The following is a 56091-nucleotide window of genomic DNA, read 5'->3' as shown; positions in this document are numbered from 1 at the left end:
CAGCTCGGCGGTTCCGGCCGCGCCGAGCCGGCCGAGCGCGTACGCCGCGTTCAGGCCGACGTCCTCGGCCGCGTCGCCGACCCGCTCGCCGAGCTTCGCGGCGCTGCCCGCGGCGGCTTCGCCGAGCTGGCCGAGCCGGTCCGCCGCCCGGGCGCGAACGGCCGCGTCCTCGGCCGACAGCCGCGCGTCCAGCTCGGCCGGCGACGCCTCGCCGAGCGTTCCGGCGGCAAAAGCGGCCTCCGACGCCCGCCCCTCGCTTCCGAGCAGCCAGCGCCAGACATCCTGCCATAGGTTCAGATGGCCGTCCGGCAGATCGGCCGGGAACGCCGGCGCGAAGTTCGCGTCGTGGTTCCAGCTCGGCGCGGCCGGCTCCCGCAAGCGGACGAATTGGAATTTCAGCATGTAGCGGTCGAGCTGCGACGTGTTGAGCGATGCTTTATGCCACAGGTCGAAGTGGACGAGCGCGATCGTGCCCGCCTTGCCCGCCGGCAGCACCGTTTCCCGGCCCGGGAACTTCTCGCCGTACTGCGAGCGCGGCATGATGGCGGTCGGGCCCATGTCCTCGGTAATGTCCTGCGTGTAGTAGAACAGCATGACCCACCACGGACGATGGCTGCGCATCGACGACCAGTAGCCGTCCTTATGCCATTGGCCGCCGCCCGGCGCCTGGTTGCCCGGCTGGTTGTAATGCATATGCCGGTGCGGATGCATATAATAGTCAGGTCCGAGCAGGCTCGTCAGCGCGCCTCGCACGACCGGCGTCTCGAAGAACTTGCCGATATCCGGCACGCGCGGCAAAATATTGTTCCCCGGATTGCCTTCCTCCCCTAGTACGTAATCGATCTGCCGCATGACGCCGTCGTGCAGCGCCTTCGGCAATTCGTTGCGCAGCACCAAGTACCCGTTGACGATAAACTCGGCCACCTGCGCGTCGTTCAGCAATACCATATCGTTCTCCATGCTTGTCAGCCCCTTTGGATCGTAGTGAATGTGCTATAGTGATACTGTATACGAACGCGCTCCGGATGTATTTAGCGCACAGTCAGCTTGTTGCACGATCGTCAGGCCAAATGACCGATGCCGCCAAGGAGGTCCGCCCCGCCATGGATTTCGCCCGCTTCCATCCCTACGTCTATTACGCGACGCGGTACGCGTTCTACCCCGGACAAGCCAGCCTGAACCGGCACTGCTATTCGGCATCGATCTATTTCGTGACTGAAGGCCGCGGCATATTCCGGCTCGACGGCCGCGAGTACGAGGCGCTGCCCGGCATGCTGGTCTACGCTGAGGCCGGCCGCCGCCACGACTGGGCCTCGAGCCGCGAAGCGCCGATGACGCACGCCTGCTGCTATTTCGACTGGCGTTACGTCGACCGGACCGCGGCGTTCCCGGACGCGGCCGGCCCGATCGCGTACGAAGCATCGTCCTTGCGGCGCGAGCTGGTCGGCGAACCGTTCCCGCATCCCATGCCGAGCGTCATGCAGGTCGGCGCCTCGCTCCGCGGCTGGATCGAGCTGCTGCAGCCCAGCTACACGCCGAACGAGCATACGACGGAACGGACGTTCATCCGCAGCCTGTCCGCCCAAAGCCACTTCATGCGGTTCATCGACCAATTCCTCAACTACGCGCTGCATGAAAACGACATTCCCGACCCGCGCGTCACGAAGCTGCTCGCGCGGATCGAAGAGGATCTCCTGAGCGGCCTGCGCGTGCCTCCGGAGACATACGCCGAAGGGCTGGGCTTAAGCCGCGGCTACTTCTTCGAGCTGTTCAAGCGGACGACAGGCGCGTCGCCGATTCATTACATGAACCGGTTTCTGATCAACCGGGCGAAGGACGATCTCCGTTCCTCGAACCTGACCGTCGCGCAAATCGCCGAGAAGTACGGCTTCAGCTCCGTCCATTACTTCTCCCGGCTGTTCCGCCGGCATGCGGGCAAATCGCCGCAAGCGTTCCGGCAGGAACGCTGACCGGCGCTCGCCGCCCGTCCCGAGACGACAAAAGAGCGCCGGGGCCATGGCCCTGACGCTCTTCTTCCTATCCATATTCCTATCCTTCTTCCTCTCCGTCTTCCTCTCCTTATTCCTCTCCTTATTCTTCGCGCGGCACGGCGCAGGGGACCTGCTGTCCGCGACCTTCCGCCAACTTCCATCCGCCGGGCGCCTTATCCGCTGTGCACGTCCGCCTTGCGGAAGTACGCGGCGATGAACAGCAGCGGCACGACGAACGCGATCGCGATCGTCGTATATCCGACCGCGGCCGAATTCATGCTCGGCGACAGGTTCGTCGTCAGGTTCAGCGTCGCGCTCCACGGATAATACATGATGTACTTGGACTGCATGATGGTCAGCTCCGAGATGACGGCGAAGATGCCGAGCCCCATCGCCGGAATGTAGCTGCGCCAGAGCAGGGCGACCGCCGCCGAGATTGGCGCCAGCGCGTACTGCAGGAGCAGCAGCAGGCCGTACTTGCCCGCTTCGTCCGCGAGGAACTTCATCGTCAGCGACGAAGCCGCGCCGTGGAAGACGAGCCCGGAGCCGAGCACGAGCACGAACGTCAGCAGCATGACGGCGAGCAGCACCGGGAACGCGATGATGAATTTGGCCGTCAGCACGGCAAGCCGCGAATGCGGTCCCGTCAGCATGTTGTTGACCGTCCGCTCCTGGAACTCGCGGGCGAACAAGTAGCCGACGAGCAGCGAGAAGAGGGCCGGGCACATGAGCATCGCCATGATTTGCAGCGGCGTCTCGAAGTAGTCTTTCCATTGGAACGGCTGGCCTTGGCCCGCGGCGTTCAGCTGGACGAGGAACATGAGCAGCGCCGGCAGCAGCGCGCCCAGCAGCACGAGCCACAGCATGCGCGACCGTTTCCATTTCAGCCATTCGCAAGCGATCAAATCAAGCATGCGCGGCACCTCCTTCCACCAGGCGCACGAAGTAGTCTTCGAGCGAATCCTTCATCGCGACCAGGCTGCTGACCTCGATGCCTTCGCGGACGAGCAGCCGGTTCATCTCGGACGGCTGCTTCCCTTCGTCGTAGACGCGCAGCCATCCGTCGTCCTCCAGCCGGCAGTCCCGGACGCCGAGCTCGTCGCGCAGCAGATCCTGCGACTTCGCGAAATCGTCGACCTGCAGGCCGATATATTGGCGATTCTTGTGCTTCAGCTCCTGCATCGTCGCTTCCTCGAGCATGACGCCGCGGTGGATGATGCCCACCTTCGTCGCCAGCTGCTCGACCTCGCTCAGGATATGGCTGGACACGAGAATCGTAATGTTCCGCTTCTGGGCCAGCTCCTGGATGAGCTGCCGCATCTCCTTGATCCCCATCGGATCGAGGCCGTTCGTCGGCTCGTCGAGGATGAGCAGCTCCGGCCGGTGAAGAATCGCCCGCGCGATGCCGAGCCGCTGCTTCATGCCGAGCGAGAAATTCGACGCTTTGCGGTTGCGCGCGTCCCACAGCCCCGTCGTGCGCAGCGAATCCTCCAGCGCGCCCTTGTCCTTGACGCCCATCAAGCGGCGGTGAATCTCCAAATTCTCGATCGCCGTCAGGTTGGGGTAGAAGCCGGGATATTCGATCACGGAGCCGACCTTGCGCAGCACCGCGTCCCCGCCTTTGCCGACCTCCTCCCCGAACAGCTTGACGGAGCCCGAGGACGGCCGGATCAGCCCCATCATCATGCGGATCGTCGTCGTCTTCCCCGCGCCGTTTTGTCCCAGGAAGCCATAAATGTCGCCGGGGTTCAGCCGCATGTCGACGCCGTCGACCGCCTTGACCCCTTTATAATGCTTGCATAAGCCTTGCACGTGCAAGATCGGTTGTGCCATTGTCGTTCGAACGCTCCTTCTCCCATGTTGATGCGATTATGCGATGTCCTTCCGCCTGAAAGCCCGGCAGCCGAGCGCCAACAGCGCCGCCCAGTACACGGCCGAATACGCGACGAACGCCGGACTCGGCGCGTTGGACGGCGAGAACGGTCCGAGCATGTTCAGCATGTCCGGCAGCAGCGGCACGTCGAGCCCCCCGATGATCTCGTACGTCAGCCGGTAAAACAGCGCGTTCGCCGGCATGAACATCGAGACGATGAGCGAGATGCTGCTGAGCGTCTCGTTCCCGCCGTTCAGGTTGAAGACGGATTCCGCGAAGTTCATGAACAAGCTAAGTCCGTACAGGATGGCGCAGGCCACGCCGTTGCCGAGCATCGGCAGGTACGCGGAGCCGAGCAGCGACAGCGCGAGCAGCAGCTGCGGCCCCCAGCAGAAAAGCAGCCAGGAGCGGAACAGGCTGCCGGCCTGCATCGGCACGTCGGCCATGAAGTGAACGGGCAGCAGAATGGCCAAGAATAGCACGGTGCAGTAGATGAAAATCCAGAACCCCATGCCGAAATATTTGCCGAGGTAAACCTTCCAGCGCGGAATCGGCCGCGCCAACACCGCCAGCATGAGCCCGTTCTCGATCTCGCCCGAAATCGTGCCCATCGTGGCGAAGAAGACGAGAAAGGCGACGATCATGCCCGCGAACAGCAGGCCGACCGCGAGCAGCGCGACGCCGTCGATCAGACTGGCAAAGGGCGGCCGCAGCCCGCTCGGTTCCGCGTGCGTCATTTTGTAGAGACCGAAGTTGAACATGCCGATGAACAGCAGGGTCAATACGCCGGTGACGAGCACGATTTTTTTGCGGAACAGCTCTTTCCCCGCGAACGCGATCCACATCATCGTTCCGCGCCCCCCTTCCCGCCGGATGCGTCGCCGGACGCGGCGGAACCGGTCGCGCCCGTCATCGACAGGAACCATTCCTCCAGCTTCCCTTGGACCGGCTTCACTTCGTACAGCGTCACGCCTTCTTCGATCAGCAGCCGGTTCAGGTGCCCGATCTGCTCGCGGTTATGCGCCGTTACGCGCAGGACTGCGCTGCCGTCCGCCTCCTGGCGGACGGCCGAGAGCGACATGCCGGGCAGCAGCCCCCGTCCGACCGCCTCCGCCAGCTCCGGCTGCCAGCCGCCGACCGTCGTCTCCCAGCTCGTGCCGGCGTGCAGCAGCTCCCGCATGGTGCCGACCGCCCGCAGCCGCCCGAGATGCAGGAACGCCACCTCGTCGCATACGGCTTCCACGTCCTCGAGCAAGTGCGTGTTCAGAAACACCGTCTTGCCTTCGGCGCGAAGCCGCTCCAGCAGCTGCCGCACCTCGTAGCGCCCGATCGGATCGAGCGCGGAGGACGGCTCGTCGAGAATGACGAGCTCCGGGTTCATCAGCAGCGCGCAGGCGAGGCCGAGCCGCTGCTGCATCCCCTTCGAATATTGGCGCACGCGGTCCTGGCCGCGCTTGCCGAGACCGGTCATGGCCAGCACGTCGCGAATGCGCGACGCCATCGCCGGCGAGCGGGTCTCCCCCAGCGTCTTGCCGTACAGCCCGGCGTGATAGCGCAGCACTTCCTCGCCCGTCAGCCAATCCTGGAAGCGGAAAAGCTCGGGTAAATACCCAAGCCCCCGCCGCGATTCCGGATGGCCGATCGGCTTGCCGAGCAGCGTGCCGCTGCCGGCGTCCGGCCGAAGCAGGCCGATGGCCATTTTTACGAACGTGCTCTTGCCGGCTCCGTTCGGACCGAGCAGACCGAAGATCTGCCCGGGTTTTATTTCCAAGGAAATATCGAGGCACCCGGTTCCGGCTGCGTATGTCTTGGTGAGTCCCCGCGTGACCAGCATCGTCATTTCATCAATCCTTTGGCTTCCTTCGTAAGGGCGTCCTCGGTCGGATAAGCGTCGGTCGAGCCGCCGAGCACGTACATCCAGTCGTTTTCGAGCCAGATCAGCATCCGCTCGTGGCCGTTCGTCGAGACGATGGCGTCATGGCCGCCGATGGTCACGGTGTGCAGCTTATCGCCCTCGCCTTCGATCGTCGGCACCGGCAGCGTCGTCCGCCAGTCGCCGATCGCGGCCAGCTTGGTCCGCAGGTCATCCGGCAGCACCGGCAGATCGAGCACCGCTTGGCGGATCCGGTCGACGTCGACGCCGCTCGGCACGTCCAGCGACGGGGACGGCAGCTGCATCAGATGCTTGGACGTATCGCCGGTCTTCGGATCGCGGATATCCATCGAGAAGCTGCCCGGCACCGTCAGCTTGATCGCCTCGTCGTCGATCGCGGCCGGGAATTCCGTCTTGCCGCCGAGCATCGCGATCAGCTTGTTGATTTCCTTCGGATGCAGCTTGAACGTGAGCTGCTGCTGCGGCATGTACGCGATCGCCTTCAGATCGGCCCCGGGCAGCTGCTTCAGCGGGCGTCCGGCGAGCGTCTCCGCTTCCGCCGCCCCGACGGCGCGCTGCTTCCCGTCGCCGCTATGCTCGATCTCGCCGTACCGGCTCATATCGAGCTGCTGCTTGCCGATCGTCCCGTTCTCCAGCGCGTCGCGGAAGCCGTCCAGATCCGCCTGGCTGAACGACACGGTCTCGAAATGCTGCACCCGGAACGTGTTCAGCATGCCCGCCATGACGTCCTGACCCCAGGACGTGAACAGCATCGTGCCCGCCACGACGACGGCCGCCGCGGCCGACAGCCATCTGCGCTTGGCCTGGCGCCGCTTCCGCGCGGCCATCGGCGCGAACGCGGCCTGCGCCCGCTCTCCTTGCGCATCCTCCAAGCCGAACGGCTCCGCGATTTCCCCGTTTGCCGGCAGGCTTCCCGTCGCATGTCCCTCATTCATCTTCATGGCCGGCGTCATGGCCGGCGTCATTTCCGGTTTCGTTTCCATCTCCGATCTCTCCCTCCATGTATCTGGTACAGGCTCATTCTTCACGGCCTTGAACAATCGGTTCAGCGCGTCTTCGATCTGTTCGTCCGTCACGTCGAGCTCGGGACCGCGCTTGTCCGCTTGCTTCCGTTCGTTCATGACTCCATGGCCTCCTCCGTCAGCAAATTTTTCTTCAGCCGCTTGGTCGCGCGCATCAGCAGCGTCCCGACGATCTTGGGGTTCACCTGCAGCGCTTCGGCGATCTCGGCGTGGCTGTAGCCTTTTTCCTTCATTAATAAGGCGTTGCGGTCGCGCTCGGACAGCTTGTTCAGCACATTGCGCACGACTTCCCGCTCCCAATTCTGAATGACGGCCGTTTCGTTCGACGGCACCGACCGCTCTTCGGACATCGCCTGCAGCTTCTCCGTCAAATTCGCTTCCCGGCCCGACTTGCGGTAATGGTCGTACACGATGCGGGTCAGCACGCGATGCAGCCAAGCGCCGGCGCGATCCAGGTCTTCCGGCGGATTGCGGTAGAGCCGCAGGAACACGTCCTGCGTCAAATCCTCGGCCGCGGCGCGGTCCCCGACGAGCAGGGTGATTTTCCGCAGCACCGACGGATAATGTTCCCGGAACAACGCCTGGAACTTCGCCGGCCCTTCCTCTTGCGGCATACGCTTATCGCCTCCTTCACTCTATAAGACGACGGATACGGGTTATCTATAGCATACCTCAATCAAGAAATTTCTGGTGCGGGATCCGATCGGCCTCCGACCCTGTCATTTGTCCGCCGGAACGCAAAAAAAGCCCGGCAGGGATCATGTCCCTGCCGGACCTCGGCCGCTGCCCGCGGCCTGCCTTGGATTAGCCTTGCTCCGACGCCTTGAACGCGTCGAGCTGCTTCTGGATTTCGTCCTTCACCTTGTCGTAGCCCGCCGCCTTCAGCTTGTCGCGCAGCGCTTGGACCGCCTTCTCCGGATCGCCCGCCTTGCCGAACAGAATGGCCGGCATTTGCTCGCCGACGACTTGGGAGATGGCCGTCATTTCGGCGTCGACGTTCGTTTTGTCGAAGACGAACTTGCCGTACGGGAACGGCTTCTTGATGCCGTCGTACTTCTTGTAGATATCGCCGATGCCGCTCCAGTCGGTGTCCGACGGAATTTCGTTCTTGTCGATGCGGCCGCCCCAGAAGTCGGTGTAGAAGCCGTCCTTCGCGTCGTCGTAGCCCGCCGGGCGCGTGCGGATGCCGTCTTTGATTTCGTACTGCACGCCTTCGAGCCCGTAATTGATCAGTTTGTACAGCTCCGGATCCTGGCGGATCAGGTCGTAAACCGTGAGCGCCCGCTCCGGATGCTTGCTGTGCGCGCCGATGGACGTGCCGCCGTGCGTGATCGGCATGGAGATCAGGTTGCCGCGCGTGTCGGAGTAGGAGAACATTTGCAGCTCGGACCCCGGCTGCTGCTTATCCATCTCGACGCGGAGCCCTTTGAACGTCTGCGTATGGTGCGCGTCCGTGCCCGTTTGACCGGCCTTCAGCTCCGTGCGCGTGTCGCCCTTGTAGTTCAGCACGTCCTCGCGCCAGTAGCCGGCGTCGCCCCACTGCTTCATCAGCTTGGCGAAATCGATGAACTTGTCGTTGAAGATCGGGCTGTCGACGGTGTAGCGCTCGTCATAGGACTTGCCGTAGAACACGCCGGCGTAACCGGTCGAGATCGGCAGCTCGATATTGTCGGTATACGCCGTCGCGAAGCCGTTATACAGCGTGCCGTTCGTGCCGTTCGCGTCCCAAGGAATGACGTCCTTCATGTTGTCCTTGATGCCTTGGAAGTATTTTCCCAACGTCTCGAAATCGGTGATCGGCTGCGTGATGCCGAACTGCTTCGCCCAATCGCCGCGGTAATAGATGCCGTGGTTAACCCACTGCGTGTAGTGGTCTTCCGGAATGAGGACGATATCGTCCTTGAACTTGCTTTGATCCCAATCCTCCTGCGGAATTTCCGCGTACGTGAGCGGCGCGTACTTCTCGAGCAGGTCGTTCAGCGGCAGGAACGCGCCGCGCTGCGCGTTGCCCCACGTGTCGAGCCAGTCGGTGCCGATCGTAATCAGGTCGAGCGGCTCGCCGGACGCGAGCAGCAGGTTGTATTTCGTCTGCCAGTCGGCCCATTCCACCCACTTGAACTGCAGCTCGGCGTTGACCTTCTGCTTCAGAATGGCGTTGACCTTCTCCATGACCTTCTCCAGCTGGCCGTTCTTCGGCTTGTCGCCGAGCACGACGTACGTGATCGTTTCGAACTTGCTCGTGTCGATGCCGCCGGCGTCGCCGCCCGCATTGCCGCTGCCTGCATTGCCGCTGCCTGCATTGCCTCCGTCGCCGCCCGCGTTCCCGCCGCTGCCCGCGTCCGCCGAGTTTCCGGAGCCGCCGTTGTTGCCGTTGCCTCCGCAAGCCGCCAATCCGAGCACCAGGATGAGCGCCAATACGAGTCCTGCCCATTTCTTCGCGTGTCTCATTCTTTCTAGCCTCCCCATGGAATGGTATGACATGGATACTGCGCCGTTCGCGGACGAGGGCCGTTCGCGTGCCGGCTATGGAACAGGTCGGCGCGAAGCGCGCTTCCCTGCGGCCATTCTTTGCGCATGATCGCGGTCGGCTTACCCTTTCACGGCGCCGACGGTGATCCCTTGGATGAAGTACCGCTGCACGAACGGATAGAACAGGATGACCGGCCCGGTGGCGACGACGGCGGTGGCCATTTTCATCGATTCCAGCGGCATGTCGCGCAGGGGCACGTTGGACGCCGCGGAGGAGTTGCGGATGAAGTCCGCGCTCGTGATGACGTTGTACAGGAACAGCTGCAGCGGCCGGTACTTCATGTCCGGCGACAGGAACAGCATCGCGTTGTACCATTCGTTCCAATAACCGAGGGCGATGAAGAGGCCGATCGTGGCCAGCGCGGGCGTCGCCATCGGCAGGATGAGGCGCAGGAAGATCGTGAAGTCGCCGGCGCCGTCGATCTTGGCGGATTCCGTGATCGCATGCGGGATCGACTTCGTGAAGCTCTTCATCATGATGATGAGGAACGGGCTCATGAGCCCCGGCAGCAGCACCGCCAAGTAGTTGTCCCCGAGGCCGAGGTACTGCTTGACGAGCAGGTAGAACGGCACGATGCCGCCCGAGAACAGCGTCGTGAAGTAAATGAAAAACGAGATCGCGTTGCGCTGCTGGAAGTCCGGCCGCTGCAGGGCGTAGCCGGTCATCGCGACCAGGAACAGGCCGACCGCCGTGCCGACGATCGTGATGAAGATCGTGACGCCGTAGGCGCCGAGGATGAGATCGGGATTCTCGAAGACGATTTTGTACGCGAACGTCGAGAATTCCCGCGGCCAAATATTGAAGCCGTGCTTCGCGATCGTGCCTTCGTTCGTGAAGGAAGTGCCGAGCACGAGCAGAAACGGCAGCAGGCAGCATAGGGCGAACAGCCCGATGAAAGCGTAACCAAAACCTCTGACGAACAAGGACGTCGCATCGCTTCGGATGCGTCGGCGCGCTGCATCAGCTTGCATGATTCTCCCTCCTAGAACAGTGAATTATCCGGCGACGCCTTCTTCACCAGCCAGTTGGCCGTGATGACGACGATGAAGCCGAAGACGGACTGGTACAGACTGACCGCGCTGCCCATCGAGAAGTTGAAATTGTTCATGAGCGAGCGGAAGACGTACGTCTCGATAATATCCGTCGTCGAGTAAAGCGACGTGTTGTTCGCGCCGACCAAGTTGTAGAAGAGGCCGAAGTTGCCCCGGAGCACGCCGCCGAGCGAGAACAGCAGCAGGATGATGAAGGTCGGCTTCAGCCATGGCAGCACGATGTAGCGGATGCGCTGCAGCGCGTTGGCGCCGTCGATCTCGGCGGCTTCGACCACCTCGGAGTCGAGGCCCATGATCGCCGCGAAGTAGACGATGGAGCCGTATCCCGTGGACTGCCATAGAAACGTGACGATAATGATGACCGGCCAAATGTGCGGATTGGAGTACGTCTTCACCGGATCGGCGCCGAGCGACTTCAGGATGACGTTCAGCAGGCCGTAGTCGTAGCTCAAAATGTTGTACGCGATCAGGCCGACGATGACGAACGAAATGAAGAACGGCAGGAACATGATCGTCTGCGACACCTTCTTGAACCATTTCTTGCGCAGCTCATTGAGCAGGATCGCCACGAAGATCTGCAGGAAATTGCCGAGCACGATGAACGCCAGGTTGTAGGCGATCGTATTGAACGTCAGCCGCCACAGATCGCCCGTCATGACCAGAAACCGGAAGTTCTCGAAGGCCACGAACGGGCTCTTGAAGATCCCGTCCGTGTAGTTGTATTTAATGAAGGCCAAGTACAGGCCCGGCATCGGCAGGTACGCGAAAATCGCGAAGAACAGCACCGCCGGGGCGCACATCAGGAGCAGCGTCCGGTTGTTCCAAAACCGCTTCCACCCGGCTTTCGCCGTCCGCGGACGGACCGCCGCTTCGGCCGCCATTCTTGGCTGCGTGATCGTTTTCATCGCTTATCCCTCCTCGGTACGCTTCTTCGGCTCGCCGACCGGCACGAACGTCAGCCGCTCCAGCCTGCCCGGCTCTCCGGTCTCGACCGCTTCCAGCAGCAGCGTAAGGCGCGAGCCGTCTTCCCGCTCCCGAAGCCACGGTCCCGGCAAGTAGAACGACGCCTGGTCCCCGCCGCTGAATACCGGCCTCGACGACGACGCGCCCCCGGCCGTCCACAGCCGGCCGACGATCGTATCGCCGAGGAACGCCGTCAGCTTCAGTCCGCTGCCCTCGGCCCGCACCCGCCAGCCGCCCGGCACGCCGCCGGCTTCCTCCGGAAGCGTCCCGTACAGCCAGGCGACGCCGCCCGGCGCCAGCTCGACCGGCAGCTCCGCCGCCGCGGCGCCGGCCGCGAGCCGCTCCGCGTGCTCGAGCAGTCCCGCTTCCTCGCAGGCGGACAGCGTCCACTCCCGCGACGCGTTCCCTTCATATAAGAGCACGTCGCCGGCCGGCAGGCCCAGCACCCGCTCGAGGAAGACGGCGATCAGGTTGTCTTCGCCGGGCCGCACGAACGCGGAGATGTCGACGTACGGATCGAACGGATGCACCTGGCCGGCCGCCGCGCCGTTGACGAAGACCCGGGCGATCGCTTGGATGCCCTGGAAGCGCAGCGTGAAGGCATCCGCCGTCCCGTCCGCGACGAAGCGCCGGCGGTAATATTCGAAGGCGGGGTGGTCCGGCGACAGCCAGCCGCCGAAGGCGACGATCGGCCAAGCGGCATCGTCGCAATCCGGGCCGAGCAGCTCCGGCAGCAGCGCGCGGTCCCGCATCCTGCGGACGCGCCAGTTGGACGTCAGGCGCCACTTCGCGGTCACGGCGGTCAGGCCGGCCAGCCCTTTCAGGCTGTTCAGCCGCAGCCCGGGCAGCCGCGGATCGTCGAAATTGGCATGGCCCCAAATTTCGACCCGGGCCGTCAGGCTCTCGCCCGCGCCGATCGCGACGGCATCGCCAGCCGGGAGGTACCGGCTGCCGCCGCCCGGCGCGACCGTGCCGACATAGTCGGCTCCCGCGTAGAGCGAGACGACGTCGGCGCCGTGCCGCAGCAGCAAGCCCTCTGCGCGCTTGCCTTCGGGCAGGCCGCTCGCGGCGCGGTACCAGGCGAAGCCGCGGTACACGCCGTGCGCCTCGAGCGGCTCCGCCGCCGGCAGCGGCACCGCCGGCTCCGCGGCGAGCGGCCGCGCGGGCTCCGCGTCGCCGCGCGTCCAGCCGACGCGCAGCACGCGGGGCGCGTCGTCGTAGTCGGCCGGCGGCCGGAAGCTTAGGCTGCCGTCGTCGCCGATGCCGGCCAGCAGCAGCGCGTCCTCGCGCGCCAGGCCGATCAGCGTCAGCCGGCGGCCGCCGGCGAGCACGAGCGTCGCCGAGGCGATTTGGCCCGGCACCGCTTTATAATGGAAGACAAGCTCGCCGTCCAGCGCTTGCACCGTCATATGGGAGGCGGTTGCCGCGGCTTCGGCCGCGAGCGCGTCCGCCGGATTAGCCGCATTGGCCGCGGTGCCGTTCGCGTGGTCCATTGCGCTGGCCGTCGCACTGGCCGCATCGGCCGCTGCGCCGTTCGCGGCTTCAGCTGGCGCGGCTTCCCCGAGCGCCAGCGCGATCTCGCCCTCGTGCTCCGCGTGGAACACGAGCACGGTGCGGTCGGCGGCGAGGTGCGCGTCCGACAGCTCCGCCGTCGCGTAGCGGAGCGTGCCCGCCGGGACGCTCCAGCGCGCGAGCGGCACGCCGGCCGGCAGCATCGCGCAGCGCATCGGCACGCTCTGCAGCCGCGACGCCCGCGGGATGCTCCGCGCCCCGCCGGCCGCGTCCGCCAACCGGAGCGTGACGGCTTCCGCCTCGCCGCCGACGTTGGCGAGGAACAGCAGCTCCCCGCCGCCGGCCAAGCGCAGCGTCCGCTCGAGCAGCGCGCCGCCCGCGGGTTCGCCGGCGTTCCGCTCCAGGCCGGCGATCTCCGCCGCCGGAGCCGAGACGGCTTCCGCGATCGCGTCGCCGTACGTCCGGATTACCCGGCGCAGCAGCCGGCCTTCCAGCGCTTCCGGCCGCAGATGGCCCTCCGGCGAGATCATGCCGCGAAAATCGTAATCGGACGTCATGAACGCCAGCGGGTCGCCCCAATTGTTCGTGCCGTTCGTGAAGCCGAAGTTCGTGCCGGATGCCTGCAGGTACGGCCCGAGCAGCTTCGCGCCGCAGGAGAGCAGCCGCCGGAGTAGGAAATGCGAACGGTTCGTCTCCGTCACGAGCAGCGGCAGGTTCAGCTCGGCGAGCCGCCGTTCGTAGGACGCGGCCTTGTCTTCGAAGGCCGGATCGCGGTCGTTCGGGTAGAAGTTGCAGGTCGGCACGACGCCGTCGACCAGCCCCGACGCTTCGCGCAGCCCGCCCTGTCCGGCGCAAGCGATGAGCGGCACCGTGATGCCGCCGCCGAGAGCCAGGTCGCGGAGCGCCGCGATGTAGGCCGCCGGATCCGGGCAATCGTAGAAGTCGAGCTCGTTCTCGAGCTGCACGCAGAGGACGGTGCCGCCGCGGTTCGCCTCGTACTTGGCGAGCAGCGGGAGAATGCGGTCGTACCAGCGTTTAACGGCCTCCATGTACGCCGGCTCGGCGCTGCGGATGAACATGCCGGGCTTTGCGAACAGGTACGCGGGCAGTCCGCCGCCGTCCCATTCGGAGCAAATGTACGGACCCGGCCGGGCGACGACCCAGAGGCCGGCTTCCGCCGCCTGCCGCAGGAAGAACTCCGCGTCCCGCTCGCCGGCGAAATCCCAGCGTCCTTCTTCGAGCTCGTGGTAGTTCCAGGGGAAATACACGTCGATGGCGTTGTAGCCGCAGGCTTTGACCTGCTCCATCCGTTCCCGCCACAGCGCGCGGGGAAGGCGGAAATAAAAGAGCGATGCGCAAAGCACGATTTCGGCCTGGCCGCCGATGCGCAGGGATGAAGCGCCGAGCTGCAGCGCCGTGTCGTGCGTCGTATCCATGTTCATGCAGGATCCTCCCGAGGCTCAACTTAATAGGCATGCGTTTATGAAACCCATTTCATAAGCAGGGGAAAAAAATACACGGCGACATGCGGGAGTAGACGAGAAGCCTTGCGTTCTCCATTCCGGGAATGCGCGTGTATCGATGCCGGCCGGCTGCGGGCGGCAATCGTGCGGCTATGCGATTGAAAGCTGCGGCGGCGTACTGCGTACGGCCGCGTTGGATGGCCTGGTGATGCGGTATGGCTGCGATGAGGCGAATATCGGTTCGTGAAGCGATTCAGGCGTTGCGATGGATGGCAATGATCACGCGGTGAGTCCGAAGCAGTGCATCTTGGTCATGCGCTGCTGCGTTTGGAGTGCGGCGGTGCAACTTGATCTTGCGCTGCTGCGTTTGGAGTGCGGCGGTGCATCTTGGTCATGCGCTGCTGCGTTTGGAGTGCGGTGCGGGCTAGCCTTTATCCGGTGTGAGTGAAACCCATTTCATTCCGGGGTAAAAATGAAACCCTTTTCATCAGGGCTGCCTTGATTTGAAGTTTACCCGCAAAATGATAGCGCTGTCAATGGGGCTGTTAGAAAAATTTTCTGCCCCTATTTCGCCGGCGGCGCCGTGCTCTCCCGCACGACAAGCTCCGGCTGAAGCGTCGTCAACAGCTCGACGCCGTCGGATTTGGAGATCAGCTGATGCAGCACGCGGGCTGCTGTGCGGCCCAGCTCCACGCAGCGGAGCGACAGCGTCGTCAGCTCGGGAATGATATTCGCCGCCATCGGCACGTCGTCGACGCCGGTGACGGACACGTCGCGCGGCACCTCGAGCCCGGCCTTGACCGCGGCTTTGATCGCGCCGATGCCGACCAGATCGTTCGCGCAGACGACGGCGGTCGGACGCCGGCCTTCGCGATCAAGCAGCCGGCCCATCAGCTCCTTGCCGCGGTTCACGGAGAAGCCGCCGTGGTTGACCCACTCCTCGCGCACGGCCAGACCCGCGCGTTCCATCGCCGTGCGGAACCCCTCCAGCCGGCGCACCGTGTTGGACATCTGCGGATAGCCGCCGATGAAGGCGATGTCGCGGTGGCCGAGGCCGATAAGATGCTCCGTCACGCGCTCGGCGCCGGCGATTTCGTCGACGACGACGCGGTGGAACGCCGCGCCCGGCAAGTTGCCGTTGATCAGGACGATCGGCACGCGCTTGTTGATCTCGGCGACTTCCTTGGCCATCTCCTTGCCGCAGTGATGCAGGTCGATGCGCCCGCCGATCATGATGATGCCGTCGACCTGCTTCTCGGTCAGGATGCCGAGGTACTGCGACTCGCGCCGGTACTGGTCCTTGATGTCCTGGTTGGAGGAGCCGGTGTCGCAGAGGAAGAACGTGTAGCCCGCCTGGCGCGCCTCCTGCTCGAGCCCCGCGAGCACCTCGGGGAAGAACGGATTCGTGATGTCGGGCAGGATGATGCCGATCATCCCGGTGGCCTTCTTGATCAAGCTGCGGGCGAGGGCGTTGGGCTGAAACTGGTACTTGTCGATGAGGTTCTGGATGCGCTGGCGGGTGGAGGCTTTAACGGGAGCGGTGTTGTTCAGCACGCGCGAAACCGTCGCGACGGATACGTTGGCTTCTTTGGCGATGTCGTACACGGTAACCGATTTCATCATGGCTTCTCCCTCTTGGCCCCAAAATGGAAAATCCGTCCTGCTCGGACAGTTTCACCCTAGCATAGCAGAGAGTTTTCGCCGTTGTAAATGGGGTCCCCGAACGCCGAAGAGGCCGTGCCCCGAAGCGCGGCGCTTCGGCGGGCACGGCCGGGTTCGACCGGATCCGTATGATTTCGCGGCCGGTTGCGCGATTTTACAAAATCCGCGTCGCGCCGGTGCTGCGGAAGAGCGCCTCCGCCTCACCGCCGCGGGTCATGTCCGGCCCGCCGTTCGACGCGTCGCTGCCGGTCTCGGCAGCGACGATGATCCCGCCGCGCGCGATCGCCTCCCGGCACGCCTCCACGTCGCCGCCCGGCACGCCGAGATCGTGCAGCGCGCTGTCCATGCTGTCGTCGTCGTCCAGGAACGCGGCGGCCGCCACGAACGAATTGCCCGGGTACGCCATGCCGCCCGTGAACGGGCCCGTCATGGTAAGTCCCGGCGAAGCCGCGATCGGGACCACGACCCGCGGATCGTCAAGGCCGTGCTGATCCGCCGCGAGCCGCGCGTCCGTCAGGTCCTGCAGCTCGTCCGCGTCGACGTCCGTCTCGTTTTCGATCCGGCGCGTATCCTCCCGGTTCTTCGCGATGACCGTCAGGTCCGTCTTGACGAAGCCCGCCTGCTCCAGCGCCTGAATGGCGCGGATGGCGTCGTTGTGCGTATCGTAAATCGCGATTTTGTAGCTCATGTCCATCGCCTCCATATTTGTCGGGTATGCTTGGTATACCCTGTTTGCGAAGGATTCAATCGGTTAAACTAGAACATATTTCTAACCGGCCCGCGGTTTGTTTCAGTCCCGGTCCGCGAGGGTAATCATCCCTTAATGAGAGGCAAATCCATGTACAGGAGCGTCGTGACGATGAAGCAAAACGATAAACTATTCGTTCGAACCGAAAACCAAACAGGCAAGTGTACCGTCTATATCGGCGGGGAGCTCGATCTGGAATCCGCCGTGCAAATGAGAGCCGTCATGTCGCCGCTGATCGAGCTGGACGACCGCGAGCTCGTGCTCAATCTGCGCGAGCTGCGCTACGTCGACAGCACCGGGATCGGCATTCTGGTCTCCGTCCTGAAGGCGCGCCACGCGAAAGACGCGCCGTTTGCCGTCGAGGCCGTCCCGCCGCATATCCGCAAGCTGTTCGACATGACCGGCATCACGCCGTTCCTTCTCAAACAAGCCTAATTCGCCGATCGGAGGCGAACCGCAGAAAGGACAGAGACCAAGATGAACGTAAAGGAAGAAGTAATCACATTGCAGGTGCCCGCATCTGCGGAATATATCGACTTGGTGCGGCTGACCCTGTACGGGCTGGCGGTCAAAATGGGATTCTCCTACGAGGAAATCGAAGATATGAAGGTCGCCGTCTCGGAGGCCTGCAACAACGCGGTGTTGTATGCGTACGGCGACCTGAGCTCGGGCGAGGCGGCGCAGGCGCCGATGCCGGCGCCGCGGATCGAGGTCAGGCTCGTGAAGCGCGACGACGCCCTGTCGATCGTCGTGAAGGACGACGGACGGAGCTTCGACGCGGCCGCCGCGGCGCGCCGGGCGCAGCCGGTGAACGGCAAATCGATCGACGAACTGCAAGCCGGAGGATTGGGACTGTATTTGATGCAAGCGCTGATGGACGACGTCGAAGTGAACAGCAACCGGGGAACGGAAGTGGTACTGACCAAGCGATTAGTCAAGAGCGGTGAGCTGTGATGAGCCCGCAGCCGGCCAAGCAACCGACCGTCACCGGCGCCGAGCTCATTATCGCTTATCAGGACAGTCCCTCCAATGAAATCGCAGAACAGCTGATCGAGCATTATGAGCCCATGGTACGGATGGCAGCCGGTAAAATCTCCCGCAACCGTCCCGATCTGTACGAGGATCTCATGCAAGTGGGCCAAATCGCGCTGCTGCGCCTGTTCAGCCAATTCGACAGTTCGCTCGGCGTGCAATTCGAGCCCTATGCCATGAAGAGCATTATCGGCCACATGAAAAACTATTTGCGCGACAAGTCCTGGTACGTCCAGGTGCCGCGCCGGATCAAGGAGAAGGGCATCGCCGTTCAGCAGGCCATCGACGAGCTGACCGTGAAGCTGGAGCGCTCGCCGAAGGTCGAGGAAATCGCCGCGCAGATGGCCCTCTCCGTCGAGGAAACGACGGAGATCCTCGCGGGACGCGACCTGTACCACTACGTGTCGCTGGATACGCCGATCTCCGAGGAAGACAACGCGACGTCTCTCGGCGATCTCCTCGGCTCGCCGGGCGACGACTTCGAGGACGTCGACCGGCGGCTCGATCTGCAGGCCGCCATGACCCAGCTCAAGCCCCAGGAGCAGCAGGTGCTCATGCTCGCCTACTCCGAGGGACTGCCGCAGCGCCATATCGCGGATCAGCTCGGCATCTCGCAGATGAGCATCTCCCGCATTCAGCGGCGCGCCATCGACAAGCTGAAGGTGCTGCTGAGCGAGCAGCCCGAGGACTGAGCGCCGAACGCCTCCGAAGCACGCCGCCCCGGCAACGCCGGGAACGGGCGTGCTTCTTTTCGTGTCGGGCGAAGGTGCCCAAGGCGGCCGAAGGGCGCATTTTGCCGCGGGCGAGTTGTGCTTCCCGGCGAATTCGCGTTATGATGGAACTAATCGTATCGAGCACGTACGGACAAGCAGGAGGCCCCGACCATGATGCATCGGTTGCTGCAATTTCCATCGGAATGGGAATGGCACATGCTGCACGCCAAACGACCGGCCGTCTCCGGTCTGAGCCGCAGGAAGAAAGACGGCGCCCGGCATGACGGCGCGCAGCGGGAAGATCGCGAAGCTTTCCGGGACGAAGCCGAGCTGGACGTCCGGCAGGCGCACCCGGAATACGCCGCCTGGCTGCAGGACGCGGAAGGCTGCGAGCACAATCAAATATCGGTATCCGAGCTGCCGGGGGGCGAGCCCGTCCTGCAGGGCACGCTCATGTTCCAGGCATCGGAGGACGAGGACGATATCCAGCCCCTCCACTTCCGGGTCACGCGCAACAAGCTGGTCACGTACCAGTCCGACATGCGCCTGTCCCTGCGGCTGCAGCTCGAACCGTGGAGCGAGAAGCTGCACCGCTGCCAGACGGCCCCGGAAGCGCTGTTCGTCATGCTCGGCAGCATCCTGGAGACGTTTCACGCCGGTCTCGACCGGTTCGAGACGCGGCTCGGCGAGCTGGAGCTCCGGATGAGCCGCCATAACAAGACGGGGCTGATGAACGTCATCTTCGAGCGCCGCTACGAGCTGCTGCACTGGAGCCACCTGTTCATTCCGATGAAAGAGATTCAAGGCGCCGCCAAGGAAGCGTTCATGGAAGAGCTGACGAATCAGGAGGAGTTCAAGCGGATGGAGCTTCGGATGGACCGGGTGCAGAACCTGCTCAGCCATTACGCGATGGAGATCGACACGCTGCTCATGATGGACGACGCCATCTCGAACTTCCGGGGCAACGACATCATGAAGACGCTCACGATCTTCACCGCCTTGTTCATGCCCGCCACGGTCATCGGCGCCGTCTGGGGGATGAATTTCGACGACATCCCGTGGGCCAAGGAGCGTTGGGGCTTCATCACCGTCAGCGGCGTCATCGTCGTCACCACGCTGCTGATCTATTGGTGGCTGTGGCGCAAAGGCTGGACGGGCGATCTGCTGAACGGCCGCTCGCAAGGAGACATCGTCAGCTCGTCGCGGCTCGAGCCTTCGGAGGCCGACCGGATCGAGCGGGCGGACGGCGAGGACATCCCGCTGCTGCCGCGCCGCAGCCGATCGCAAGCCCGGACGAAGACGACGGTGACGACGCGGGACGGGGGCGGCGAGGATCCGCCGCCGCTGCCGTCGCGATCGAGCCGTTAGCGACGCCGCGCTGCCGGCCGCGCGACAGCCGGAATCCGAAATCGACATGACAAAGGGAGCTGCCCCAAGGCCGTCCGCAAGCGGATCGGGCCGGGGAGCTCCCTTTTTTGCGTATGCGCCCGAAATCTCTCGTCGACGAGACGGTTTCGGGCGCGTAAGAGCATTTATCGGACATTCTGCTGTCTTAGGCTAGACGTTCGTATCGATCGTCTATTTAATATCCACGATCACCAGACAACGGTCGTCGGATGTCAGCCCGTTCCGGTCCTCGCCGCCGAACAGCGCCTCCTCCAGCGCCTTGACCGGCGTTCCGCCGCCGAACGGCCGCAGCAGCTCCGTCAAGCTCGCCTCGCGGTCCTCCGCGTAATCGCTGCCCACCAGATCGTACATCCCGTCCGTAAACAGCATGATCCGGTCGCCGGGCCGGATGTCCAGCGCGTATTTCTCCGTCGCGATCTCGTCGAACAGGCCGATCGCCGCCCCGCCCAGCTCGAAATGCTCGATGCTGCCGTCCGCCCGAACGACCAGCCCCGGGGGATGGCCCGCGTTGACGTACTCCAGCACGCCTTTGTTCAAGTCCACGACCATGTACAGCCCCGTAAAATAATACTGGATCAGCTGGTCGGCGAACTGCAGCTGCTGGGACCGACGGTTCAGCTCCCGCACGACCCGCTTCGGCTCCACCTGCTTCGTCATCGCTTCCTTCAGGACGGACGCGATGAACATGCTCGCGAGCGACGAGCTGATCCCGTGGCCCATCGCGTCGATGACGGCGATGCCGTACCGGTTGTCGTCGATCCGGTGCCACGCGTACAGGTCGCCGGAGAGCTCCTCCGATGGCCGATAGATCGCATCGATCGCCATGCCTTCGTCGTCCACCGGCTGCGGCAGCGCCGCGAACTGCACCTCCCGCGCCAGCTGCAGCTCTTCTCTGACCCGGCGGTCGCGCTCCCGGTGCCAGTCCTTCTCTTCCTTCAAGCGCAGCGCGACGCGAATGCGCGCCAGCAGCTCGATCCGGTTGATCGGCTTCGTCACGTAGTCGATCGCGCCGGCGTCGAGGGCCTCCGCCAGCTTCTTGGAATCGCCGATCGCCGTCACCATGATGATCGGAATGTCCTTTAACCGCGGCGACTCCTGGATGCGCGCGCATACCGCGATCCCGTCCACGCCGGGCATCATGAGATCGAGCAAAATCAAATCGATCCCGTGGTTGTCGTCCCCCGGCTTGTCCGCGGGTTCCTGGCCTCTCGCGTCCAAGCCGAGCATGCCGAACAGCTCCATTCCGCTCGCCGCCGTCCGAAGATCGGAATAGCCCGCCCGCTTCAGGATTTCCTTGACTACCGTGATGTTCATCGGATTGTCGTCCACGACGGCGATGCGCATGTTCCACCGCCTTGCGCCGCCGTCCCGTGCCGTCGATTTGTTCATGACTTCCGCACTGCTCCCACTCTATGAATTTCCGTGCCTGCTTCGTTCCTGCCGTACCTCGCCAGACGTTCTTCTTCATTACCCCCATTCCCCGGCCTTGAAACGGGAATTCGCCTACGAAGGGGCGAACGCCTAAAGCACGCCGGCCCAGCGCCTCATACAATGGAACAAGGAAAGGGGGAGCCCTCATGAGCAACGGCAGCTCGGCGGACCTGAGAACGGCGATATTCCTGGCCGCCATCTGCGGTCAAACCTATGTGCAGTACGACAACGGCGGCTTGTTCCTGATGCCGGATACGTACCGGCTGATCGGCCCGATCGGGGCTTCGTCCTACGCGGGCAAGGAAGAGCTGTTCGGCTTCGTCCTGGAATCCGACCGCGGCGTCATCGTCGCCTTTCGCGGCACGATCTCGCCGACGGACTGGATCACGGACATGATCGCGCAGCAGGTCGCCTTCAAGCCGGCGGGGAAAGGCTGCCTCGCGCACCGCGGCTTCAACGACGTCTACATGTCCGCCCGCGACGCGATGTTCCGCCTGCTGAGCGATACGACGCCCGGCAAGCCCGTGTTCGTCACCGGCCACAGCCTCGGCGGCGCGCTCGGCACGCTGGCGGCCCTCGACATCGCCCTGAACCGGAAGCCCGCGAACCTGGTCGTCTACACGTTCGGCTCGCCGCGCGTCGGGGACCCCGCCTTCGCCCGCAGCTACAACGCGGCCGTGCCGGTCTCCTTCCGCATCGAGAACGAATTCGACGTCGTGCCGCATCTGCCGCCGCTTGTCTACACCTCCCCCAAGACGGACAAAACGTACTATTACATGCACGTCAAAGAGGACGTCAAGCGCAGCTTCCGGAACGGCTCGGTCGGAGGGAATCACGTCATCGGCAGCTATTTCGGGGATTTGGCCAAGGACGCGCCGGGCTTCGCGGCCGCGATCTGCTCGGGCCCGCCCGGCTGGTGCCCGTCCAATTAGCGGCCCGCGCGGGGCGGGCGGCGTCCGGGACGCTGCGCCTTCCCCGCCCGCTCGCTACGGCTGCCTCAGCAGCGCTTCGATCCGGTTGCGTTCGGCCTTCGGCAGCCCCTTGAAGACGAGTTCGTAGGAGTGACGGATCATGTCGAACACCTCGCCCAGCGGGAGGGAGCCGTCGACCGTGACGGAATTCCAGTGCTTCTTGTTCAAGTGGTAGCCCGGCTTCACCGCCGCGTGCTGCTCGCGCAGGTTCTCGGCGACGACGGGGTCGCATTTCAGCGACACGACGTTGTCCGCGACGAGCGCGAACATTTTGCCGCCGACCTTCATGACGAGCGGCTCCGGGCCGAACGGATAGTCCTTCTCCGCGCATTTCAGGGACAAGCAGTACTCGACGATCGGTTTCATCCGCGCGCCCCCCTCACAGCCGGGTATAGCCGGCGAACGCCGCGGCTTGTCCGTAATACGCGCCGGACTCGTCGTACAGATTCCAGACGACCGCCTGCTCGATGCGGAACCGCCGGCCGGTGCCGGAGATCCGCACGCCGCTGTAATCGTCGATGTAGCCCTTCGCCGCGACGGCCTCCATGAACCGCTGCCGCTCTTCGCGGACAAGCGGCTCCGCCGTCAGCCTGGACGGCATGGACGTGAAGCTAGCCCAGTCCATTTCCCACAGCCCGAGCGCCGTGCGGTTGCCGTAATTCAGCACCGGGTCCGCCTCCGTCCCGTGGGACAGCACCGCGATCGGCGCTTCGAACAGCTGCTCCGCCGCCGAACCGCTTCCTTCCGTCTCCAATAGCGGCTTGCCCAGCAGCTTGCGGTAGCTGTCCAGCACGATCCTCGCATGGCGCTCGCTCGCTCCGATGTCCGTACTCCGCATCATGTCCGATTCCCCCTTATCGTTAAAAAAACTGAAGGCGATAATCGCCCTCAGTTTTCGCGTGACTCGTTATACGCCCATTTTCTTGCGCTGATTGTTGACCTTCTTCGTGTTCTGGCTCTTCATCGTCTGCTGATTGCCGCCGGGACCGAATTTTTGCTTGCCGCCGTTCGCCTGCTCCTGCTTCTTCTGCGCGAGCTTCTGCTTCACGGCATCGGCCAGGGAGACCTTCTTCGGTTGGTCCAGCGATTGCTCCTGCGATTCCGGCGTCGTTTGGTTGTCGGACATTGAAATCACCTCGCCTGATTGTACTACTCCTATTGTAGCGCGTTTTCGTCTTGCTTTCCAGTAGCCGGCGGCAGATTCGCGCCTGTTTCCCGCGGATCGGGACGCCTATTCGCGCAGCGCCTCGTTCAGCCGCGTGGAGCGCAGCTCCCGGTCGCCGCCGCGCAGCAGCCCGCGCAGCCGGACAACCTCCCGCTGCAGCCGCCGCTTGTCTTCGCGCAGCGCCTCGATCTCCGCGAGCGCGGCCGCGAGCCGCTCCTCCGCGGACGCGTTCGCCCCTATCGGCCCGTTCTGCTCCTGCATCGCCCGCCCCCCTTTCGTCTTGCCCGCGCACGGTTCGTCCTCCCATTGTAGCGCGAAGGAAGGCGCTTTGTAAAAGCGGACGCGGGCGAGACGGACGCCGAGCATGCGGCGGCGCCCCGGCCGCGGAGGAACACGCTTGCCGGCGGACGGTTATTTCACGGCGACGCGCACCTTCTGCGTCGTGACGAGCTTGCCGCGGCCGTCGTACGCCTGCACGGCGACGTCGATCGCGCGGCCCTTGTACGGCGCGAAATCGACGGACGCCGTCCACGGCGGCGACGAAGCCGACGCGACCGTCCGGCCGCCGATGCCGTACGTGACCTTGGCCAGCATCGGCGACCAGGACTTCACGTAGGCGGAGACGCGCTGCTTCGCGGCCGCGACCGGCGAGGCGGCGCTCGCCGGCTTGTAGGCGACCGGCGACTCGTCCCCGACCGCGCCGAGGTAGAACGGATTCGCGACCGCGCCCTTGTAAGCCGCGAGCAGCTTCGGATTGGCGGACAGCATGTAATATTTCGCCCGCGCGGACGCGTCGTGGTTGCTGTCGAACCAGAAGACGGCCTTTACTTTCGGATACAGCATCGGCAGCGCGGCGTAAAATTGCTTCAGCTGGTAGACGGCCCAGTCCGTTTTGTCCTGCTTCTTCTCCGGGTACAGGTAGGCGATGCCGCCCTCGGAGACGAACACCGGCTTGCGCGCGGCGTAAAGTTTGTAGATGACGTCGAATTTGTCGACGTGGCTGGACCGGTCCTCGCCCTGCTTCAGCGGATCGAGCGACGGGTCGAAGATCGAATACAGGCTGACCCCGACCCAATCGACCGCGTCGTCGCCGGGGTAATAATCCGGGATGTTGGTTTCCGGCAGCCGGTCCGGCGCCCATACCATCGCGACGCCGTTCGGCGCCTCTTGATGAAATACCTTGGCGACGAGCCTGAATTTCGCGATGTACGTCTTCGGATCGACGTGCCACTTGACCCAATCGCCGTTCATTTCGTTCGCGAAGCGGAGAAACACCTTCACGCCGGACGCCTCGATGTCCCGGGCCAGCTGATGCAGGTACGCGTCGTCCTTCACCTCGCCGAGCCCTTGGAGCGGCTGCAGCCCGAGCTCGATCGCCGTGCCGGCCGCCCGCGCGCGGTCGAGATGGCTCTGAATGACCGACAGCGGCTGCCCGTACGTAAAGTACAGCAAGTACGCCGCATGCTTCTTCCCGGTCAGCTGCGGGAACCGCTCCGTGTAGAACGGGTTCGCCGTCTTCGCGTTGTGGACGGCCGGGTCGAGCTCCGCATAGGCGCCGAGCAGCGCGCCGTTCTTCGGCTCGAACTTGGCCCCGTGCGCATACGCGCCGCCGACCGCGGAGGCGGACGTCTCGACGAACAGCTTGGCGGTGCTGCGGAGCATGTCCGCCCGGCGCTTCGCCGCGAGGCCGATCTGCGTCTGTCCCGCCTTGCCGGCGTAGCTCGCCTCGAGGTCCCAGCCGGCGACGGCGTCGTCGTACTTGGCCAGCTTGGCGTAGTCGTCGCCGATGCGCCTGTACATGCCCGCGGCGTTGCCGTATTCCTTCCTCTTCGCGAATTCCGGGGCGATTTGCTTGTATTTCGCGATCGCTTCGGCGTAGCTGCCCTGGGCGTCGAGCTTCTGGGCCGCCTTGTAGACGCCCCATACGTCCATCGCGTGGACGTTCGCCGCCGGCAGCGCGGCAAGCGCGGCGGCCGATGCGGTCAACAGCAGCGCCAGTCTGCGCGCGGCCTGCAACGGTTTGCGGATCCTTCTCACGTGTCGCGTTCCCCCTGAATCGTCTTTCGTTTTCGGTGTTCGTTTGTCGAATCGGCTTCCATTTTACACCATGCGTCCCTGCGCCGATAGACAAATTTTTGCATCTTTCGCGTCTTTTCGAGCCGTTTTCGGTGCCTATCCGCCGAGACCGTGTTGTACAAGCGCAACAAATCCCCCTATAATATTCGTTAGATAAATAGAAGCGCCCGCATGCCGCGGCAAGCGGGGCTGCAGCAAACCTGGGAGGCAAGGAACCACTTTGAGAAAATCCGCTCTGATTCCCGTCGTCGTTCTCGGCATCGCGCTCGGGACAGCCGTCATAGCAACCCAAACGACCTTATTGCAACCCGCGTACGACCGCTTCTTCGGCGATTCCGCCTCGGCCGGCGCCGGCAACGATGCCGCTCAAGGCGCCGGCGCGAAGCCGAATTCGGGCACGGGCCAGACCGCCGGCGCGCCGGCGAAGGGAAATCCGCCCGCGAAGCCCGCGTCGGCCGCCGGCCGGTCGGAGCTCCAGCAGTTTCTGTACGACAACGCCGCCTCGCGCACGACGGTGACGCGAAGCGGCGTCGCCTACGTTACGAACCCGACGAGCGTGCTCGTGCTCGTCAACAAGAAGCGCGAGCTCGATCCCGGCTACGTGCCGCCCGATCTCGAGAAAGCGCCCGTCGAGTTCTCCTTCTCCGGCGACAGCCCGAAGCAGCAAATGCGCAAAGTCGCCGCCGAAGCGCTCGGCAAGCTGTTCGCCGGCGCCAAGCAGGACGGCGTCGAGCTGAAGGCCGTGTCCGGCTACCGGTCGTACGCGTCGCAGAAGTCCATCTTCAACGCCTACGCGAGGACGCACGGCGAGGAAGAAGCCAACACGTTCAGCGCGCATCCCGGCCAAAGCGAGCATCAGACCGGCCTCGCCATGGACGTCTCCAGCGCGAGCGTCCATTACGGCCTCGAGGAAAGCTACGGCGAGACGAAGGAAGGCAAGTGGCTGAAGGAGCATGCCGCGGAGTACGGCTTCATCATCCGCTTCGAGAAAGGCAAGGAGCAGGAGACCGGCTATATGTACGAGCCGTGGCACGTCCGGTACGTCGGCGTCTCCGTCGCGAAGGACGTGCATAAGCTCGGTTTGACGCTGGAGGCATACTTGGCCCGGTTCTAACCGGAGGCTGCCGCCTGCCCGGCGTCACGGTCAAAAAGACTTTCTCCTCTAGGATCATGCCCTTGTCGAGCAGACAACTGGAAAAAGCTAAACCGCTAACGCGCATCTATACTCAATCGGTGCGCGTTGTTTAAGTTTGGCTTGAAAGCGGTAGGTGCCGGATACCATCGAGCAGCGGCCAAGAAAAAGCGACGTCAGTGCCATGCTCCATTCGGATCTGGGCTTCCAATACACGTCTCGGGCGTACAAAAAGTTCTGAATAACGGACAGGCTGTGAAAGTTCGTTCCGCCGGAAATGGAGGTAAGAATATCCCCTTCAAATGGCACTCAAACCTCCATGCTGCATGAAGGTTTTTTTGAATGTCTACTTGCCTCGCAAGCGGCTCTTCTCTAAATAAAACGAAAAACAGCCGTATATTATATACGGCTGCCGTTATATTCGCTTTCCGCAATTTTTTCCTTATTCTGTTCGACTGACCAGCGATCGGTTATTGTTGACCGTTGTGGTAATCGTAAGAAGGATCAGCACCAAAGCAAAAGAGAACGTTCCCAGCCACATCGCGCCGGTTACATTGGTCATATCGACTACCAAACCGCCTATTAAAGCTCCCAAGCTGACTGACAATTGATAAATACCCACATAGATCGGACTCATGGCTTCTATAGCATTCCCAGCGGTTGAATAAACCAATAGCTGGAGGCCTAAGGGAGCCATTCCCCAGGCGATCGCCCAAATAATGAAAGCAACGATTGAAATTACAACGTTATCTTCAAACAGTGAAATGCCCAGTAATGAAATAAGGAAAATAACAACTGTTCCCACTAATAATCCCTTGAGGCTGCGTCCGGCTATGAAACCAGCGGCAAAATTGCTTATGAAGGAAACAAGCCCGTAGACGAGCAGTACCGCACTGAGCAGATCCGGGCCGATTCCAGTCACATTTTGGAAAAACGGCGTTATATAGGTGTAGGCTGCAAATTGGCCGCCTACAGTGAGTATCGCAATAAAAAAGACCGTTATTACTTTCCTTGTTTTCATGAGCTCCAAGAAATCTTTTCCGCGAACCCCCTGATCCATCGGAATTCTCGGAAGTAGAATGAATTGGATGATGAAAACAGCAATCGCAAGCATGCATCCTACAGTGAAAACGATTCTCAAATCAAAATGTGCGGCCATAAAAGACGCTAGTGGAACGCTTATGACCGTTCCGATCCCAAATCCTCCGAGGACAACCGAGGTTGCTTTTGCTATCTTCTCTTGCGGAACTAACTGTGCTTGAGCAGTCATAGCCACAGCCCAGAATCCTCCAACACTTATTCCAAGGATGATTCGCGCAATGACCAGCACAAAGAAATGGGTTGTAATCATCGAAAACGCATTCGATACAATGAGCAGCAACGACAAGCCGAGAACCACTACCCGCCGATCCAGGCGTCCGATTGCCAACGTAAGAATCGGGCCCGCAAGGGCCGCCAGTATGGAAGTGGACGTTACCGTAATCCCAGCAGTACCCTCCGATACATCAAAACTTCGGCTAATTTCATAAAGAAGACCGACTGGCAAAAACTCAGCAAGAGAAATTGAGAAAGCACCTAATGCGAGTGCAACAATAGCAAGCCATGGATTCCTATTCTTATTACCCAATGTCAAGCATCTCCCTGTTACATAGATTTGCATCATGAATCCGTGGCATATCGGCCCCGGTCGTCACCTTCCGGTGGTCTTAATCTTTTGTACGAATGCCGGGGTTCAAGTGACCCTCGGCATTCGTCCCATCCGGCAAACGTTTCGGAGTGGAAGCAGTCTTGCCGTTCCATCCGGCAACAGGGATAAACCATATCCATGTAAGCATCAATATTTACGTGTATCAATTAAACCACAGGCTTAACCGTCGTGATGTGCCGTACATATTCTTTGCTGCTTTGCACCAAGCGCGTTAAGTCCAACGTGTTGTACGCAAAGTGGGGCAGGTACAGGGCGCTGATATAATTGGCAAGTGCTCGGACGGGAACCAAGATTTCTTCCAGCGTGAAGCGGTTGGAACCGGTCGGTTGATACGCATCCTTAGGCGCGCCATACGAAAACGCGACCCCGATTTCTTTGCCTTTTGTCTTCGTTCCCTCGGGACCGTATGCCCAGTTGTATAGCAGCACGTCTTCAAACCATTTTTTCAACAGCGGCGGCGCGCTGTACCAATAAAGCGGGTATTGGAAAATAATCCGGTCATGGGCTAGAACTAACTGCTGCTCCCGATTGACGTCAATGTTCTCGTCCGGATATTCCTTATACAATTCATGAATCGTAATCTCATCATGCCTTTTCAATTCGTTTACCCATGCTTTATTCCAAACCGACGATTCGATATTCGGGTGGGCAACGATGACCAGTATTTTCATATGATCTCTCCGTTCCTCTATTAGGTTAGTTGTTGTTAAACGTGCAAGCGTTTTGGATAAGAATGCTTTCTTGTTACTTAACGAGCAGCCCGTCTAGTTCCAACACCTGCTTCATTTCTATCCATTCCGCGCGAACGTGAATCGTGTCATGCAGCAATTCTTTGAGCCGATTCAAATAAGCAGATCTATATCGTTCATCTCCGACGTTCCCGTCGAAAGCGATAAGCCCGTTTACGCCTTGCGTCATGGCGGAGCGCCTTCTAGGCGCGAACAAATCGCCTTAGCCATTTCAGCTTAGCCGCGAATTTTTACCTACCGGTCGGTACATTATAGAGAAAAAAAGATCGCCGCTTCTCGGCAGCCCCCCTTCGTGATCGTGTATATTGTTGTACCTACCATTCGGTACAGAGTGATCATAACAAAAACGCTTCTTTCGCGCAACGGAAAAAAACGGAAGCGATCGGTTCTCATGAAAGCCGATATTGCGCGCGAATGGTCGCGATGGCGTTCGTGAGGAAGCCGACTTCTTTCTGGCTTTTCTTCAGTAAAATGGCGCCTTCGATCATCGATACGATGGCTTGCGCATGCTGTTTGGCATCGAAGTCCGACGTTAGATGCCCCCGTGTTTTCAGCTCGCTCAGCGCGCCTTCGATCGACGAAATCCAGCGATCGAATATATAGTGGACTTTAAGCCGAAACGTCTCGTCGTGTTCGCTCATCTCGATGGCAAGGTTCCCCGCGGGACAACCCGACTCTTCGTCCGTATGGATGGTCAACGTCCTGTCCAGCATTTTATTTAATTTCACGATTGGGTCAAGATCGGCAGCGAAAATGCCTTCGAATACATCCCTGTCCCATTCCTTGACCAAATCATCGACAACGGCCAGGCCGAGGTCGCGCTTGGACGAAAAGTAGTGATAGAACTGGCCTTTTCCGATGTGAGCCTCGTCCATGATATCGCTGATCGACGTAGCTTGGTAGCCCTTATAATAAATAATTTTTCTGGAAATCGTTATAATTTCTTGGAGTTTCGACAACTCGACACGCCCTTTGTGTTTACTTTTGTTCGAACTCGGTATCCGCCTAACCGAAAGGCGACAAATGAATTTTATCACAGTTTGTATAAAACGAATAACGTTAGAGGCGAGTCTCTCCACGGTAGTCTTCCCTACGATGGCCATGTTCATGTCGAGTGGCCGGAGAAAGGACAACTATTCACTGTCTTATTTTCGCCAAGAGGGTTGTTTACCCGTGAACGAACTTGGTCGAGGGTTTCCAAATATGCTTCGTGATGGGCGGCTGGGCCACAAGCCAGTCCTAGCAAGGAAGACGGAGCCTTTGGGCCCCGTTTTCATTTTTACCTCGCGAAATCCTCGCCTTATCTCTATAAGCAAGGCGAGAGTATTTCGCTCACCCGCCTTCGTTACTCGTGCACAAAAAGATTGCTGCTCCATGATTCCGTGAAGGTTTTATGGAATGCCTGCTTGCAGGGGCTAGTACCGCTCGGCCGGGGACAGTCAGTCTTTTGCTGTTTGGCGCATGAGGCGCCGGCACGGGGTACGACGTACCGCCTTGCATTAGCAGCGGCACTAAGCGCTAAGAAGCAGGCACGGCGGTACGCCGCCGGCCGCTACGGCCGCTGCGCTTCGATCCAGGCGACGCGCTTCGTCCGGCTGCCCTGCAGCGCGGCATCCGCGGCCGCGAATTCCGACTGCAGCCGGTTCACGACGGCGCGCACCTCGCCGAGCGCGCCCAGCGTCTGGTTCTGCGCCTCCTGGATCCGCTTCTGCACGATCCAGTCCGTAATGAGGCCGTCGAACCAATAATCCCCGAACTTCAGCATGCCGCTGATGTCGATCCCGACGTCGACGGTCCGGTCCAGGTCCGCGAGCTCGTCGCGGAAGCTCCGCATCAAATGGTTGGCATTGTTCATGGACGTCTTGGCGGCGTCGACGTGCTCGTGCTTCATATGCGTGCTGATGACCCCGCCGCCGCCCCACAGGTCCCAATTGCCCCAGCCTTCGGCTTTCTCGAGGCTGTGCGAGGCGTCCTCGAGCGACGTCATCACGCGCCGGCCGGCCGTCAGCGCCTCCTTCAGCTCCTTCGCCGCGAGCGACCGGTCGGCGATCTGCGCGTCCATCTCGGCCAGCTCGGTAGCGTACGCGGACGTCCGCAGCAGCGCTTCCCTCTCGGCCAGCAGCCGGGCGTACTCGACCTCCGCGTTCGCGCACGCCGCGAGCTCGTCGCCGGCGTCCACGATATCGGCCTTCAGCCGCTCCTGCGCCTGCCTGGCCTCCTGCAGGTTCAGCGCGGCGGCGAGCGCCTGCTGGCGTTCCAGCTCGAGCTGCTCCTCCTTGCTGCGCAGCAGCGTATGGAACAGGTTCGCGAGCGACATCCGCGTCAGCTTCTCCACGTCCGCCTGCTCCGCCTCCAGCTTCATTTCCAGCTCGACGATCTGCTTCTCCTTCTCCCGCAGCCGGCCGCGCAGCTGCTCCTGCCGCCGCTGCGCCTTCTCCAGCCGATGCATCCGTTCCTTCGCTTCCGCCAACCGGTCCGGTCCGTATTCCGCCATCGTCCATCGCTCCTCTCGCGTTTCGCACGCTGTATATACGCGAAAGCGGCCGCGCGGATGCGGAACCGGCAAAAAAATGGGGCGCCAGAAGGTCCCCGTTCGCGACGAAATCGAGCTCGAGAAGCGCCTTTGATCCCGATGCACGGTCTCGAAGCCGCCCGCTCCGAAAAAAGACCGTTCCGGCCGGGAAGCCTCCGGCCGTAACGGTCTATTCGCGCCGCGCTCGCAGCCCTCGCGTGCCGGCGTCAGCCTTCCAGCTTGCGGAACAGATCCTTGAATACGCCGTCGCGCTCGACGTAATCCACGTACCGGATCAAATGGCGGGTCTTGTCCATGCTCCAGCGGCCGTCGTCCGACAGCACGGGGCTGTGGACGAGCGAGCTCGGCAGGTATTCGTCGTTGACCAGGTAGGCCACCGTCGTCATGTCCCAGATCACGCGGGAATAGCCGACATGGTCCGGGCTGCAATTCCGATAGGTTTCGTACAAATACCGGCCGATCGGGCCCTTGTCCTTCACGTACGCTTCGATCTCGGCCAGCGTCGTACGCAGATGGGTGGTCACGCCCATGCACGGGATGAGCACGAGCGGCACCCCGCTGTCCAGCACGACGCGGGCGGCCGGCACGTCCTGGTACAGGTTGAATTCCCGCGTGTCCGGCCAATGCAGAGCATGGCCGCCCAGCCAGATCACCACGATCCGCTCGATGATCCGCGGCTCCAGCAGAATGGCGGACGCGACGTTCGTGATCGCGCCGATCGCGAGCACGTAGAGCGGGTCGTCCTCGGACGAGGCCATCGCCCGCGCCACGAGATCGCGCGCCGCTTCGCTGTCGACCGGCTCGTCCGCGCCGGGCAGGTAGCCTTCGGAACCGCGGTGAATCGGAATGCCGGCCATTTCCGGCACGATGCCGGCGATGCGGCGCAGCTCGTTGTAGCTCTTCTCCATGCCGTCCTTCGGGCCGCTCGACAGCTCGTTGAAGAACGGCGCGGCGTAGAACGCCTCGACCGCGACGGCTTCCGGCGACTTCAGCGCGTAGATGACGGCGAACTGGTCGTCGATTTCGTTATAGGTGTCCGTGTCGAGCACCATGCGGACCTTGCGCCGCGGGTGCGCGAGTCGCTGGACCCGCTTCTGTTCGGAGATTGCCGGGTAGTGAACCATGATGGGCCGTTCATCCTCTCGGGCGTTTTTGGACAGCGTCCCGTCCTGCTTGCCGGTCCGCCGGTATTCTTATATGATTTGGTTATGCTAGGCGGGCCGTATCGTGTTGTCATGGTTATTCTACACCGAACGCGGGCGGCCGCGGCTTTACGAAATGGCTGATTGTTTGCATGATATGGCTGTAACGAAGGGGGGAGGCGTCCGATGCACGCGCAGATGGAGTTCATGTTTCAGGCGGTCCGGCAGGCAGGCACCTACATGCCGATGCACGCGCATTCGTGCTGCGAGCTCGTCTATTACGGCATGGGCGGCGGCACGACCCGGATTCTGGACGATGCGCATGCTTATGCGCCCGGCACCTACGCCGTCATGGCCGCGGGGACGCTGCACGACGAGCGGCGGCTCGCGGATACCGAGGTCGTCTGCGTCGGCTTTCGGCTGACCGGCACCGACGGGGGGCTGCGGGAGGGCCTGCACGAGGACGGGGCCGACCGGCCCGTGGAGAAGCTGCTGCGCGCGATGCTGCAAGAAATGCAGGAGCAGCGGCCGTATTACCCGGACAAGCTCAATTATTTGCTCGGCCTCATCGTCATCGAGCACAAGCGGAACGCCGACGTCGCCGCATCCAAAGAAGCGGACGACCATCTGCAGTACGCGCGCGCGTTCATCGACGAGCATTATAACGAAAAAATCACCGTCGAGGAGCTCGCGGCGATGTCGGGGTACAGCTATCATCATTTCCGTCATTTGTTCAAGCGGAAGTTCGGCCGCTCGCCGATCGCTTACCTGCTGAACCGGCGCATCCAGCGGGCAAGCCATCTGCTGCAGCATAGCGCGCTTACCGTCACGGCCATCGCGGAAGCCTGCGGCTTCTCGAGCGACGCGCAGTTCAGCACGCTGTTCAAGCGGGAGCAGGGCGTGCCGCCCCGTCTCTTCCGCCGTCAGCGGATCAGTCGAACACCGGAGGGCCGGCCTTGACCATGAACGGCTGGCCGTTGGCGTAGTAATGCGTCTCCCGGTACACCTTGAAGGCGACCTCGACCTCGGGGATGCCCGTCGTCAGGAGATGGTTCGTGATCGCGGTCGCGACCGCGTCCTGCACCTCCCGGCCGCGGTCGAACCAGGCCACCTCGACGAACGGAAAGGTCGGCACGATCGCGCCTTCCGAGACCGACGTCGCGTTCAGGACGTCGAGCGTGAAGTTGTCCTTGCCGCACCGGCAAATCTGCGCCAATTCCTCGACGAGCGCCGTGCTGATTTTCATGACTTCCGCGAGGTCGACGCCCCGCATGATCAGTTGAGGCATAGCTGCACTCTCCTTTTATTCGTAGTCGTAGAACCGATCTTCCTCGGCGGCGTTCTGCAGGTCCTCCCCGTTCAGGACGATGATGCCGTAATCCGGCGTCACTTCGGCATGCTTGCGCGCGAGCTCGAGCAGAAACCGCGGCGAGCCCTCCTGCTCCTCGTCGTAGATGAGCAGCAGCCCCTCCGTGTTGTCCAGCAGGAACCGGTCGCGCGCCTTGAATTGCCAAGGACCCGCGTATTTCTGTTTGGACACGCTGTTCACGTAGTCCGCTTGCCCCAGAATGGCCGCATAGGCCGCTTTCTTCGGCTCGCTCCAGTTCTCGTCCTGCTCCAAAAACGGCGTAATGACGGCCAGGCGCAACGATTCATATTCAGCTCTAAGCTCCAGCGCGACCTCTGCAGCCCACAGCTCAACACCCCATTGCCCGCTCACGATCACCCATTCCAGCCCTTCTTCGGCGAGCGCCCGCAGCCGCTGCTTGAGCGCCTTCTTGATCACGCCCACGCCGGGGTGCTTATCGGAGAAAATGCCCAGCTCCGAAGCTTTGTATCCCGTAACCAGCACTTGTTTCATTCCCATGCTCCTTGTTCGCGCGTCCCTCTAAGCGTAGCATAAACGAAGAGCGCCGGACAACCTCGCCTCCGCGGAGACGGTCGTCCGGCGCTTTCGTTAGGTGCCGGTCTTGCTTCATATAACGCGCTCGCCGCCGATTCGCGCGATGGCGCCTCGTCGACATTTCGCGCCTCTCCCGCCCGCCAGGCCGACGCTCGGTTTACCCCGGCCAAGATGCGCCGAAGGGCTAAGGCGTCATGGCCAAAAACGTTTCGACGAACGGCTTGGTAACGTATGTCTTGCCCATAATGACGACGGGCGCGTAATCGGCCGTCTTCGCGGCCATGCCGGCCATGACGCGCGTGCTGCCCGGCATCAGCGTCACCGCGTACGGCTGCGGCTTCATCCCCGACCTGTCCGTCATCGCGTTCATACCGGACGCGTCGGTCATGTCGGTCATGTCCGAATTCTGCATGCCCATGCCCATACCCGTCATGCCCGTCCGCGTCAGCACTACGGCCTGCTTCGTCCAATCCACGCCGTACCCGAGCGACATGGCGATTTGCCGGAGCGGCACGAGCTCGTGCCCGTCCTTCTTCACCACGGTTACGCGGCTGTAATCGACCTTCGCCGTCATACTCGAATCCCCGTTCATGTCCGCCGCGTAGGCCATGGCCGGTACCATGACCGCCAGCGCCAGCGCGGGCGCGATCGCCCGCTTCAAGCTTCTGTTCATCCGTCATCTCTCCTCGTCATTGTGTCCTGCAACAACGAGGATAAGATGCCGGTCTTACGGCCGCCTATCGAAATGGTTAACAATTCCTTACGTTTCGGCAACGAAAGCATGCGGCTTCCGCCTGCGCTTCCGCCGAGGCTCCTGCCCTTCTGCCGCTTAGGCTTCCAGACGGCGGCATCCAAGTTCCGCTAGTTATCCATGCCTTTCGGATAATGCTCCTTCGGCTCCAGGATCACGGTGCCGTCGTCCAGCCGCACGTACGTCGCGAAATCCCGCTCGTCCCGCTGCAGCTTGATGACGCGCGCGCCGCGCGGGAAGCCTTCCCGCCCGTACGTTTGGTAGCCCGTCGCCCGGCCGTAGCAGAGCCGGATGTCGTTCAGCGCGCCCCAGTAATCGTTCACGTGGTCGTGCCCGCAGAACGTGCCGACGACGTCGCCCATCTCCAGCATGGCCGCGTACAGGCCGGAATTGACCGGCGGGCAGGCGACGCCTTCGTGCTTGCTGCCGAAGCACAGCTCCTTCTTCCAGACCCGCTTGTACTCCGGCAGCGGAATATGGAAGAACGCCAGCGACGGCAGCGGTTCGCCGCCGTTCGCCGCGGCGATGGCCGCGGACCGCGCGGCGTACCATGCGATCTGGTCGCGCTGGATCCATTGGTAGCCCACGATATGCGGCAGCTCGGAATAGCTGCCGCTGTCGAACAGGTACAGGGCGTTGACCGCCCGGCCCGTCTCGGGATCGTGCACGAACAGCACGGCGTTGCCTTCTCCGCTCAGCTCCTGCGGTCCGGCCTCGGCGATGCAGTGCTCGTGCTCCAGCTGCACGTTCATGAGCTCGCCGCGCGTGACGAGATGCTCCGTGTCGTGGTTGCCGAACACCGCCGCCCACGGGATGCCCCTTCGGTCGACGGTCCGGACCGCGTCGCGGAACGACTGCCGCGGATCGACGCAGTCCTTGCTGTAGATGACGTCGCCGGTAAAGACGACCAGATCAGGCGACTCCGCGTCGAGCACCCGTTCCATCAGCATGCGGGTCAGCATGTCGTCCGGTTCGCCGTTTTGCCAGTGCAGATCCGTGAACTGCACGATCGTGAACGTGCCGTCCCCGCGGTAATACAACGATTTCTTCATTCGCTTCCCCTCTCCCCCGCCTGCCGTTCCCGGCAAGCCGTTATAACGATTCCACGCCCGCTTCGAGGCCGAGGACGCCTTCGATGGCCGCGAGCGATACGATGACTTCCTCGAAATGCTTCGTCTGGCCGAGCTTCAGCTGCAGCCGGACGATCAGCATGTCATCGCGGTCGCATGTATCCGCTTCCTCGTTTTCGACGATGATTTTGTTAATGCCGATGCCGTGCCGGTGCAGCTCGGTCACGACCTTGCTCAGGCTGGCGGAATCCTTGTTCACGCGCAGCACCAGATCCCGCTTTCGCTTCGTCCGCGAAAATTTCTTCTCCAGCTTGTTCAGGACGAACAGGCTGACGACCACGAGCACGGTCAGCACCGCCGAGCCGTAGTAGAACCCCGCGCCGACCGTCAGGCCGATGGCCGCGACGACCCAGAGCGACGCCGCCGTCGTCAGTCCCGACACGGTCAGGCCCGTGCGCAGGATCGTCCCCGCCCCGAGAAAGCCGATGCCGCTGATGACCTGCGCCGCCAGCCGCGCCGGATCGAGCCGCACGTTGGGATCCGTCGAAAATTCCGCAAAGCCGTAGATGGATAAGAGCACGATCGCGGCGGACCCCACGCAGACCAGAATATGCGTCCGAAACCCCGCGGAATGACCGCCGAGCTCGCGCTCCAATCCGACCAGCCCGCCCAGCGCAAGCGCGGCGACCAGGCGGATCGTCAGCTCCCAATAGCTGATATGCCAAATGCCGGGGTCGTAAACTTGCTGTACGGTTGTCGCCATGCCGCCTCATTCCTTCTTTTTAGTCGGTTCCAGAAACCCGGCCGTCTCCGCGGACGCCCTTTGTCTTATCTATACGCGAACGGCGAACGGCATGCGCCCCGCGCGCAAAAATAAAGCCCGACGGAGCGGCGGCAAGAACGTCACGGCTGCGCGCGCGACGTTATCGTTCGTCCGGCAGGTTCGCCGCGAACCAGTCGTAGCCGAACCCGACGTGCTCCGGCTTGTGCGAATCGGAACCATAGACGAGCGGGATGCCCCGCTCGGCGCAGGCCTGCATGAACCAGGCAGGCACGTAAGCCTTGCCGCACGTCGGCACCCGCAGCCCCGCGGTGTTGACGTCGATGCCGACGCCGCTCTCCGCGAGCTTCGGCAGGATCGCGGTCAGCCTGCGCTCGAGCTGCGCCTCGTCGATCGGGGGCAGCTTCTGCGCGAATTTCTCGATCAGGTTGATATGCCCGATCCGCTTGCGCATCGGCAGCTTCGCCGCCCAGGCGATCGCGGCTTCCACGTGGTCATAATATTCGTCGACGACCTTCTCCATCGTGCCGTAGTAGGACAGCAGGTTCGCCGCGAAATCGTCCGGCGTGAAGTCGATGCAGCGCATGCCGCCCCGGCCCGGCAGGTAATGCACGGAGTAGACGACGTCCTCGAGCTTGTCCAGGTACCGGTCGACGATCGCTTCCGTGAACGGCAGCGCCCCTTGCAAATAGTCCAGCTCGAGGCCGATCGCGACGTCGATTCGGCCCGCATACTTCTGTTTAATGGAAGTTACGTAATCCATATAAGCCGGCAGCTCCTCGGCCGGCATGGCCAGCTCCTTCATGAGCGGCAGGTCCGGGATCCATTCCGCGGGCAGCGGCGGGTGCTCGCTGATCGTGTACCGGTCGAAGCCGAGCGCGAGCGCGCGGTCGACGTAGGCCTCCGATTCGTCGGGGCTTCCGTGGTAACAAAATTTCGTGTGCGTGTGGCCGTCCCATTTGATTGCCGTCGGCATGGTTTTCCTCCTGTTTTCGCGTGCGCGCGTCGTGATGCGGCGGCGGTTTTCTTCCAAGTATACCATCAGGACGGGGCGGTTCAACCGCTCTCTTTTAATTCCGGCCGACATCTTTTAACCGGCTCTATTTCTGCTATAATGAATTCTGGTCATTGCGGTTACCCTAAAAGCGATTATAAACGTAGACAGTGATTACCTTATGTGGAGAGAAAAGAGGTCCCATCCATGATTAGCCGATTCAAACGATTGTTGATTGGCCGGCCGATGAAGAGCGCCGAGCTCGAGGGAGAGAAGCTGAGCAAGCTGAAGGCGCTTGCCGTGCTCTCCTCCGACGCGCTCTCGTCGGTCGCCTACGGTACGGAGCAGATCCTGCTCGTGCTGGTGGCCGCGGGCTTCGCGGCGGTCTGGTATTCGATTCCGATTTCCATCGCCGTCCTGGGGCTCCTGCTCATCCTGATTCTCTCGTACCGCCAAACCATCTACGCGTATCCCAAGGGCGGCGGCGCCTACATCGTGGCCAAAGACAACCTCGGGATCTCGACCGGCTTGCTCGCCGGCGGCTCGCTGCTGGTCGACTACATTCTGACCGTCGCGGTCAGCTCGTCGGCCGGCACGGACGCGATCACGTCGGCGTTCCCGGCGCTGCACGATTACCGGGTCGTCATCGCGCTCATCATGATCGTGTTCCTGACGGTCATGAACCTGCGCGGCATCGGGGAGTCCGCGTCCGTGCTCGCCTATCCCGTGTATCTGTTCGTCGCCGCCGTCTTCGTGCTCATTATCGCGGGTCTCTTCAAAGTCATCGTTCACGGCGCGAACGGCGATATCCCGGAACTCGGGACGGCGGTTTCCAACATCAGCCTGTTCATGCTGCTGAAGGCGTTCAGCTCGGGCTGTTCCGCGCTGACGGGCGTCGAAGCCGTGTCCAACGCCATTCCGAACTTCAAGAAGCCGGCGGAACGCAACGCCGCGATCACGCTCATGATGATGGGCACCATCCTCGGCGCGATGTTCATCGGCATCAGCCTGCTCGCCTATTGGAACGGCATCGTGCCGAATCCGAAGGAAACCGTCGTCTCGCAGATCGCCAACGCCACCTTCGGGCGCGGCATCCTGTATTACGCGATCCAGGGCATCACGGCGCTGATCCTGTTCCTGGCCGCGAATACCGCGTATTCCGCCTTCCCGCTGCTCGCCTTCATGCTGGCGAAGGACAAATACATGCCGAACGCCTTCATGGTGCGCGGCGACCGGCTCGGCTTCTCGAACGGCATCATCTTTCTCGGCATCTTCTCGGCGGTGCTCGTCATCGTGTTCCACGGGGATACGGAGAACCTGATCCCGCTGTACGCGGTCGGCGTGTTCATCCCGTTCACCCTGTCGCAGCTCGGCATGATGATCCGCTGGATTCGGCTGAAGCCGGCCAACTGGGTGTTCAGCCTCGTGGTTAACACGATCGGGATGCTGACGACGCTCGTCATTACGCTGATTTTCATCTTCACGAAGTTCACGCAGATCTGGATGGTCTTCATCTTCCTGCCGATCGTCATCTTCGTCTTCTTCAAAATCCACCGGCACTACATGAATACCGCCGACGAGCTCCGGGTCGACATCAAGAAGGAGAAGCCCGTCATCAAGGGCAGCACGATCGTCGTGCCCGTCGCCGGCATCACGCAGGTCGTGCTGCAGTCCATCAGCTACGCGAAGTCGCTGACGGACAACGTCGTGGCGGTCTACGTCGGCTTCGACGAGGACGAGATCGACCGGATGGAGAAGAAGTGGGAAGAATGGAACCCCGGCGTGCGCCTGATCGTCCTGCGGTCCAGTTACCGCAGCTTCATCCGGCCGCTGATCCGCTTCATCGAAACCGTCGAATGGAAGACGCAGGAGTCGGACCACATCACGGTGCTCATCCCCCAGTTCATCACGAAGCAGTGGTGGCACAACTTCCTGCATAACCAATCCAGCCTGCTGCTGCGCGCCTACCTGTTCAACCAGAAGGACGTCGTCGTCGCGACGGTGCCGTATCACTTGCTGCGCTAGCGGAACAAACGGAAAAACGCATCTCCAAGGGGGAGATGCGTTTTTTATTGGGGCGGGAGCGGGAGGCGCCGGCCGGCGGCGGAGCCGGGTCCGGGCATCTGCAGGCTAGCTTCGTTCCCCTATTGGAGCGGACACAGGAGCGTTATTTGGGCGATTCGGCGTGTTTTCCGCGTTTGGCGGACACAGGTGCAGTTATGGGGCACAAAACACGCTATAGATGACCGATTTTCGGCGAATAGCGGAACGTGTGGCCGCTCAATCGCCGAATCGGTGGCAAAAGCAAAAATAGCGGCTCCTGTGGCCGCCAAAAATGCAGAAATGAGCTACTCGGCAAATCGCCAGTCGGGAAACGGGATGAGAACGCGAGGCGCCTTGCATTAAAGGCAACACATCCGAAACGCCGCGCCGCTCCAGCTCGCTCTGTTTGTCCTCGCCTCGCTGCCATCGCTCGGCTGCCGGCCGGCCGCGCGGCCAGCCGTTCCTCCGCTAGCCCCGCGTCAAACGCTGCGCGTCCAGCACGCGAACCCGGTGCCCCGTCGTTTCGTGCACCAATAACGGCTCCCGCACATGGTCGATGAACAGCACGCCGTTCAGATGGTCGATCTCGTGCTGCATGCACACCGCGGGATAGCCCTCCGCCTCCAGCACGACCGTCTCGCCCGCGCGGGTCAGCGTGCGGACCTTCACGGCGTACGCCCGCGTCACGAGCCCGCGGTAGCCGGGATACGACAAGCACGCTTCCGCGCCCGTCTGCTCGCCGGACGCTTCGAGAATTTCCGGGTTGATGAGCTCGATCAGCCCGTCCCCGCAATCCATGACGGCGACCCGGCGCAAAATGCCGATCTGCGGCGCGGCCAGCCCGGCTCGGCCCTCCGCGGCGTACAGCGTATCCCGCATGTCGTCCAGCAGCTTGAGGACGCGCGGTCCCAGCCCGTCGACCGGACGCGCGAGCTTCCGAAGGACGGGATCGCCGAACGGGAGAATCGTTTTTTCCGCCATCGTCTCGCTTCCTTTCCTTGCGATCTATTGCCCGTTCCCGCGCAATTTCCGTTCGTTGTGTCTCATTCTGCTTTCTTTCAACTTTCCATCTGCTTCGTTCTGCCTCGTTGTCACTCAGGCCGCTTTCGATCCGCTTTCAGTCCTGCATCTGCGTTCGATCCGTCCCGTACCGCGTCCGACGCCAAGCCGTCAGGCACCCTTCGTATACGTCGGCGTGTGGACCCACAAGTCCCCGGGCGTGCAGGACAGCGCCGTGCACAAGGCGTCCATCGTCTCCGCCTTCATCTGCTTCGGCGGCGCGTTCAGGAGCGCGCTGATCGACGGCGCGGACAGCTCGTAGTCCGCCTTCTCCTTCAGCAGCCGGGCCAGCGCGGCGCCGGACCATATGCCCCGCTCCGCCATGATTTGACGCAGCATCCATGCGAGCATGGCAGCGAACCTCCTTTTTCGTCGGACAAGTTATTTAGGCAACGCTTAATTATATTAGGCAATACCTAATCTACCAGAAGACCGTGACGGCGGCAAGGGGTCTTCAAAATCCCGGGCGCGCCCCGTATAATAAACACCGAACCCAGCATCGAAATGAAACGGAGTGAAGCGCATGAACAAACGTCAAGTATTCACCGGCTCGCCCTGGGAACCGGTCGTCGGCTACTGCCGCGCCGTGCGCGTCGGCGGGCGGATCGAGGTGGCGGGCACGACCGCGATGAAGGACGGCGAGGTCGTCGGCGAAGGCAGCCCGTACGAGCAGACCCAATTCGCTCTGCAGACGATCGAGCGGGCGCTCCGCGAGCTGGGCGCCGACATGAATCATGTCGTGCGCACGCGGATGTTCGTGACGGATATCTCGCAATGGGAGGAGATCGGCCGCGCGCACGGGGAGTTTTTCAAAGACATCCGCCCGGCGGCGACGATGGTGGAGGTCCGGGCGTTGATCGATCCGCGGCTGCTCGTGGAGATCGAGGCGGAAGCGATCGTGGAGTAGAAGCCGGAGGCCGGCGCGCACAGCGCAAAGGGCTCCCCCGACGGGGGAGCCCTGAAGTCAATCAAGCGTAACCTGCCCGCGCCCGATCGCCGCGGCTTCGAACGCCAGCGCGCGGCATCGGATCGCAGCGGTCCGGCAGCGTGCCGCAGAACCGCGAAGCTACCCGGACGCCGGCAGTTCGACCCATTCGTACGGTGTCCGGGCGGCGATCCGGCCGTATTCGAGCAGGGTCACGATCGCGATCGTGTCGGCCGGCTCCACGCCCGGCGCGCCGGTCTCGAAGAACGCGACCAGCTGCCGGACGAAGGCTCGAAAATAGTCCGATTCGGGCTTCAACACCGTCGTGCCGCCCGACGAGCGCCGCACCGCGATGCCGAACGGGCAGTCCCGGCCGAGCTGATGGACCGCGGCCTGCCTCCCGTCCGCGAACCGGATGAGCAGCGCCGGCGCATCCGGCGTGCCGATGTACATGAGGCGCGTCGCGTCGCGTCCCATGAGCGCCACGATCGGCTCGAGCTGATGAACCGCGTAATTGCCGTAATCCCCCGGCCCGACGCTGCACAGGACTTCGATGTCCGTCTTGTCGGCCTCGGCGTATTCCGCCGCGAACCGCAGCGCGGACGCCGAATAAACGGGCGTCCCGTGCGCGCGGGCGGCTTCGAACAACGCCTCCGCCGTCCGGCGGTCGGGGGCGAACGTCTTGTCGACGTACGTCGGCTTGCCCGAGCGCAGGCACGGCAGGGCCAGCGCCTCGTGAAGCTCCGGATGGTCCGGCGCCAGCACGACCAATCCGTCGCTTTTGTCCGCTACTTCTTCGATGGAAGCCAGCAGCGCGATGCCGTTCTTCTCGCACCACGCCGCGTTGGAAAGGCCGCGGTCCGCGTCCCTCCGGCCGTACGCGTACGCGACCTTCAACCGGCCGCCGGAGGCTTCCTCGATCCACGCCGGGTACCGGTTGGCATGCCACTCGTCCAGATAATCGTCCACAAATCCGATTGTTTTCATGTCCGCATCCGCTATAGCCGGATTTCCTCCCCCTTCTCGGCCGATTCATAGATGCCGCACAGGATCTTCATCATCTCCACGCCGTCCTCGACCGGACTTAACGTCGGTTCGCCGCCGCGGCATGCCTCGACGAAATGATCGATCTCGTCCCGGAACCCCGAGGCGAAGTCGAACGACAAATGATCGATCTGGGGCGTCATGTTCAAGATCGTGTCGCAGCGCTCCGTCACGAACGTCAGCGCCGGCTCCAGCTCGACGCCGCCTTTCTCCCCGTACAGCTTCACCGACAGCTCGTCTTCCTTGGCATGCAGCGCGAAGCTGACGTCGACCAGCAGCGAGGCGCCGTTCTCGAACCGGATGAGCGCGTTGGCCAGGTCCTCCACCGTGTTCAGCGCCGGATCGTAGTCCGACGACTTGTAATAGGCCAGGTTTTGCACGTTGGCGCGGTTGCCCAGCTTCGCGTACGTATTGCCGCTGACCGACTTCGCCTTGGGACGGCCCATCAAATACCAGCACAGATCGATGACGTGAACGCCCACGTCGATCAGCGGGCCGCCGCCGGAGCGCTCCTTGTCCGCGAACCAGCCGCCGGGATTGCCCAGGCGCCGGATGCACGAGGCCTTGGCGTAATACAGCTCGCCGAATTCCCCGCGGTCCGCCATGGCCTTCACGATCCGCGTGTTGGCGCCGTAGCGCCGGACGAAGCCGACCTGCAGCGTTTTCCCGCTGCGCTTGGCCGCTTGCTCCACGCGCAGCGCTTCTTCGACCGTTGTGCACAGCGGCTTCTCGCAGAGGACGTGCTTGCCCGCTTCCAGCGCGGCGATGCTGATCTCCGCGTGGGAATCGTTCCAGGTACAGACGCTGACCGCGTCGATGCCGGGATTCGCCAGCAATTCGCGGTAGTCCGCATACGCGCGCGGGACGCCGTGCTTCTCCGCCTTCTCCCGCGCCCGGTCCGCGTTCTTGTCGCACACGGCGGCGAGCTCCGCGCGCGGATTGCGCCGGTACGCGTTCAGATGCTGGTCCGAGATGGATCCGGCGCCGATGACGCCGATCCGCAGCTTGTTCGTCATGCCTGACACCTCGATTCTCGTGATTTCGGCTTGCTAGACCGGGTGCGACTCGGGCCAGGCGAGCTCGATGCCTTCCCGCGCCAGCAGCTGCTGGAACTCCCCGAGCAGCTCCGGACGGTTGCGCACCTCCCGGGGACGCTTGCCGCGCCGCAAGCAAAACGCCGCCAGATAGCCCGCCGCCTCCCCGATATTCCATTCGACGGGATGAAGCCGGTAGCAGCCGTTCGTAATATGGGTGACGCCGATGTTCTTGCAGGCGGGCAGCAGATTGCCGACGCGCACGGGAATCAGGCTGCCGAGCGGAATCTGGAACGGCAGGCTGGAGATGTCGATGTAATGGCGCAGCCCCGTGCTCGGGTGCAGATCGATCCGGTAGCAGCCGAGGCCGACGGAATCGAGGAAAGGCTCCGCCTCCTCCGTGCCGCGGCATTCCGTGCTCAGATGCTGCTCCACGACCGTGAATTCGGCCTTGATGCGGCGCGATTCCCGGATGTACGGCGCCATCGCGAGTCCGTCCGCGGTGCCGACGACGTCCTTCCGCAGGCGTAAGCCCGGGTAACCCTGCTTGCCGTCCGGCCGCGGCGCCTCCGTTTGCATCCAATACAGCAGCGACAGGCTCAGCTGCTTCGCGGCCTCCAGGTGGCGCGCCTTCTCCGCTTCGCCGACGTCGATGACGGAGCCGAGCCAGTAATCGTTTTGCGGCCAGTTCACGAGCGTAATGTCGCCGCGGTAGGTGCCGGGGGCGAAATTGCCCCGGTCGACGATTCGCCGGTAGCCGAACAGCGACATCCAGTCCTTATCCGGAAACAGGTCGTAGCGGACGGGCTCCAGCGTCGCGGGCTTGACGCCGGTCCAGCTGAGCTGCCGGTCCGGCCAGAAGTCCGCGCGGTAGTCCCGCCAGAACGCATACTGGCCGGGCTTGGCGATCGTGTGGTCTTCGCCCTCGAGATAGTCCATGGCGAAGCAGTACGTGAACGCCTGCATGTCCGCGGGCTGCGGATCGCCTTCCAAGGCGTGGGGTTCGCCGGTCTGGCGCTGCGATTCCGCGCCCGTCACGTATTCGACCCCGGCCAGCGGCAGCAGGTCGCCGCATTCGGTCGCGTCGAGGAAATACGGCGCGACCAGCTCCGCGCGATCCTGCAAGCCGCCGCCGCGTACCGTGACCGACGCGACGTCGTCCCCGGCGGTCCGGGCCGATTCGGCGCGGCAGCGGTCCAGAATCGTCACGCGGCCGCCGTGCACGTACGGGGCCAGCAGGTTGCGCAGCACGGCGAGCGCCGCGCGCGGCTCATGGCACAGCCGGCTCACCCAGCCGTTGCCCGGATTGAGCTGCACGTTCGCCCGGGCTTCGGGCGTGAGCGGAAAATAATCGCGGTAATACTGCCGCACGCCGTCGCGGAACCGGCGGTAGCTCCTCGTGCAGCCGAACTGTTCGATCCACGGGTGTTCGTCGGGCGGCACGGCCTGACTCGTCAATTGGCCGCCGATCCATGGCGTTTCTTCCGTCATGATCACCGTCAACCCCATTTTGGCGGCGGCCAGCGCGGCCGCGCAGCCGCCGGTCCCGCCGCCGATAATGACGAGATCGGCATGCAGCTCTTCGGTCATCGGGCAAGCCTCCTAGCTTCATTTCGCTTGATTCGTGAAATAGACGACCTGCGGCCCGGCCGCCCCGCCGGTCAGGCTCATCTCGGCCTTGTACGAGCCGCCGTTCGGGTTCAGCTTGAAGTTCGCGATGTTCCAGGCGTTCTCGTACGTGAGATACTCGGATTGGTAGATCGTCTTGTTCCATTTGACCGCGTAATGGCCGTAGCCGCCCGACGGGTTGAGGTATAAGCCGACGGTGCGGGGATGATGGAAGCTGTTGGCGATCTCGGCGGACAGGCGGTAGAATACGCCGTAGTTGCCGTTATTGACGACCGTCTTGCCGCCGTCCACCGCGTCGTAGCCGTCCTCGTATTCGCCGGGCAGGGCGTCGCTCCATTGCCCGTAAGCGGCGGAATCGATGCGCAGGTAGGCGTTGCCGAGCGACGTGTCGTACCGGATGGTCCCGGTCCGGTCGAAATGCGGAAACGTCCCCCGCGTATGCGAATCTTCGGGAAGGACCGCGACCTGCTCCGGATGGACGGGCTTCTCGGCGAAGCTCAGCACGGTCGCCGTGACCCGCGCGGGCGCGCCGCCGGCCGCCGAGGCCGCGACGAATTGAACGATGCCGCTGTTCGTGATGCCGGGCGCCGTCGGCGCCGTCAAATAATAGCTCTCGCCCGGCGCGAGCGTCGCCGCCGGCGTCAGCGCGTTCTGCGTCCGCATGAAGCCGACCAGCGCGTCCTGACCGGCCACGTCCACGTACACGTTCGCGGCGATGCCCGCGCCCTTGGTCGACAGCTTCACCGGCGCCGCGGACGTGTTCGTGATCGCGACCCCGACCTCCACGGGCTGCGCCGACGCGTTCTGGTGATGCCAGAATACGCGGAATTCGCCTTCGGCCGCGTCCCGGTAGAACGCCCCGGCCGCCGAGAACGTTTCCGGCGAATCGCTGAGCAGGAGCTTGCCGCCCGTCGCCGTCAGCTGCGGCTTCTCGAGATGCACGGCCGGCTGCAGCGAAGCGACCGGAACCGTCGTTTGGGCCGCGTAGGCAGTGCTTGCGCCGAGCAGCCCGGCCGATAACGCCAGCAAGAGTTTGCGCGTCGTCATGGTTATCCCTCGTTTCGTTCGAATATGGTTCCCGCGTACGCTTCTATCCCTTGACCGCCTCGCTTCTACAGCTTGCGCTATCCTTTGACCGCTCCGACCATGCCGTTGATGAACTGCTTCTGCAGGACAAGGAAGATGATCAGGATCGGAATGACGGATATGATCGTGCCGGCCGCGATGTACGGGAAATTATAGGACAGGTTGCCCTGCAAATATTGCAGCGCCGCGGCGAGCGGGTATTTCTCCTTGTCGTCCAGTACGATGATCGGCCAGATCATGCTGTTCCAGAAGGCCATGAAGTCGAAGATGACGACCGTCGCGACCGCGGATCGGACCATCGGAACCATCAGGTTCCAGAAAATGCGGAATTCGCTCGCGCCGTCGATGCGGCCGGAATGCTCGATGTCGTTCGGTATGGTGATGAACGCCTGCCGCAGCAGGAAAATATTGAACACGCTGACCGCCGACGGGAGCACGACGCCCAGGAGCGTATTGTACAGGTGCAGCTTCTGAATGATGATGAAATTGACGATCATGCCGGCCGCGTTCGGGAGAATCATGGTGCTGACGATGGCGTAGAACACGACGCTCCGCGCCGGGAAGGCGATGCGCGCCAGCGGGTAAGCGGTCATCGTGCAGATGACGACGTTCAGCCCGACGCCGAGCAGCGTCATGAACACGGTGTTCTTGATGTACGTCCAGAGCGGCATGATCCGGAACACGTCGGCGAAATTTTGAAAATTGACCGGCCGCGGAATCAGCTGGGGCGGGAAGGCGTACACGTTCGCGTTCACCTTGAGCGAGGTCGACAGCAGCCACAGGAACGGACCCAGGCAGACGAGCGCGACGGCGAGCAGCAGCCCGTACAGGACGATCGCGGACGCGGCTTTCTTGAGCCCGATGCCGGCCGGCCGCCGCGAACGCGCGCTGCCGCCTCCGCGCCCCAAAGCGCCGTTACTCATAATAGGTCAAGCCTCCCTTCCGCGTGTACCGGAACAGGACCAGGGAGAACGCCAGAATGATCACGGCGACGACGAGCCCGATGGCCGCGGCGTAGCCGAAGTCGAAATCCTGGAACGCCACCTTGTACGTATACACGCTCGCGACCAGCGTGGAATCGATCGGATCTCCCTTCGGCCCGTGCATGACGAAGATTTCGTCGAACACCCGGATCGCGCCCATGACCGAGAGCAGCGAGCAGAGCAGCACGAACGGCATGAGCAGCGGAATCGTGATCCGGCGGACGACCTGCCAGCGGTTCGCGCCGTCGATTCGGGCCGCCTCCTGCAGCTCGCCCGGAATGGACTGCAGGCCGGCCAGGTAGATCATCATGTAATAACCGAGGCCCTTCCAGATCGTTACGAGCATGACGCCGCCCAGCGCCAGCTTCGGCTCCACCATGAACGCGATGTCGTGGCGAATGAGACCGAGGCTGCGCAGGATATAGTTCAGAATGCCCTGCTCCTCGTACATCCACTTCCACGCGATCGCCGCCGCGACCATGGACGTGACGACGGGAACGAAATACGCCACCCGGAAAAAACCGACGAATTTCAGCTTCGTATTGACCAGCACGGCCATCAGAATCGCGAGCAGCTGGATCACCGGCACGACGACGACGTACAGCAGCGAGTTGCGGAGCGCCGTATAGAAGTCCGGATCGGCGAACGCGCGCCGGAAATTGCTCAGCCCGATCCACTTCGTCGCGTCGAGCGCCGAATAATTCGTGAACGCGAGCGGAAGGCCGTACACGATCGGGTAGAAGGTAAAGACGACGAGCAGCAGGACGCCGGGCGCGATCATCAGATAAGCGAACCCGGCCCGCCGCCGCTGCTGTTTGGATAACGACGATGCCACGATGAATCCCCCTTACGCCGGGCGCCCGGGAGGAGAAGCGCGCGCCTTCCTCCGCGGCGTTGCCGCCTAATTGTCCGCGTTCACGGCATCGAGCTGCTTCTGCATGTCCTGCTCGGCCTGCTTCAGCATGTCCTCCGGCGACTGCTGGCCCAGCATCATCTTGGTCCAGCCTTTCCACAGCGGATCGAGCACCTTCGACTCGTCCTTGATGCCGAGCGTGAAGTCCTTCGCCTGCCCGACCATCGAAGCGGCGATCACCTTCGCCTTGGATTCCGGATCGTCGCCGGCCTGCGTGAAGAACGGATCGGCGGCCGCCTTCTTCGTGGACGGCAGGATGTTGACGATTTTGCAAAAGGCCAGCTGGGATTCGTCGTTCGTGATGTAGTTGGCGAAGTCGATCGCTTCCTTATGGTTCTTGCTCATCGTCGGCACGACGACGTCCATCAGGCTGGCCTGGTAATTGCCGCCTTCCTTCTTCGCCGGCATCTTGGCCACGAGCGTGTTATCGAACACGTCCTTCGCGTTCTGCTTGACGCGGTTCAGGAAATTCGCGCCGGTCGTCAGCGTCGCGATCTGGCCGGCCTGGTACTTGTCGGTCGCGTAGTTGGCGTCGGCCCCCACGCTGTCCTTCGGAATGACGCCTTCGTCGTACAGCGCCTTGTTCCATTTCGCCCACGCCAGCGCTTCGGGCGTGTTCAGGATGATCGTCTTCTTGTCCTCGCTGATCATCGGCACGCCCGCGAAGTACAGGTCCGCCGGCGGATTGGAGACGAGCGTGAAGCCGTATTTGCCGGTCTTCTGCTTGATTTGCACCGCCTGCTGCTTCAATTCGTCCAGCGTGACGGGCGGCTTGTTCGGGTCGAGTCCCGCCGCCTCGTAGATTTGCTTGTTGTACATGAACACGGATAAGCCGAAGTACCACGGGAACGCGTACGCGCTGTCGCCGAGCTTGGTGGAATCGTAGAGGTCGGGGAAATAGATCGCGCGCTGCTCCTCCGTCGCTTCCTTGTTCAGATCGACGAGCGCGTTCTTCGCGGCGAGCGTCAGCGTCATGCCGGTGTTCAGATTGACGACGTCCGGGGAGTTGCCGCCGGCGATGGAGGTCAGCAGCTTGTTTTCCATGGAGCCGTAAGGCAGATCGGTCCACTTGACGGTAATGCCCGGATGCGCGTCCTGGTACGTCTTGATCCGTTCGTTGATGTAGTCGTCGAAGTTCGGACTGAGCGAGATGGTCCAGAAATTCAAGGTGACGGCTTTCGGCGGCGCATCCGTCCCGCCGGCGTTCCCGTTTGCCGGCGCTTGGCCGGGGCCGGACGCGTCGTCCTTCCCGGCGCTGCCGCCGCTGCAGGCCGCCAATGCGGCGACCAGGCTTCCTGCCACTGCGATCGAGGCCAATCGTTTACCGGTTGTCATACCCATCCCCTCTCCTTCGCTTAACTTGCGCTGCTAAGGCGATTTTACCTGAACGGAGGTGGGCTGTATTTAACCATACATGCTTAAAACTGTTGTCTCTTTTTTAGATCGCCGGCTCGGTACGGGACGGGACAGCCGGCAAAAAAAAGCCCCCTCGGCAAGCGCGAAAGGGGCGGAGGCGCGCCATCGTCAAGCCTGATCCCGTTCGTCCTTGACGTAGAGGCGGATGTATTCGGTGGGGGATAAGCCGACGGCTTTCTTGAACGCCCGGCTGAAGGAGTGGATGGATTGATACTGCATGGTCGAGGCGATCTCGGTAATGCTGCACGTCCGCGATTTCATCAGCTCGATGATCTTTTGCAGCCGCTTCTGCGAGTAAAAGTTGCGCAGGCTGATGCCCGTCTCCTCGGTGAACAGATGGGACAGATAGGAATAGCTGTACCCGAGCTCCCGCGACACTTCGGCCAGGTCCTTCATCGTCAGCATGTGGGTATCGATGTAGCTGATGGCGTCGTAGACGATGCCGCCGGTCGCGCCGTCCCCCGGTTCGGCGTGGTAGGCGCTGTCCCAGTCGGAGAAGAAGTTGCGGTACATGAGCACGATCAATTGGTTCAAATACGTTTGCGTCATCACCTGCGAATAGTGCGAGAGGCTGCGGAATTCCCGGAGCGCGCTCAGGAACGTATGCTGCATATCCAAACGGTCCTTCGCGAGGGGCGTCTCCCGCTTGTCCATCATTTTCTGAATGTGGATGAAAGGACTCTCGACGTTTTCCCGATAGCCGTTCTCCGGCTGCAGGTTGAACAGGAACCCCAAGTAGAAGTAACGGAAAGGCTCCTTGGCGTCGGCGCCTCCCGCGTGCGCCTCGCCGGGAATGTTGATGTACACGTCCCCGGCCTCCACGTCGCTTCGCGCGCCGTCGGTCGAGAACCAGCCCTTACCCGACATGACGTAGCTGATCTCGTAGCACACCTGCGTATGCTCCCGCAGCTGATAGCCCGAATCGCAGCACAGGTCGCCGATTTGATACAGGGTGAAGAACTCGTACTGCTTCGGATTCAGAAAGTACAGATTGTCGAAATGGAACCGCTTTCGTTCGTGCAGCAAGATAAAACCTCCCGAATAGCGAACGGCGCGCCTTCACCGCCTCGGGCGCCGCCCGGAATGATCATCGTCAGGTCTTCTCCGGATGCGTATGGCCAGCGACGTCATCGACGAATGAACTCTATTAAAGCACAAAAACCCGCAAGGCGGCACCCTCTTTCCGGGGTCCGTCTTGCGGGTCTTGCGGGTCATGCGGGTTTCGCGGGATGCGATACGGCCGGCGCCGGTCGTCAGCCCTTCAGGATCGCCTCGATCCGCGCCAGCTCCTCCGCCGTGAGCGGCGGCGCTTCGAGCGCGCCGACGGCGTCCTCGATCTGGCCGACCTTGCTCGCGCCGATCAGCGCGGAAGTGACGCGGCCGCCGCGGAGCACCCAGGCAAGCGCGAGCTGCGACATTTTCTGGCCGCGGGCCTTGGCCAGCTCGTCCAGCCGGCGCACCTTCGCGAGGCGCTCCTCGGTCACGTGCTCCGGCCGCATGAAGACCGACGGGCCGGCCGCGCGCGAATCCGCCGCGATGCCGTTCAAATACCGGTCCGTCAGCATGCCGCCGGCGAGCGGCGAGAACGCGATCGTGCCGATGCCCTCCTCGGCCAGCACGTCCTGCAGCCCCTCCTCGATCCAGCGCGAGAACATCGAGTAGTTCGGCTGATGGATGAGGCACGGCGTGCCGAGCGACTTCAGGATGCGCGACGCTTCGCGGGTCTGCTCCGCCGAATAGTTGGACAGCCCGACGTACAGCGCCTTGCCCTGGCGGACGATGAGATCGAGCGCGGCCATCGTCTCCTCGAGCGGCGTGTCCGGATCAGGACGGTGGTGGTAGAAAATATCGACGTACGCCAGCCCCATCCGCTTCAGGCTCTGGTCGAGGCTCGCGACGAGGTTCTTCTTCGAGCCCCACTCGCCGTAAGGTCCCGGCCACATGTAATAGCCGGCCTTCGTGGAGATGATCAGCTCGTCCCGGTACGGCGCGAGGTCCTGCTTCAGCAGCGCGCCGAAATTCTCTTCGGCCGAGCCCGGGGGCGGGCCGTAATTGTTCGCGAGGTCGAAATGGGTGATGCCGAGGTCGAACGCCCGCCTCGCCATCGCGCGCTGCGTCTCCAGCGCGTTGATGCCGCCGAAGTTATGCCACAGCCCGAGCGAAATCGCGGGCAGGCGCAGGCCACTCCGGCCGGAGCGGTTGTATGTCATCGTGTCGTATCGGTTCGGTTCAGCCAAGTAGGTCATTGCCGTCTCCTCCTTATGGTGGGTTCTTGTCCATCTTAAAGGATGACGGGAGCCCGGCCAATGTCAGCAAGGCTGAAGAATATGGGATGAAGGCGGATTTACGGCGGCGGAAGAAACTGCTTCGGGGAAGAACCCTTCGTTTTTTTGAACATTTTCGAGAACAGCAGCGCGTCCTGGTAGCCGACCGAACGGGCCACCTCGCCGACGGTGTACGCCCCGCTTCCGAGCAGGCCGCACGCCTTGTCCATGCGGTAGTGAAGCAAATACTGCTGCGGCGGTATGCCGAGCGCCTCCTTGAACAGCACGGAGAAGTATTTGCGGTCCAGCCCGATATGCGCGGCCAGCTGGGTGACGGTAATGTTCTCGCCGTAGTGGGCATGGATGAAGTCGATGCTGCGGTGCACGTAGCCGTCCTGCTTGCGCAGCGGCGGCTTGGCCGCCTGCGCCGACGCCGGCGCCGCTTCCGTCAGCGCGAACATGAACTCGTACAGCAGGGCGGTGAGGCGCAGGCCGGCCGCTCCCCCTCGGGCCAGCACGCCGCACAGCGCGTCGTACAGTCCCGGCATCAGCTTCAGATCCATCGGAAACGCCGGACGCTCCGGGGACAGGCTCGTCTCCGCCAGCATCGCGCCCGCCTGCGCGCCTTGGAAGGCGATCCACGAATACGTCCACGGCGCCTCCCGGTCCGCCTCGTAATGCGTCACGATATGCGGGTAGATGAGGAACGCCTCGCCGGCCGACAGCCGGTGCGTCCGCTCCCCGACGGTGACCGTGCCGAACCCGTCGTGCACGAAATGGACCTTGTAGCATTCCCGGATGCCCGGGCCGACGGAATGCCCCGGCGGGCACTTCTCCTTCCCCCAGTACAGCAGTTGCAAATCGGGATCGGCACCGTAAGGCCGATCGGGATTGAATATCGAATGTCCCATGCGCGATGCCCGCCTCCTCGTTCGAACGCCGTTCGTCGCTCTTCTAGCCATCATAGCACAGAATCGCGCGCGCGAAGAATTCCGCGGGCGACGGTCCACGTTCAAGCCGCGGCGCCACGGCAAAAAGGAGGCCCGAAGGCCTCCAAACGAAATGCGGGCGCTTGTGGCGCCTGTGGCGACCGCGCGGCGATGCGAAGATGCGGCGAAAACCGCCAGACGGCAGGAGGCTTCGCCTTCAGTCCGCGAGCAGGTCCATGAACCGGTGAACGGGCATGGCGTCGAGCTCGCGCGCGTCGCCGCACAGCCGCACGATGCGCCGCGTCCGTTCTTCGTCGTACCGGGTCGCCAGGTTCGCTTCGAATTTGCGCTTCAGCAGCGGGACGGCTTCCTCCCTGCGGCGCTTGTGGCCGACCGGATATTCGGTGACCGCCTGCTCCGTCATGCTGCCGTCGCGGAAGAACACCTGCACGGCGTTCGCGATGGACCGCTTGTCGGGATCCAGGTAGTCGCGCGAGAACTGCGCGTTCTCCGTCACCTTCATCAAGCCGCGCAGCCGGTCGAGCCGGGGATCCGCCGCCGCTTCGTCCTCGTAGTCGTCGGCGGTCAGCCGGCCGTGCAGCAGCCCCACGGCGGTCATGTATTGGAGGCAGTGGTCGCGGTCGGCCGGGTTGTGCAGCGGGCCGGTCTTGTCGATGATGCGGATGGCCGACTCGTGCGTCGAGATGACGATCCGCGCGACGTCGTCCAGCCGGCCGGCCACCAGCGGGTGAAGCCGGATGGCGCTTTCCACCGCGGTCTGGGCGTGGAATTCGGCGGGGAAGGCGACCTTGAACAGGACGTTCTCCATCACGTACGAGCCGAACGGGCGCTCGAGCGTGACCGCGTTCCCCCGGAACAGCGCGTCGCTAAAGCCCCAGCCCTTGGCCGTGACGGCGGAGGGGTAGCCCATCTCCCCGCGCAGCGTCAGCAGCGCGAGCTGCACGGCGCGGCCGGCCGCGTCGCCGGCGGCCCACGACTTGCGCGAGCCCGTGTTCGGGGCGTGGCGGTAGACGCGCAGCGGATGCCCGTCGAGCCACGCGTGCGACAGCGCGCCGACGATATCGTCCCGCGTGCCGCCGAGCAGGCCGGTGATGACGGCGGCCGACGCCACCTTGACGAGGATGACGTGATCGAGCCCGACCCGGTTGAAGCTGTTGCTCAAGGCGAGCACGCCCTGAATCTCGTGCGCCTTGATCATCGCCGTCAGCACGTCGCGCATCGCGAGCGGCGGCTTGCCCGCGGCGTCGTTGCGCCGGCTGACGTAATCGGCGGCGGCGAGCACGGCGCCGAGATTGTCGGACGGGTGACCCCACTCCGCCGCCAGCCACGTATCGTTATAATCCAGCCAACGGATCATCGCGCCGATGTTGAACGCCGCCGTCACGGGATCGAGGCTGTAGGACGTCCCCGGCACCCGGACGCCGCCCTCCAGCTCCGCGCCGGGCACGACGGGACCGAGCAGCTTCGTGCAGGCCGGGTAATTCAGGGCCAGGATGCCGCAGCCCAGCGTATCCGTCAGGCACAAGCGCGCCGTCTCGTAGGCCGCCTCGCTGCGGACGCGGTAGTTCGCCGCGTAATCGGCGATGTCGACGAGCAGCTGGTCCGGCTCGGGCCTGACGTTCGTTTCGTAAGACATGATCGGATCGCCTCGCTTTCGTTCGCTTGCGTGCTAGCGCCGTTCGTGCAGGTCCGGCCAGGGCCTGGGCTCCGGCCCGTTGTAGGCGGCCGTCGGCCGGATGATCCGGTTGTTCCGGCGCTGCTCGAGAATATGGGCGGTCCAGCCGGAGAGCCGCGCGATGACGAAAATCGGCGTGAACATCGCGGTCGGAATGCCCATGAAACGGTACGCGGTCGCGCTGTAGAAATCCAGGTTCGGGAACAGCGACTTCTCCTCCCGCATCACGGCTTCGACCGCCTCGGACACGGAATAGAGATGGCCGTCCGGCGACCAGAAGGAGAGCGTCTCCGACCATTTCTTGATGATGTCGGAGCGCGGATCGGACACGCGGTACACCCGGTGGCCGAAGCCCATGATCAGCTGCTTCCCGGCCAGCCGCTCCCGCGTCGCCTCCGCCGCTTCCTCCGGCGTCTTGAACCGCTCGATCAGCTCCATCACGGCTTCGTTGGCGCCGCCGTGCAGGTTGCCGCGCAGCGTGCCGATCCCCGTCGCGACGCACGCGTGGAAGTTCGACAGCGTCGACGCCGTCACGCGCGCGGCGAACGTGGACGCGTTGAACTCGTGCTCCGCGTACAGCGTGAGCGAGACGTCGAACACGCGCCGGTCGCGGATCGAAGCGTGCCTGCCGTGCAGCAGGCGGAGAAAATGGCCCGCGACGGTGTAGTCTTCGTCGGCCGGAAGCGACTCTTCGGCCGGCGCGGCTTCGGCCGGCTCCGGCGCGCCGCGGCCGGCCCCGTCGGACGGCGAAGCGCCGAAGGGCGCGCCGGCTTCCGCGGCCTCGCCGTCGGCCGGCACGCTG

56 protein-coding genes are annotated in these 56091 nt (G+C 62.9%); 10 read left to right on the top strand and 46 right to left on the bottom strand.

Annotated features, from left to right (window positions below):
• Positions 1–960 (bottom strand): phytanoyl-CoA dioxygenase family protein (locus tag I8J29_RS26430; protein ID WP_208850356.1); only part of this gene is annotated, 960 nt, incomplete at its 3' end.
• Between the two features lie 143 nt (positions 961–1103).
• Here I8J29_RS26430 and I8J29_RS26425 point away from each other — a divergent pair.
• Positions 1104–1970 carry a helix-turn-helix transcriptional regulator gene (locus tag I8J29_RS26425; protein ID WP_208850355.1) on the top strand — a complete coding sequence of 289 codons (867 nt, stop codon included), beginning with the start codon at positions 1104–1106 and terminating at the stop codon, positions 1968–1970.
• Positions 1971–2164: 194 nt separating this feature from the next.
• On the opposite strand, the gene I8J29_RS26420 is transcribed toward I8J29_RS26425, so the two are convergent.
• From I8J29_RS26420 to I8J29_RS26365, 12 genes are all read right to left on the bottom strand, one after another.
• On the bottom strand, positions 2165–2905 hold the full coding sequence (locus tag I8J29_RS26420; protein WP_208850354.1) for an ABC transporter permease: 741 nt from the start codon (positions 2903–2905) through the stop codon (positions 2165–2167).
• Positions 2898–3824, bottom strand: coding sequence for an ABC transporter ATP-binding protein (locus I8J29_RS26415; RefSeq protein ID WP_208850353.1), 927 nt, complete (start codon positions 3822–3824; stop codon positions 2898–2900). The genes I8J29_RS26420 and I8J29_RS26415 overlap by 8 nt, the downstream gene beginning before the upstream one ends.
• 36 nt (positions 3825–3860) lie before the next feature.
• Complete coding sequence (locus I8J29_RS26410) at positions 3861–4712, bottom strand: ABC transporter permease (RefSeq protein WP_208850352.1); 852 nt, start codon at positions 4710–4712, stop codon at positions 3861–3863.
• Complete coding sequence (locus I8J29_RS26405; protein ID WP_208850351.1) at positions 4709–5704, bottom strand: ABC transporter ATP-binding protein; 996 nt, start codon at positions 5702–5704, stop codon at positions 4709–4711. Before I8J29_RS26405 ends, I8J29_RS26410 begins: the two co-directional genes overlap by 4 nt.
• Positions 5701–6879, bottom strand: coding sequence for a hypothetical protein (locus tag I8J29_RS26400; protein WP_208850350.1), 1179 nt, complete (start codon positions 6877–6879; stop codon positions 5701–5703). The genes I8J29_RS26405 and I8J29_RS26400 overlap by 4 nt, the downstream gene beginning before the upstream one ends.
• On the bottom strand, positions 6876–7394 hold the full coding sequence (locus I8J29_RS26395; protein ID WP_090644951.1) for a sigma-70 family RNA polymerase sigma factor: 519 nt from the start codon (positions 7392–7394) through the stop codon (positions 6876–6878). The genes I8J29_RS26400 and I8J29_RS26395 overlap by 4 nt, the downstream gene beginning before the upstream one ends.
• Positions 7395–7584: 190 nt before the next feature.
• Positions 7585–9228 carry an ABC transporter substrate-binding protein gene (locus I8J29_RS26390; RefSeq protein WP_208850349.1) on the bottom strand — a complete coding sequence of 548 codons (1644 nt, stop codon included), beginning with the start codon at positions 9226–9228 and terminating at the stop codon, positions 7585–7587.
• Between the two features lie 141 nt (positions 9229–9369).
• On the bottom strand, positions 9370–10281 hold the full coding sequence (locus I8J29_RS26385) for a carbohydrate ABC transporter permease (protein WP_208850348.1): 912 nt from the start codon (positions 10279–10281) through the stop codon (positions 9370–9372).
• 11 nt (positions 10282–10292) lie between these two features.
• Positions 10293–11243, bottom strand: coding sequence for an ABC transporter permease (locus tag I8J29_RS26380; protein WP_240546512.1), 951 nt, complete (start codon positions 11241–11243; stop codon positions 10293–10295).
• Between the two features lie 27 nt (positions 11244–11270).
• Entirely contained in the window at positions 11271–14279 is a 3009-nt protein-coding gene (locus tag I8J29_RS26375) for a beta-galactosidase (protein WP_208850346.1), read from the bottom strand.
• 585 nt (positions 14280–14864) lie between these two features.
• Positions 14865–15920, bottom strand: a complete 1056-nt coding sequence (locus I8J29_RS26370; protein WP_208850363.1) for a LacI family DNA-binding transcriptional regulator — start codon at positions 15918–15920, stop codon at positions 14865–14867.
• Positions 15921–16116: 196 nt separating this feature from the next.
• Entirely contained in the window at positions 16117–16650 is a 534-nt protein-coding gene (locus I8J29_RS26365) for a general stress protein (protein ID WP_208850345.1), read from the bottom strand.
• Between the two features lie 171 nt (positions 16651–16821).
• On the opposite strand from I8J29_RS26365, the gene I8J29_RS26360 reads away from it, so the two are divergent.
• The 4 genes from I8J29_RS26360 to I8J29_RS26345 all read left to right on the top strand — a co-directional run bounded on the left by I8J29_RS26360 (position 16822) and on the right by I8J29_RS26345 (position 19823).
• On the top strand, positions 16822–17145 hold the full coding sequence (locus I8J29_RS26360; RefSeq protein WP_177222299.1) for an STAS domain-containing protein: 324 nt from the start codon (positions 16822–16824) through the stop codon (positions 17143–17145).
• A 42-nt stretch (positions 17146–17187) separates the two neighbouring features.
• Positions 17188–17664, top strand: a complete 477-nt coding sequence (gene rsbW / locus I8J29_RS26355; protein WP_208850344.1) for an anti-sigma B factor RsbW — start codon at positions 17188–17190, stop codon at positions 17662–17664.
• Positions 17664–18434 carry a sigma-70 family RNA polymerase sigma factor gene (locus tag I8J29_RS26350; RefSeq protein WP_090644974.1) on the top strand — a complete coding sequence of 257 codons (771 nt, stop codon included), beginning with the start codon at positions 17664–17666 and terminating at the stop codon, positions 18432–18434. The genes rsbW and I8J29_RS26350 overlap by 1 nt, the downstream gene beginning before the upstream one ends.
• 192 nt (positions 18435–18626) lie before the next feature.
• Positions 18627–19823 (top strand): magnesium transporter CorA family protein, encoded by a 1197-nt coding sequence (locus tag I8J29_RS26345; protein WP_208850343.1) that lies wholly within the window; start codon positions 18627–18629, stop codon positions 19821–19823.
• Positions 19824–20033: 210 nt separating this feature from the next.
• On the opposite strand, the gene I8J29_RS26340 is transcribed toward I8J29_RS26345, so the two are convergent.
• Positions 20034–21206 carry a PP2C family protein-serine/threonine phosphatase gene (locus I8J29_RS26340; RefSeq protein ID WP_208850362.1) on the bottom strand — a complete coding sequence of 391 codons (1173 nt, stop codon included), beginning with the start codon at positions 21204–21206 and terminating at the stop codon, positions 20034–20036.
• 233 nt (positions 21207–21439) lie between these two features.
• On the opposite strand from I8J29_RS26340, the gene I8J29_RS26335 reads away from it, so the two are divergent.
• Positions 21440–22225, top strand: coding sequence for a lipase family protein (locus tag I8J29_RS26335; RefSeq protein WP_208850342.1), 786 nt, complete (start codon positions 21440–21442; stop codon positions 22223–22225).
• Between the two features lie 54 nt (positions 22226–22279).
• Here the strand turns inward: I8J29_RS26335 and I8J29_RS26330 are convergent, their stop codons facing one another.
• The 6 genes from I8J29_RS26330 to I8J29_RS34685 all read right to left on the bottom strand — a co-directional run bounded on the left by I8J29_RS26330 (position 22280) and on the right by I8J29_RS34685 (position 25735).
• On the bottom strand, positions 22280–22630 hold the full coding sequence (locus I8J29_RS26330; protein WP_090644985.1) for an MmcQ/YjbR family DNA-binding protein: 351 nt from the start codon (positions 22628–22630) through the stop codon (positions 22280–22282).
• Between the two features lie 13 nt (positions 22631–22643).
• On the bottom strand, positions 22644–23105 hold the full coding sequence (locus I8J29_RS26325) for an MEKHLA domain-containing protein (protein WP_208850341.1): 462 nt from the start codon (positions 23103–23105) through the stop codon (positions 22644–22646).
• Between the two features lie 66 nt (positions 23106–23171).
• Positions 23172–23390 carry a hypothetical protein gene (locus I8J29_RS26320; RefSeq protein WP_090644991.1) on the bottom strand — a complete coding sequence of 73 codons (219 nt, stop codon included), beginning with the start codon at positions 23388–23390 and terminating at the stop codon, positions 23172–23174.
• Between the two features lie 105 nt (positions 23391–23495).
• On the bottom strand, positions 23496–23795 hold the full coding sequence (locus tag I8J29_RS26315) for a hypothetical protein (RefSeq protein WP_208850340.1): 300 nt from the start codon (positions 23793–23795) through the stop codon (positions 23496–23498).
• Between the two features lie 45 nt (positions 23796–23840).
• On the bottom strand, positions 23841–25466 hold the full coding sequence (locus I8J29_RS26310) for a glycoside hydrolase family 26 protein (RefSeq protein ID WP_338113289.1): 1626 nt from the start codon (positions 25464–25466) through the stop codon (positions 23841–23843).
• 188 nt (positions 25467–25654) lie between these two features.
• On the bottom strand, positions 25655–25735 hold the full coding sequence (locus tag I8J29_RS34685; RefSeq protein ID WP_420831164.1) for a hypothetical protein: 81 nt from the start codon (positions 25733–25735) through the stop codon (positions 25655–25657).
• Between I8J29_RS34685 and I8J29_RS26300 the strand changes: the two genes are divergently transcribed.
• Positions 25726–26619 carry a M15 family metallopeptidase gene (locus tag I8J29_RS26300; RefSeq protein ID WP_240546509.1) on the top strand — a complete coding sequence of 298 codons (894 nt, stop codon included), beginning with the start codon at positions 25726–25728 and terminating at the stop codon, positions 26617–26619. The genes I8J29_RS34685 and I8J29_RS26300 overlap by 10 nt on opposite strands.
• Positions 26620–27079: 460 nt before the next feature.
• Here I8J29_RS26300 and I8J29_RS26295 read toward each other — a convergent pair whose 3' ends face one another.
• The 6 genes from I8J29_RS26295 to I8J29_RS26270 form a co-directional block, all read right to left on the bottom strand.
• On the bottom strand, positions 27080–28264 hold the full coding sequence (locus I8J29_RS26295) for an MFS transporter (protein ID WP_208850339.1): 1185 nt from the start codon (positions 28262–28264) through the stop codon (positions 27080–27082).
• 227 nt (positions 28265–28491) lie between these two features.
• Positions 28492–29016 (bottom strand): NAD(P)H-dependent oxidoreductase, encoded by a 525-nt coding sequence (locus tag I8J29_RS26290; protein WP_208850338.1) that lies wholly within the window; start codon positions 29014–29016, stop codon positions 28492–28494.
• A 73-nt stretch (positions 29017–29089) separates the two neighbouring features.
• Positions 29090–29263: a hypothetical protein gene (locus I8J29_RS26285; protein WP_208850337.1), complete on the bottom strand. Its 174-nt coding sequence runs from the start codon at positions 29261–29263 to the stop codon at positions 29090–29092.
• 220 nt (positions 29264–29483) lie between these two features.
• Positions 29484–30053 carry a TetR/AcrR family transcriptional regulator gene (locus I8J29_RS26280; RefSeq protein WP_208850336.1) on the bottom strand — a complete coding sequence of 190 codons (570 nt, stop codon included), beginning with the start codon at positions 30051–30053 and terminating at the stop codon, positions 29484–29486.
• A 593-nt stretch (positions 30054–30646) separates the two neighbouring features.
• The gene (locus tag I8J29_RS26275; protein ID WP_208850335.1) at positions 30647–31588 is read right to left on the bottom strand and encodes a hypothetical protein; all 942 of its coding nucleotides are present in this window, start codon (positions 31586–31588) and stop codon (positions 30647–30649) included.
• 245 nt (positions 31589–31833) lie between these two features.
• The gene (locus I8J29_RS26270; RefSeq protein ID WP_208850334.1) at positions 31834–32751 is read right to left on the bottom strand and encodes a nucleoside hydrolase; all 918 of its coding nucleotides are present in this window, start codon (positions 32749–32751) and stop codon (positions 31834–31836) included.
• Positions 32752–32955: 204 nt separating this feature from the next.
• Here I8J29_RS26270 and I8J29_RS26265 point away from each other — a divergent pair, with 204 nt between their 5' ends.
• Positions 32956–33729 (top strand): AraC family transcriptional regulator, encoded by a 774-nt coding sequence (locus I8J29_RS26265; protein WP_208850333.1) that lies wholly within the window; start codon positions 32956–32958, stop codon positions 33727–33729.
• On the opposite strand, the gene I8J29_RS26260 is transcribed toward I8J29_RS26265, so the two are convergent.
• The 6 genes from I8J29_RS26260 to hisJ all read right to left on the bottom strand — a co-directional run bounded on the left by I8J29_RS26260 (position 33701) and on the right by hisJ (position 38250).
• Positions 33701–34057 carry a DUF1904 family protein gene (locus I8J29_RS26260; RefSeq protein ID WP_090645008.1) on the bottom strand — a complete coding sequence of 119 codons (357 nt, stop codon included), beginning with the start codon at positions 34055–34057 and terminating at the stop codon, positions 33701–33703. The two genes, I8J29_RS26265 and I8J29_RS26260, sit on opposite strands and share 29 nt — an antisense overlap.
• A 15-nt stretch (positions 34058–34072) precedes the next feature.
• Positions 34073–34630 (bottom strand): SLOG family protein, encoded by a 558-nt coding sequence (locus I8J29_RS26255; RefSeq protein ID WP_208850332.1) that lies wholly within the window; start codon positions 34628–34630, stop codon positions 34073–34075.
• A gap of 226 nt (positions 34631–34856) precedes the next feature.
• On the bottom strand, positions 34857–35345 hold the full coding sequence (locus I8J29_RS26250) for a stalk domain-containing protein (RefSeq protein WP_208850331.1): 489 nt from the start codon (positions 35343–35345) through the stop codon (positions 34857–34859).
• A 188-nt stretch (positions 35346–35533) separates the two neighbouring features.
• Positions 35534–36475 carry a metallophosphoesterase family protein gene (locus I8J29_RS26245; protein ID WP_208850330.1) on the bottom strand — a complete coding sequence of 314 codons (942 nt, stop codon included), beginning with the start codon at positions 36473–36475 and terminating at the stop codon, positions 35534–35536.
• Between the two features lie 40 nt (positions 36476–36515).
• Entirely contained in the window at positions 36516–37256 is a 741-nt protein-coding gene (locus tag I8J29_RS26240; RefSeq protein WP_208850329.1) for an MgtC/SapB family protein, read from the bottom strand.
• Positions 37257–37416: 160 nt separating this feature from the next.
• Entirely contained in the window at positions 37417–38250 is an 834-nt protein-coding gene (hisJ, locus tag I8J29_RS26235; protein WP_208850328.1) for a histidinol-phosphatase HisJ, read from the bottom strand.
• A gap of 225 nt (positions 38251–38475) precedes the next feature.
• On the opposite strand from hisJ, the gene I8J29_RS26230 reads away from it, so the two are divergent.
• Positions 38476–40293: an APC family permease gene (locus tag I8J29_RS26230; protein WP_208850327.1), complete on the top strand. Its 1818-nt coding sequence runs from the start codon at positions 38476–38478 to the stop codon at positions 40291–40293.
• Positions 40294–40779: 486 nt separating this feature from the next.
• On the opposite strand, the gene def is transcribed toward I8J29_RS26230, so the two are convergent.
• Both def and I8J29_RS26220 read right to left on the bottom strand, forming a co-directional pair.
• A complete protein-coding gene (gene def / locus I8J29_RS26225; RefSeq protein WP_208850326.1) occupies positions 40780–41292 on the bottom strand; it encodes a peptide deformylase in 513 nt (170 codons plus the stop codon).
• 189 nt (positions 41293–41481) lie between these two features.
• Positions 41482–41721, bottom strand: coding sequence for a helix-turn-helix domain-containing protein (locus I8J29_RS26220; protein ID WP_208850325.1), 240 nt, complete (start codon positions 41719–41721; stop codon positions 41482–41484).
• 172 nt (positions 41722–41893) lie between these two features.
• Between I8J29_RS26220 and I8J29_RS26215 the strand changes: the two genes are divergently transcribed.
• A complete protein-coding gene (locus I8J29_RS26215; protein ID WP_208850324.1) occupies positions 41894–42277 on the top strand; it encodes a RidA family protein in 384 nt (127 codons plus the stop codon).
• A 159-nt stretch (positions 42278–42436) separates the two neighbouring features.
• Here I8J29_RS26215 and I8J29_RS26210 read toward each other — a convergent pair whose 3' ends face one another.
• The 12 genes from I8J29_RS26210 to I8J29_RS26155 form a co-directional block, all read right to left on the bottom strand.
• A complete protein-coding gene (locus tag I8J29_RS26210; protein WP_208850323.1) occupies positions 42437–43282 on the bottom strand; it encodes a Gfo/Idh/MocA family oxidoreductase in 846 nt (281 codons plus the stop codon).
• An 11-nt stretch (positions 43283–43293) separates the two neighbouring features.
• Entirely contained in the window at positions 43294–44355 is a 1062-nt protein-coding gene (locus tag I8J29_RS26205) for a Gfo/Idh/MocA family protein (protein WP_208850322.1), read from the bottom strand.
• Between the two features lie 33 nt (positions 44356–44388).
• Positions 44389–45963 carry an FAD-dependent oxidoreductase gene (locus I8J29_RS26200; protein WP_208850321.1) on the bottom strand — a complete coding sequence of 525 codons (1575 nt, stop codon included), beginning with the start codon at positions 45961–45963 and terminating at the stop codon, positions 44389–44391.
• 18 nt (positions 45964–45981) lie between these two features.
• Complete coding sequence (locus I8J29_RS26195; RefSeq protein WP_208850320.1) at positions 45982–47049, bottom strand: hypothetical protein; 1068 nt, start codon at positions 47047–47049, stop codon at positions 45982–45984.
• A gap of 77 nt (positions 47050–47126) precedes the next feature.
• Complete coding sequence (locus tag I8J29_RS26190) at positions 47127–48011, bottom strand: carbohydrate ABC transporter permease (protein WP_208850319.1); 885 nt, start codon at positions 48009–48011, stop codon at positions 47127–47129.
• The gene (locus I8J29_RS26185) at positions 48004–48906 is read right to left on the bottom strand and encodes a carbohydrate ABC transporter permease (RefSeq protein ID WP_338113288.1); all 903 of its coding nucleotides are present in this window, start codon (positions 48904–48906) and stop codon (positions 48004–48006) included. Before I8J29_RS26185 ends, I8J29_RS26190 begins: the two co-directional genes overlap by 8 nt.
• Positions 48907–48972: 66 nt before the next feature.
• A complete protein-coding gene (locus tag I8J29_RS26180) occupies positions 48973–50319 on the bottom strand; it encodes an ABC transporter substrate-binding protein (RefSeq protein ID WP_208850318.1) in 1347 nt (448 codons plus the stop codon).
• A gap of 189 nt (positions 50320–50508) precedes the next feature.
• Positions 50509–51426 (bottom strand): AraC family transcriptional regulator, encoded by a 918-nt coding sequence (locus I8J29_RS26175; RefSeq protein WP_208850317.1) that lies wholly within the window; start codon positions 51424–51426, stop codon positions 50509–50511.
• A gap of 227 nt (positions 51427–51653) precedes the next feature.
• Positions 51654–52646 (bottom strand): L-glyceraldehyde 3-phosphate reductase, encoded by a 993-nt coding sequence (mgrA, locus tag I8J29_RS26170; protein WP_208850316.1) that lies wholly within the window; start codon positions 52644–52646, stop codon positions 51654–51656.
• A 98-nt stretch (positions 52647–52744) separates the two neighbouring features.
• Positions 52745–53575 carry an AraC family transcriptional regulator gene (locus I8J29_RS26165; RefSeq protein ID WP_208850315.1) on the bottom strand — a complete coding sequence of 277 codons (831 nt, stop codon included), beginning with the start codon at positions 53573–53575 and terminating at the stop codon, positions 52745–52747.
• Positions 53576–53810: 235 nt separating this feature from the next.
• Complete coding sequence (locus I8J29_RS26160; protein ID WP_240546508.1) at positions 53811–55250, bottom strand: bifunctional 2-methylcitrate dehydratase/aconitate hydratase; 1440 nt, start codon at positions 55248–55250, stop codon at positions 53811–53813.
• Positions 55251–55283: 33 nt separating this feature from the next.
• Positions 55284–56091: citrate/2-methylcitrate synthase (locus I8J29_RS26155; RefSeq protein WP_276316339.1), on the bottom strand; the 808-nt coding region annotated here is incomplete at its 5' end.

The organism is Paenibacillus artemisiicola, assembly GCF_017652985.1.
Taxonomy (GTDB): domain Bacteria; phylum Bacillota; class Bacilli; order Paenibacillales; family Paenibacillaceae; genus Paenibacillus_Z; species Paenibacillus_Z artemisiicola.
This window is presented reverse-complemented; position numbering and strand designations above follow the sequence as displayed.

What these genes read in the sequence shown, in the direction of transcription:
- I8J29_RS26315 (WP_208850340.1), bottom strand. Translation starts at nt 23,795, where the DNA reads ATGCTCGGCGTCCGTCTCGCCCGCGTCCGCTTTTACAAAGCGCCTTCC.
- I8J29_RS26180 (WP_208850318.1), bottom strand. Translation starts at nt 50,319, where the DNA reads ATGACAACCGGTAAACGATTGGCCTCGATCGCAGTGGCAGGAAGCCTG.
- I8J29_RS26270 (WP_208850334.1), bottom strand. Translation starts at nt 32,751, where the DNA reads ATGGTTCACTACCCGGCAATCTCCGAACAGAAGCGGGTCCAGCGACTC.
- I8J29_RS26265 (WP_208850333.1), top strand. Translation starts at nt 32,956, where the DNA reads ATGCACGCGCAGATGGAGTTCATGTTTCAGGCGGTCCGGCAGGCAGGC.
- I8J29_RS26415 (WP_208850353.1), bottom strand. Translation starts at nt 3,824, where the DNA reads ATGGCACAACCGATCTTGCACGTGCAAGGCTTATGCAAGCATTATAAA.
- def (WP_208850326.1), bottom strand. Translation starts at nt 41,292, where the DNA reads ATGGCGGAAAAAACGATTCTCCCGTTCGGCGATCCCGTCCTTCGGAAG.
- I8J29_RS26370 (WP_208850363.1), bottom strand. Translation starts at nt 15,920, where the DNA reads ATGAAATCGGTTACCGTGTACGACATCGCCAAAGAAGCCAACGTATCC.
- I8J29_RS26405 (WP_208850351.1), bottom strand. Translation starts at nt 5,704, where the DNA reads ATGACGATGCTGGTCACGCGGGGACTCACCAAGACATACGCAGCCGGA.
- mgrA (WP_208850316.1), bottom strand. Translation starts at nt 52,646, where the DNA reads ATGACCTACTTGGCTGAACCGAACCGATACGACACGATGACATACAAC.
- I8J29_RS26400 (WP_208850350.1), bottom strand. Translation starts at nt 6,879, where the DNA reads ATGAACGAACGGAAGCAAGCGGACAAGCGCGGTCCCGAGCTCGACGTG.
- I8J29_RS26385 (WP_208850348.1), bottom strand. Translation starts at nt 10,281, where the DNA reads ATGCAAGCTGATGCAGCGCGCCGACGCATCCGAAGCGATGCGACGTCC.
- I8J29_RS26165 (WP_208850315.1), bottom strand. Translation starts at nt 53,575, where the DNA reads ATGGGACATTCGATATTCAATCCCGATCGGCCTTACGGTGCCGATCCC.
- rsbW (WP_208850344.1), top strand. Translation starts at nt 17,188, where the DNA reads ATGAACGTAAAGGAAGAAGTAATCACATTGCAGGTGCCCGCATCTGCG.
- I8J29_RS26290 (WP_208850338.1), bottom strand. Translation starts at nt 29,016, where the DNA reads ATGAAAATACTGGTCATCGTTGCCCACCCGAATATCGAATCGTCGGTT.
- I8J29_RS26210 (WP_208850323.1), bottom strand. Translation starts at nt 43,282, where the DNA reads ATGAAAACAATCGGATTTGTGGACGATTATCTGGACGAGTGGCATGCC.
- I8J29_RS26410 (WP_208850352.1), bottom strand. Translation starts at nt 4,712, where the DNA reads ATGATGTGGATCGCGTTCGCGGGGAAAGAGCTGTTCCGCAAAAAAATC.
- I8J29_RS26255 (WP_208850332.1), bottom strand. Translation starts at nt 34,630, where the DNA reads ATGAAACAAGTGCTGGTTACGGGATACAAAGCTTCGGAGCTGGGCATT.
- hisJ (WP_208850328.1), bottom strand. Translation starts at nt 38,250, where the DNA reads ATGCCGACGGCAATCAAATGGGACGGCCACACGCACACGAAATTTTGT.
- I8J29_RS26335 (WP_208850342.1), top strand. Translation starts at nt 21,440, where the DNA reads ATGAGCAACGGCAGCTCGGCGGACCTGAGAACGGCGATATTCCTGGCC.
- I8J29_RS26260 (WP_090645008.1), bottom strand. Translation starts at nt 34,057, where the DNA reads ATGCCTCAACTGATCATGCGGGGCGTCGACCTCGCGGAAGTCATGAAA.
- I8J29_RS26240 (WP_208850329.1), bottom strand. Translation starts at nt 37,256, where the DNA reads ATGGCGACAACCGTACAGCAAGTTTACGACCCCGGCATTTGGCATATC.
- I8J29_RS26285 (WP_208850337.1), bottom strand. Translation starts at nt 29,263, where the DNA reads ATGACGCAAGGCGTAAACGGGCTTATCGCTTTCGACGGGAACGTCGGA.
- I8J29_RS26195 (WP_208850320.1), bottom strand. Translation starts at nt 47,049, where the DNA reads ATGACGACGCGCAAACTCTTGCTGGCGTTATCGGCCGGGCTGCTCGGC.
- I8J29_RS26380 (WP_240546512.1), bottom strand. Translation starts at nt 11,243, where the DNA reads ATGGCGGCCGAAGCGGCGGTCCGTCCGCGGACGGCGAAAGCCGGGTGG.
- I8J29_RS26190 (WP_208850319.1), bottom strand. Translation starts at nt 48,011, where the DNA reads ATGAGTAACGGCGCTTTGGGGCGCGGAGGCGGCAGCGCGCGTTCGCGG.
- I8J29_RS26215 (WP_208850324.1), top strand. Translation starts at nt 41,894, where the DNA reads ATGAACAAACGTCAAGTATTCACCGGCTCGCCCTGGGAACCGGTCGTC.
- I8J29_RS26275 (WP_208850335.1), bottom strand. Translation starts at nt 31,588, where the DNA reads ATGGCGGAATACGGACCGGACCGGTTGGCGGAAGCGAAGGAACGGATG.
- I8J29_RS26420 (WP_208850354.1), bottom strand. Translation starts at nt 2,905, where the DNA reads ATGCTTGATTTGATCGCTTGCGAATGGCTGAAATGGAAACGGTCGCGC.
- I8J29_RS26230 (WP_208850327.1), top strand. Translation starts at nt 38,476, where the DNA reads ATGATTAGCCGATTCAAACGATTGTTGATTGGCCGGCCGATGAAGAGC.
- I8J29_RS26350 (WP_090644974.1), top strand. Translation starts at nt 17,664, where the DNA reads ATGAGCCCGCAGCCGGCCAAGCAACCGACCGTCACCGGCGCCGAGCTC.
- I8J29_RS26160 (WP_240546508.1), bottom strand. Translation starts at nt 55,250, where the DNA reads ATGTCTTACGAAACGAACGTCAGGCCCGAGCCGGACCAGCTGCTCGTC.
- I8J29_RS26425 (WP_208850355.1), top strand. Translation starts at nt 1,104, where the DNA reads ATGGATTTCGCCCGCTTCCATCCCTACGTCTATTACGCGACGCGGTAC.
- I8J29_RS26220 (WP_208850325.1), bottom strand. Translation starts at nt 41,721, where the DNA reads ATGCTCGCATGGATGCTGCGTCAAATCATGGCGGAGCGGGGCATATGG.
- I8J29_RS26395 (WP_090644951.1), bottom strand. Translation starts at nt 7,394, where the DNA reads ATGCCGCAAGAGGAAGGGCCGGCGAAGTTCCAGGCGTTGTTCCGGGAA.
- I8J29_RS26245 (WP_208850330.1), bottom strand. Translation starts at nt 36,475, where the DNA reads ATGAAGAAATCGTTGTATTACCGCGGGGACGGCACGTTCACGATCGTG.
- I8J29_RS26390 (WP_208850349.1), bottom strand. Translation starts at nt 9,228, where the DNA reads ATGAGACACGCGAAGAAATGGGCAGGACTCGTATTGGCGCTCATCCTG.
- I8J29_RS26200 (WP_208850321.1), bottom strand. Translation starts at nt 45,963, where the DNA reads ATGACCGAAGAGCTGCATGCCGATCTCGTCATTATCGGCGGCGGGACC.
- I8J29_RS26375 (WP_208850346.1), bottom strand. Translation starts at nt 14,279, where the DNA reads ATGAACATGGATACGACGCACGACACGGCGCTGCAGCTCGGCGCTTCA.
- I8J29_RS26205 (WP_208850322.1), bottom strand. Translation starts at nt 44,355, where the DNA reads ATGACGAACAAGCTGCGGATCGGCGTCATCGGCGCCGGATCCATCTCG.
- I8J29_RS26345 (WP_208850343.1), top strand. Translation starts at nt 18,627, where the DNA reads ATGATGCATCGGTTGCTGCAATTTCCATCGGAATGGGAATGGCACATG.
- I8J29_RS26320 (WP_090644991.1), bottom strand. Translation starts at nt 23,390, where the DNA reads ATGTCCGACAACCAAACGACGCCGGAATCGCAGGAGCAATCGCTGGAC.
- I8J29_RS26360 (WP_177222299.1), top strand. Translation starts at nt 16,822, where the DNA reads ATGAAGCAAAACGATAAACTATTCGTTCGAACCGAAAACCAAACAGGC.
- I8J29_RS26325 (WP_208850341.1), bottom strand. Translation starts at nt 23,105, where the DNA reads ATGATGCGGAGTACGGACATCGGAGCGAGCGAGCGCCATGCGAGGATC.
- I8J29_RS26330 (WP_090644985.1), bottom strand. Translation starts at nt 22,630, where the DNA reads ATGAAACCGATCGTCGAGTACTGCTTGTCCCTGAAATGCGCGGAGAAG.
- I8J29_RS26250 (WP_208850331.1), bottom strand. Translation starts at nt 35,345, where the DNA reads ATGAACAGAAGCTTGAAGCGGGCGATCGCGCCCGCGCTGGCGCTGGCG.
- I8J29_RS26365 (WP_208850345.1), bottom strand. Translation starts at nt 16,650, where the DNA reads ATGAGCTACAAAATCGCGATTTACGATACGCACAACGACGCCATCCGC.
- I8J29_RS26340 (WP_208850362.1), bottom strand. Translation starts at nt 21,206, where the DNA reads ATGCGCATCGCCGTCGTGGACGACAATCCGATGAACATCACGGTAGTC.